Below are 56696 nucleotides of genomic sequence, written 5' to 3' on the forward strand. Positions count from 1 at the left end.
CTTTGTACTCACCCTCTCGGGCTTTCCTCCGGGCTTTCCCTTCGGTATTTCGTGTTCCGACTCTATCAGACCGTTTCCGGTTCCGATTTCCTCGGCGCTTTCCGGGAATTCACTTTCGTGTCTTTCCCTTCCGGCGGGTTCAAACTCTACCAGGTCTTTTCCGGCTTCCCGACCGAGGCGTTCGCAGACATGCGGAACCAGAGTCGAGGTTAAGATCAGGACTTGATAGGCGCTGCCGACCGTCCGACTCAGAGTCGCGTTGGGGTCAGACAGGAGTACGACAGTACAGGTCACCGGGAGTCGAGGCAAATCGTTTCCGGTGCGTCCTAGGTCCGCCAACCGGCTCGTCTCGTGCGGAACCGGGACTTCATATGACTTACGCTTCTGAACAGTACGCCGTCCAGGACAGGTAGTGACGGCGACACATGAATCTCCACCCCTGGGAGGCTCCCCCCATGACTAACGTGACGTCCCCCCTTACCGGACGCGCCATCGGACTCGCCGCAGTCCCCGACCCCGTGTTCTCCGGCGCGATGGTCGGCCCCGGCACCGCCATCGACCCCGTGCGCGAGCCCTCCGCGGCCGTGTCCCCGGTCGACGGTGTCGTCGTCTCCCTGCACCCGCACGCTTTCGTCGTCGTGGACGACGAGGGTCACGGTGTGCTGACGCACCTCGGTATCGACACCGTTCAGCTCAACGGCGAAGGCTTCGAGCTGCTCGTGAACAAGGGTGACACCGTCACGCGCGGCCAGGAGGTCGTGCGCTGGGACCCGGCCGCCGTCGAGGCCGCGGGCAAGTCCCCGATCTGCCCGGTCGTGGCCCTTGAGGCCACTGCCGAGTCCCTCTCCGGCGTCCTCGAAGACGACGACGTGAAGACCGGCGACACGCTCTTCAGCTGGCAGTGACGTCGGCGCCGTCACTGGACGGCCGGTCGGACAACCATCGCGGCGGAGACCGCCGCACAATCGGAGACGGGTGAGATGGAGACAACGCTGCGAGGCGTCGGCGTGAGCCACGGTGTGGCGATCGGCGAAGTTCGGCACATGGGTACGGCGGTGCTGGAGCCGCCGGCCAAGCAGATTCCCACGGAGGAGGCCGAGCGCGAACAGGGGCGCGCGCGGCAGGCCGTGGAAGCTGTGGCGGCCGACCTCATTGCACGCGGCAATCTGGCCGGTGGCGAGGCACAGCACGTGCTTGAGGCCCAGGCGATGATCGCCCAGGATCCGGAGCTCATGGTCGACGTCGACCGCCGCGTCGCCGTCGGCAGCACCGCGGAGCGCGCGGTGTACGACGCGTTCTCGCACTACCGGGAGCTGCTCGCCGGCGCCGGCGAGTACATGGCCGGGCGGGTCGCCGACCTGGACGACGTACGGAACCGGATCGTGGCGCGGCTGCTCGGGGTGCCCATGCCCGGCGTGCCCGACAGCGACGAGCCGTACGTGCTGATCGCGCGGGACCTCGCGCCCGCGGACACCGCGCTGCTCGACCCCGCGCTGGTCCTCGGGTTCGTGACCGAGGAGGGCGGGCCGACCAGCCACAGCGCCATCCTCGCCCGCGCCCTGGGCGTGCCCGCCGTGGTGGCCCTGCCCGGTGCCGGTGAGCTGGCCGAGGGCACGGTCATCGCCGTGGACGGCAGCACCGGCGAGATCTTCGTCGACCCGAGCGACGAGAAGCGCGCGGAGCTGGAGAGCGCGGCCGCCGCGCGCAAGGCCGCGCTGTCGGCCTCGACCGGGCCCGGCGCGACCTCGGACGGTCACAAGGTGCCGCTGCTCGCGAACGTCGGTGGTCCGGGCGACGTGCCCGCCGCCGTCGAGGCCGGGGCCGAGGGCGTCGGGCTGTTCCGTACCGAGTTCCTGTTCCTGGACGACAGCAAGCAGGCGCCGTCCGAGGAGAAGCAGGTCGAGGCGTACCGCAAGGTCCTCGAAGCGTTCCCCGAGGGACGCGTCGTGGTGCGTGTGCTGGACGCCGGGGCCGACAAGCCGCTGGACTTCCTGACGCCGACCGACGAGCCGAACCCGGCGCTCGGTGTGCGCGGGCTGCGCTCGCTGCTCGACCACCCCGACGTGCTGCGCACGCAGCTGACCGCGCTGGCGAAGGCGGCCGAAGGGCTGCCCGTCTACCTCGAGGTCATGGCGCCGATGGTGGCGGACCGTACCGACGCCAAGGCGTTCGCCGACGCGTGCCGTGAGGCGGGGCTCCGGGCGAAGTTCGGCGCGATGGTGGAGATTCCGTCCGCCGCGCTGCGCGCCCGGTCGATCCTCCAGGAGGTCGAGTTCCTTTCGCTGGGGACCAACGACCTGGCGCAGTACACCTTCGCCGCCGACCGTCAGGTCGGTGCGGTGTCGCGGCTCCAGGACCCGTGGCAGCCCGCGCTGCTCGACCTGGTGGCGCTGTCCGCCGAGGCCGCCAAGGCCGAGGGCAAGAGCTGCGGCGTGTGCGGCGAGGCCGCGTCCGACCCGCTGCTGGCCTGTGTGCTGACGGGTCTGGGCGTCACCTCCCTGTCCATGGGTGCGGCTTCGATTCCCTATGTGCGCGCGACGCTGGCGAAGTACACGCTGGCGCAGTGCGAGCGGGCCGCCGCCGCGGCTCGGGCCGCGGACACCGCGGAAGAGGCGCGCAATGCCGCACAGGCGGTGCTGTCCGGCGAGTGAGCGGACGGCAGCGCCGCTGAAGGCGCTCTGTTGAGTCGGGCCGAAGGGGCTTCCCGTGTGAGCGGGGAGCCCCTTCGGTCGTTGTGCGGTCGGCGGGTCAGTGGTGGGGAGCGGAGGCGTCGGGGCCCAGGTCGAAGCCCGCGCGGTAGTCGACGCCCGGTTCGGGTGAGACGGGCTCGCCGGTCTCCGCGTCGGTGCAGTAGGCGTTGAAGACCTCGGCCGCCGTGAGGGGGATGACGCTTCCCCCGCGGAGCTTCCAGCCGTGGAGCCGGTCCGGGACGTCTTCCCCGCTCGTCCGCAGGACCACTCCCCCGGGGCTTTCGAGGGCGATGCCCGCCGCGAGGACGGTCACGAACTCGGTGCCGTGGGTGGCGTCGAACGCGGCCGGTCCCTCCGGCGCGGGGGAGGTGGCGTGGAGGGTCGCCAGGAGGTGGTTGTCCTCGGCGGGGACGCTGCACACGAGGTGGTGGATGCCCGGTCCGGCTTCCTCCAGGAGCTTCACCAGGATCCGGGACGCCCGGTCGAAAGCGGTGCGGCCGATGTCCTGGCCGCATTCGGCGCATTCGCCCCGGTCGACGAGGACCATCGTGGCGTACTCCCAGGTCGCCTGGCGGACCGCCGTACCGATGAGCAGGGGCAGCAGGCTGGTGAGGGGTTGCCCCGTGTAGAGGACGGAGGCTCCGCGGGCGGCGATCTCGGCGGTGAAGTGGCTGCGGCTGTCCGGGCTGTCGGGGTCGAGGGCCGTGTCGGCGCAGAACTCCTCGTACTCCTCCGGGTCGAAGAGGGCCACGCTGGTGCGGACGCCCTGGGCCGTCAGTGCTCTGAGCAGGCCCTCGACCTGCTGGAGATAGACGTCGTGGTCGGTGAAGGTGAACGTGCGGTACCGCCGCATGGCCGCGAAGTCCTTCGCGTCGGCCAGCAGGCCGACCGTGCTCGGCGCTTCGCGGCGCAGGATGCGTCGCATGGTGTCTGCCATGGTTCCCCCTGGTGTGCTGCGTGCGCGGTGATCGGCACGCTGCGATCAATGCTCACTCAGAGTAACGACGGGCACTGACAACGGGGGCTTCGTCAGGCGGTCGCGGACCAGTCGGTGCTGGGCGGCGCAGGTGGCGGCCAGGGCGGCTCCGACCACCGTCCACCCGAGCGGACCTGCGGCGATGACCGCTGCGACGACGAGCGGGCCCGCGCTGCGCTGGGCGGAGACGGCCAGTCCGTGGACGCCGAGGTAGGCGCCCTGGGCGGTGTCGGGGGCGAGGGCCACGGAGAGTTCCCAGGAGATCGTGGCGTGGACGATCTCCGCGAGGGTGAGGGCGACGGCGGCCGTGGCGAGGGCCGCGATCGCGGTCTTGCTGCCGCCCGCGGTGGAGAGGGACAGCGCGAGCGCGCCGACGACGAACGCCAGTGCCAGCGGGGCGAGGAGCCTGCGGGCGGCACTGGTCGTGGTGCCGAAGCGGGCGATGGGGATCTGGAGGGCCACCACCATCACGTTGTTGAGGACGAGGAGTGCCGGGGCCAGGCCGTGCGGGGCGTCGGTGGCGTGGGCGATCCAGAGCGGCAGGCCGACCATGAAGATCGCGTCGTCGAGGAAGAGGATCGTTTCGGTGGCGGTGTAGAGGAGGTAGGTGCGGTCGCGCCAGGGGTTGGCTGGGCGGACGGGGGTGGTTTCGCCGTGGGAGCCGGTGACGATGCGGGAGGGGGACGGAGGTTCGCCGCAGCGGAGGGTGAGGAGTGCGGCGGTGAGGGAGGTGAGGGCGTTGCCGATGAGGAGGCTCTGGTAGGCGGTGGTGGTGCCGATGCCCAGGGCGACGGCGGCGGCGAGGCCGCCGATGGCGAAGCCGGTGTTGCCCACGGTGCGGCTCAGGGCCTGGTAGCGCACGCGGTCGGGGCCGGCGGCGCGGGTGGCGTAGAGCTTGGTGAGGACGTTGGCCGCGCGGTCGCCGAGGCTGGCGAGGGCCGCGAAGACGAGGAGTGCGGCGTAGTGGTCGGTGGTGAGCAGGGCCAGGCTGCCGGCCGCGCGCAGGATTTGGGCGGCGGTGAGGACGCGGGCGACGGGGAGGCGGTCGGCGATGCGGCCCGCGAGGGGTGCGCCCACGACGCCGATGCCGGCGGAGAGCGCCATGAGGGAGCCCACCTGGGCGATGGAAAGGCCGGTGACGTAGGTGAAGTAGAGGGCGGCCGTGGCGGTCCACAGGCCGTTGCCCGTCTTGTCGACGAAGGTGATGCGGAGCATGCGCCGCCCGTCGACTCCGCCCGGGATGCGGTCCTTCAGTGGTGCCCGGCGCTGCTGCTGGCTCACCCGTTCCCCCTTGACTGGATTTTTGTATCGGTACATAATTGTTTACGTGGCAGCACAATATTCGATCACTGGTACGTCCGCCAAGGGCATTGCCGTTTCCGTCGAGCGCGCCGTCGCCGAGGGCGGCCTGGCGCCGGGGGACGCGCTGCCCCCGGTGCGACGGCTCGCCGACGAGCTCGGCGTCAGTCCCGGCACGGTCGCGACCGCCTACAAGGAACTGCGGCAGCGCGGTGTCGTGGTGACGCGTGGGCGGGGCGGGACGGTCGTCGCGTCCGCGCCTTCGGTGGCCTCTCGGCGGCCGCCCCGGGTGCCGACCGGGCTGCGGGACCTCGCGGGCGGGCATCCGGATCCGGCGCTCCTGCCCGAGCTGCCCGTGCCGGGGCGCGTCTCGCCCGCCACGGGGTCGCTCCGCGCCTCCCCCAGGCTGGCCGAGCTGGAGGAGCTGTCGCGGGCGTGGTTCGACAGGGACGGGGTGCCCGCCGAGCACGTGTCCTTCGCGCACGGGGCGCTCGACTGCGTGGCGCGGCTGCTGTCCGTGGAGCTGAAGCCGGGTGACATGGTGGCGGTGGAGGATCCGGGGTTCCACCACCTCCTGGACCTGGTGCCCGCGTTGGGGTTGCGGATGGCGCCGGTCGCCGTGGACGGATCGGGGATCACTCCCGCGTCGCTGCGGACCGCCCTGCGCGCGGGCGCGCGTGCCCTGGTGTGCAGCCCCCGTGCGCAGGTCCCGACAGGGGCGCATTTCTCCGCGGAGCGCCGGGACGAACTGGTGGAGGTGCTGCGGGAGCACCCGGACGTCCTGGTGGTGGAGGACGACCACAACGCGGACATCTCGGGGGTCGGCTCAAACTCGCTGACGGCCTGCGGTCTTGAGCGGTGGGCGCATGTGCGGACCGCCTCCAAATACCTGGGCGTCGACCTGCGGTGGGCCGCTCTGGCGTGCGACGCGCGGACCCTGGCCCGGCACGACGGGCGGTTGCTGCTCACCTCGGGGTGGGTGAGCCACGTCCTCCAGGGGACGGTGGCGCGGATGATGTCCGACCCGGCGACCGGGGAGCTGGTGGCGCTGGCCGGGCGGCTCTACGGCGAGCGGCGGGCGGCGTTCCTCGCGGAGCTCGCAGGGCACGGGATCGCCGGGTCGGGCGCCAGCGGGATGAACGTGTGGGTGCCCGTACGGGACGAGTCGGCCGTGGTCAACGGGTTGCGGTCGCGCGGGTGGTGGGTCGCGGCGGGGGCGCGCTTCCGCATCGGCGCGCCGCCCGGGGTGCGGATCACCACCGCCGCCCTGAAGGAGGCGGACGGTGCCCGGCTGGCCTCGGACTTCGCCGAGGTGCTGGGCGAGTCCGAGGCCACGTACGGCGGGTGACCGTACGGCGGGGCAGGAGGGCGGCTACTTGCGGGTGCGGGCCAGCTCCTCGTAGAACCGGAGCAGGTCGAGGTTGTCGACGGAGCCCGGGTTGACCGCCTTGTCGAGGGCCGTGCCCTGGAGGAGGCGCTTGACCGGGACCTCGATGCGCTTGCCCGTGAGGGTGTGGGGGACGCCGGGTACCTCGATGATGTCGTCGGGGACGTGGCGCGGGGAGAGCTCGGAGCGGATGGTCGCCGCGATCCTCTTGCGCAGCGCGTCGTCGAGGGTCGCGCCGTCCGCGAGGTGCACGAAGAGCGGCATCCAGTAGCCGCCGTCCGGTTCCTCCAGACCGATGACGAGGGACTCCTTGATCTCGGGCAGCCGCTCCACGGCCTCGTAGATGTCCGCCGAGCCCATCCGTACGCCCTGGCGGTTGAGGGTGGAGTCGGAGCGGCCGTGGATCACGACGGAGCCGTGGTCGGTGATGGTGATCCAGTCGCCGTGCCGCCAGACGCCCGGGTACGCCTCGAAGTAGCTGCCCAGGTAGCGGCTGCCGTCGGGGTCGTTCCAGAAGTGGATCGGCATGGACGGCATGGGGTTGGTGACGACCAGTTCGCCGACCTCGCCGATCAGCGGCTTGCCCTGCGGGTCCCAGGACTGGAGGTCCGTGCCCAGGCACGCCGCCTGGAGCTCCCCGATGTGCACGGGGAGGGTGGGGACCGCGCCGGCGAAGCAGCTGCACACGTCGGTGCCGCCGCTGACCGAGGCGATCCAGACGCCCTCCCCCACCTCGTCGTGGAGCCAGCGGAAGCCGTCAGGAGGGAGCGGGGAGCCGGTCGTCGCCACGCACTTGACCTTGGAGAGGTCGTAGTCGCGGGCCGGGTGGACGTCGGCCTTGCGGCAGGCCATGACGTACGCGGCGGACGTGCCGTACAGGGTGGCGCCGGTCAGTTCGGCGATCTGCCACTGGGCACCGGTGTGCGGGTGGCCTGGGCTGCCGTCGTACAGCACGACCGTGGTGCCGGTGAGCAGGCCGGAGACGAGGAAGTTCCACATCATCCAGCCGGTCGAGGTGAACCAGAAGAAGCGGTCGTCGGGGCCGAGGTCGCAGTGCAGGCCGAGCTGTTTGAAGTGCTCGACCAGGATGCCGCCCTGGGACTGGACGATGGCCTTGGGCAGCCCTGTGGTGCCGGAGGAGTACAGCACCCACAGCGGGTGGTCGAAGGGCACCTGTTCGAAGGCGGGCTCGGTGTCGGACGCGGTGAGCGCCGACCATTCCAGGGCACCCTCCGGAGCGTCCGTGCCCAGCAGGGGGATGTGGACGACGGCCCGGAGGGTGGGGAGTTCGCGGCGCAGCTGTTCGACGGTCTCCCTGCGGTCGTGCTCCTTGCCTCCGTAGCGGTAGCCGTCGACGGTGAACAGGACGACCGGTTCGACCTGTTGGAAGCGGTCCAGGACGGAGCGGGCGCCGAAGTCGGGGGCGCAGGAGGTCCACACGGCGCCCACGGCCGCGGTGGCCAGGAGCGCGGTGACGGCCTGCGGGATGTTGGGGAGGTAGCCGCTGACCCGGTCGCCGGGGCGGACGCCCAGTGCGCGCAGTTCGGCCGCTAGGGAGCCGACCTGACGGCGGAGTTCGGCCCAGCTGGTGGGGGCGGGCTCGTGGCTCTCGTCGACGTGCAGCAGGGCCGGGGTGTCGGCCCGTTCCGGGTCGAGGGCCGTGCGCAGCGCGTGCTCCGCGTAGTTGAGGGTCGCGCCGGGGAACCACTGTGCGCCCGGCATCGAGCGGTCGCCGATGACCGAGGTGTACGGCGTGGAGAAGCGGACGTCGAACCAGTCGGTGATCGCCTGCCAGAACGTGTCGAGCTCCGCGACCGACCAGCGGTGCAGCGCCTCGTACCCGCCGTCCGCCGGGGCGCCGTAGCGCTCGGCCGCCCAGCTCTGGAAGCGGGTGACCGCGGCCTGCGCGACGCGCTCCGGGTCCGGCTGCCAGAGGGGCGCTGTGTTCGCGGGTTCGTTCGAGGTCATGGGTCGGCTCCCGGCTGTACGGCGTGACGCTTCGTGTGCGCGTCGCGCACACGGGCGAGGGGTGTGCGCGTGTGGCGACTGACAGGGACTGTGCCATGTGATCGTCCCTCGCACCAGGGTTCGCCGCCCATGGCCGGAGCGCCCGGCGTGTGGTCCCGCCACGGGTGAACGGCAGTTGAACGGGGCCCGGCGTCACCTCTTCGAGTGGCAGGGTGAGCTGCATGGACGGTCATGACCTGGTGCGCTCGATGAAGATGGTCGGTACGGCACAGGGGCTGCGCGCCGCGCGCGCGGCCTGGCGGCGGCGCCGCACGGACGCCCGGGGGCTGCCCGCGCGGGGTGCGGAGCGGGCCCGTGTGCCGGGATCGGTGACGGGTGCCGAGCCGCTGCCGGGTGGCGGTGTGCTGCGGTTCGCCCGCTCATCGCTGCGGGTGTGCGTCACGGTGGGTGGCGCGGTGTTCTGGGGTTGGGACGGTGCGGCGCCCGGCCCTTCGTACGCGTTGGACGGTGCCACGCCCGAGCCCGATCCCCGGGCCCTGTTGGAGCCGGACAAGGACGGCGGCTGGCGGGTGGTGGCCGAGCGCCTGACCGTCGAGGTGTCGCGGCACGGCGGGATCGAGGTGCGCACGCCGGGCGGTGTCGTGCTGCGCCGGGAACTGCCGCCCCGCTGGTGGGAGTGCGCGGCGAGCGGGTCCGCGGCCGACCGGGGCGCCGCGCGGTGGGTGCAGCGCAGTGAGGTCCCGGCGGACGCGCGGTTCTTCGGGCTCGGCGGGCGGGCGGACGGGCCCCGGCTGCGCGACGGTTCGTACCGGCTGTGGAACACCGATCCGGGCGGCCGGTTCGGGCCGGGGGACGACCCGCTGTACATCACCATGCCCGTGCAGCTGGTGGTCTCGGACGCGGGCACGCACCTGGCGTTCTACGACAACTCCTGGGACGGGCGGGTGGTGCTGCGGGAGGGCGAGGAGGGCGCGGGCTCCGGGCACGACAGGCCGGGCCTGAGCGAGGTGCGGATGGACGGGGGCCCGCTGCGCTGCTGGGTGGTGACCGGGACGCCCGCGCGCGTGCTGCAGGGCTGGACGGCGCTGACCGGGGCGCCGGCCCTGCCGCCTTCCTGGGCCCTGGGGCCGCAGCACGCGCGCTGGGGGTTCGGGAGCGAGCGGGAGGTCCGGCGGATCGTCGCGGGCTACCGGGAGCGCGGGCTGCCGCTGTCGGCCGTGCACCTGGACATCGACCACTTCGACGGGCACCGGGTGTTCACCGTCGACCGCGAAAGGTTCCCCTCGCTGCCCGCGACGGCCGACGAGCTGCGGAAGGACGGGGTGCGGCTGGTGTCGATCGTGGACCCGGCGGTGAAGGCCGAGCCGGGCAACGCGGTGTACGACAGCGGGTCGGCGATCGGGGCGTTCGTGCGGGACGACCGGGGGCGGGAGGTGGAGGGCGTGGTCTGGCCGGGCGAGTGCGTCTTCCCCGACTTCACCGACCCTTCGGTGCGGGAGTGGTGGGGGCGGCTGTACCGGGAACGGCTCGCGCAGGGCTTCTCCGGGGTGTGGCACGACATGAACGAACCGGTGGCGTTCACCCCGCTCGGGGATCCCACGCTCCCCCGGTCCGCGCGGCACGCGCTGGAAGGGCGCGGCGGTGACCACAGGGAGGCGCACAACGTGTACGGGCTGGCGATGGCCAGGGCAGGCTACGAGGGGCTGCGGCGGCTGCGGCCCGACGAGCGGCCCTTCCTGTTCTCGCGCTCCGGTTGGGCGGGGATGCAGCGGTACGGGGGCACCTGGTCGGGCGACGTGGCGACCGGCTGGCCGGGGCTGCGCGCCTCGCTGGCGCTGGTGCTGGGGCTCGGACTGTGCGGGGTGCCGTACTCGGGCCCCGATGTGGGCGGGTTCGACGGGAGCCCGTCGCCCGAGCTGTACACGCGGTGGTTCCAACTGGGCGCCCACCTTCCGCTGTTCCGTACGCACGCGGCGGTCGGCGCGGGGCGGCGGGAGCCCTGGGAGTTCGGCCCCGAGGTGCTGGCGCACGCGAAGGCGGCGCTGGACGAGCGGGAGCGGCTGCGGCCGTACTTCGTGACCCTCGCCCATCTCGCCCGGCTGACCGGCGCGCCCTATGCGCGGCCGGTGTGGTGGGGCTCCCCCGACGAGCGGGCGCTGCGCGACTGCGAGGACGCCTTCCTGTTGGGCGACGCGCTGTTGGTGGCGCCGGTACTGGAGGCGGGGACGGACCGGAGGGCGGTGCGGTTGCCGCGCGGACGGTGGTACGACACGGCGACCGGCGAGGCGTACGAGGGGCCGGGGCAAGTGCTGGTGGACGCGCCGCTCTCGCGGATCCCTGTTCTGGCGCGGGCCGGTGCGGTGATTCCGGTGCACGGTGACGACGGCGGGCTCGAACTGGAGGTATGGGCCCCCGCGGTGGGGCGTACCGGGAGCGGGCTCTTGGTGCGCGACGCGGGGGACGGGTGGGAGCAGGCGCAGGTGGAGCGGTTCACGAGCAGGGTGGAGGGCGACCGGGTCGTGGTGGAACGGCTCGTCGACGGCGGGGCGAACGGGGCGGTTACGGGCGGCGGGGTGGGTGGCCCTGTCGGCGGCGCGGCGGGGACGGGCGGTGCGGGAGCGGGCCGTGCGGTGGATCCGGGGATTCCCGTGCGGGTGCGGGGCGGTGGCGCGTAGCGGGTCGCGCGTCTCCCGCCAGGGACGCTCGCGTCTCCCGTCAGAGGCGCTGTGGCGTGCCGGACAGGGGGTCAACGGGCCGACACGTAGCGGCCGTCGAACCAGGCCCGTACCGCGTCCGTGTGCAGCGGGAAGGCCAGGGCGTCCGGTGCGTGCAGGACGTGCCAGCCGGACGTCTCGTCCGTGGGGGCGGACGGCGGGAGGTCCGAGCGGCGCCGCTCGGGCAGCAGGCCGAACAGCAGCAGGTGCCCGTCCGGGGAGCTGGCCGCGTCCGCGAGGGCGACGTCGGAGGGTTCGGCTCCGATGCCGGTCTCCTCGCGCAGTTCGCGCACGACGGCGCGGCGCCAGTCCTCCGTTCGGTCGATGTATCCGCCGGGCAGGGCGGTGCCGCCCTTGTGCGGTTCGATGGTGCGGGTGATGACCACCAGGCCGGTGCGTCCGTCGTCGGTGACGGGCTGGAGGGCGACGGCGACCGGCAGCGGGTTGCGGTACGCGGTGGAGCCGCAGGCGTCGCAGGTACGGGGCCAGGAGACCGCCGAGGGGCCGTAGGGCGCTCCGCAGTCGGCGCAGTGGGAATCCTTGGGCACGCGCGGACTGTAGCGGACCTCGGCGGGCGGCGGGGGCCCTTTGGGGCGGGCAGCGTCCTTCCCCGCGGGCCGCCCTGCTGATAGACGGTGCCCCATGACCCGATTCCCTTCCGCGCTCCGCGCCCTCGCCGCATCCGCCGTCGCTCTCGTCGCCGTCGCCGCGGCCACGCCGCCCGCGCAGGCGAAGCCCGAGCCCAAGGCCCCGAAGGAGTTCGTGGCACTGAGCTCCGTCGACCCCACGATCGTCCAGGAGATGCGCTACACCACCGCGCACAACTTCCTGGGCGAGCGCGTGGACGGCTACCGGCAGCCGCTGTGCATCCTCACCAGGCCAGCGGCACGGGCGCTGCACAAGGCGCAGGCGCGGCTGCTGCGCCAGGGGTACTCACTGAAGGTGTACGACTGCTACCGGCCGCAGCGCGCCGTCGACCACTTCGTGCGGTGGGCGAAGGACCTCGACGACCAGGCCATGAAGGGCGAGTTCTATCCGCGGGTCGACAAGGCGCGGCTCTTCGAGGACGGCTACATCGCGGAGAAGTCCGGGCACAGCCGGGGCAGTACGGTCGACCTGACCGTGGTGAGGCTCCCCGCCCTGCCGACCCGTCCCCACCGTCCCGGCGAGCCTCTCGTGCCGTGCTACGCCCCGCAGTCCGAACGGTTCCCCGACAACTCCCTCGACATGGGCACCGGGTTCGACTGCTTCGACACGCTGTCGCACACCGAGGACCCGAGGATCGGCGGGAAGCAGCGCGCCAACCGCCGGCTCCTCAAGACCGCCCTGACCGACCAGGGGTTCGTGAACCTCGCCGAGGAGTGGTGGCACTACACGTACAAGCCGGAGCTGTTCCCCGACACGTACTTCGACTTCCCCGTGGCGCGGCGCTCCGTCGCCGGACACTGATCCGGCCGAACGCCGACCGCCCCGCCGTCCGGCGAACCGGAGGGCGGGGCGGTCGTGGTGCGGAACGGACGTCCGGGGCCACCCCCGTGGGTCCCGGGCGCCCGTTCCCCCTCTCTGACGCGACACGACCGCATACGGTTCTCCGCTCACCGCTCCGTTCCCCCAGTGACACCGGACCGTTACGTTCGCGGTATGACAGAGCGGACCTCCACTTCGAACTTCACCTCCTACGAGGAGTTCTGGCCGTACTACGTCGCGATGCACTCCAGGGCGGCGACGCGCTGGGCGCACCTGGCGGGAACCCTCACCGGGCTCGCGGTGTCGGCCTACGGGCTGGCGCGCGGACGCAAGCGGTACGCGGTCGCGCTGCCGCTCATCGGTTACGGCACCGCCTGGCCCGCGCACTTCCTGATCGAGGGGAACAACCCGGCGACCTTCGGGCACCCCGCGTGGTCGCTCAGGGGCGACGTGCGGATGATCCGGACGATGCTGGCCGGGCGGGACGCGGAGCTGGCCGAGATCGCGGCCAAGTGGCTGGCGGCGAACCGCTGACGCGGGCCCGCCCGCCCCTGCCCCCTGACGCGGGCTCCCCTCCCGTGGCACACTTCTGACGTTCCGTCAGATCCGAGGGTCGGGAGGGGCCTTGGTGCGCAAGCGAACACCTGTGGTGGAGGGCTGGTTCACCGGGGAACCGGACGGGGCGCGTGGAACCGGCGGCGCCTTCCGGCTGCTCGGTACGCGCTGCACCGCCTGTTCCTCGGTCTTCTTCCCGCGCGAGGACGACTTCTGCCGCAACCCCGGCTGCGCGGGCGACGAGCTCGTCGAGGTGCCGCTCTCCCGGCGCGGGACCGTGTGGTCGTACACCGACGGCCGGTACCGCCCTCCCCCGCCGTACGTCTCGGACCCGGACGTCTCCTGGCAGCCGTACACCCTGGTCGCCGTCGAGCTGGCGGCCGAGCGGATGGTGGTGCTCGGCCAGGCGGCCCCCGGCATCTCCACCGCCGACCTGTCGGTGGGCATGGCGGTCGAGCTGGTGCCCGGCGTGCTGAACGAGGACGGGGAGACGGTCTGGACGACCTGGCACTGGCGCCCCGTGGGGACGGCGCGGTGAGCGGCGGCGAGAGGGACGTGGCGGTGCTGGGCGCCGGGATGCACCCGTGGGGCAAGTGGGGGCGCGGCTTCGTCGCGTACGGCACGGCGGCGGCGCGCGCCGCCCTGCGGGACGCCGGGGTGGACTGGCGGGACGTGGACTCCGTGGTCGGCGCCGACACCGTGCGCGGGGGCTATCCGGGGTACGTGGCGGGGGCGACGTTCGCACGGGCGCTCGGCTGGCAGGGCGCGCGCGTCACCAGTGTGTACGCCGCCTGCGCGTCGGGCGCACAGGCCATCGGCACGGCCCGCGCACAGATACTCGCCGGGCTCGCGGACGTGGTCCTGGTGGTGGGCGCGGACGCGGCGCCCAAGGGGTTCTTCGCGCCCGCGGGCGGTGAGCGGCCCGACGACCCGGACTGGCTGCGCTTCCGGCTGCTCGGGGCGACCAATCCGGCGTACTTCGGACTGTACGCACGGCGGCGCATGGCGCTGTACGGGGACACCGTCGAGGACTTCGCCCTGGTGAAGGTGAAGAACGCGGCGGCGGGCGCCCTCAATCCGTACGCGCGCTACCGCAGGGCGGTGACCGCGGAGGAGGTCGCCGCGTCCGCCGTGGTCGCCGATCCGCTGCGGCTGCTGGACATCTGCGCCACGTCCGACGGGGGCGCGGCCCTGGTCCTGTCCAGCATGGAGTACGCCAGGCGGCACGGGACGGCCGATCCGGTCCGCGTCCGCGCCGTCTCGACTGTCACGCCCGCCTACCCGAGGACCGTGCTGGACCTGCCGGACATCGCCACCGACTCCGCGGCGGCCGTCGAGCCCGCGACCGGCTCCTTCCGGGCGTCGATCGCCCGCGCGGCGTACGAGGAGGCGGGCGTCAGCCCCGACGAGCTGTCGCTCGCCGAGGTGTACGACCTGTCCACCGCGCTGGAGCTGGAGTGGTACGAGGACATCGGGCTGTGCGGCGCGGGAGAGGGCGCCAAGCTCGTGCGGGAGGGCGTGACGGCGCTCGGCGGGCGCGTGCCGGTGAACCCGAGCGGCGGGCTCGCCTCGTTCGGGGAGGCCGTGCCCGCCCAGGCCATCGCCCAGGTCTGCGAGCTGACCCGGCAGCTGCGGGGCGAGGCCGGGGAGCGCCAGGTACCGGGGGCCCGGGTCGGGATCACCGCGAACCAGGGACTGTTCGGCCACGGATCCGCCGTGCTGGCGCTGCGCTGACCCGTGCCGCACAGTTGCCGATCACTACCGGTGCGGCGCTGAACTGCGGCTGCTGTCAGTGACCTTGACGCTCCATCAGTGCCGGTGAACACTGCCTCGTCACGGACGCGCGGGCGGGGTGCGGCCCTTCGGCTTCTTCGTGCTCCCTGCCCTTCGCCCCGTAGCCGTGGAAGCCGCAGCCCGGTCAAGGAGCCGCCATGAGCAATGGAGAGATCTTCACCGGCGAAGTCATGGGAACCGCGATCCTGATCCTGTTCGGCGCGGGCGTCTGCGCCGCCGTCACCCTGAACTTCTCCAAGGCCAAGGCCGCCGGCTGGGTCGTGATCGCGTTCGGCTGGGGCTTCGGCGTCCTGGCCGGCGCGTACACCGCGGCCCCGCTCTCCGGCGGGCACCTCAACCCGGCGGTGACCCTGGGGATCGCCGTCGACAGCGGGGAGTGGGCGGACGTCCCGCTGTACGTCGCGGGGCAGCTGGTCGGCGCGGTCCTCGGAGCCGTACTCGCCTACCTGGTCTACTTCGCGCAGTTCCGGGCCAACTCCGACGCCAAGAGCGCGCAGCCCACCCTCGGAATCTTCTCCACGGCTCCGGAGGTCCGCGATCCGGTGGCCAACCTGATGACCGAGATCATCGCCACCGTCGCGCTGGTCCTGCCCCTGCTCGCCATCGGCAGGACCAAGGGGCTCGGCATGGGACAGATCCCCGGCGAAAAACTCGGCATCTATGGTTCGGGGCTGTCCGTACTGCTCGTGTCGCTGCTGGTCGTAGGGATCGGTCTTTCGCTCGGCGGGCCGACCGGCTACGCCATCAACCCGGCGCGCGACCTGGGCCCGCGCATCGCCCACGCGCTGCTGCCCATCCCCAACAAGGGCACGTCCGACTGGGGGTACGCCTGGATTCCCGTGGCCGGTCCCGTCATCGGCGGCCTGCTGGGCGGGCTCGTCTTCCACGTCGCCTTCTGAGTCGCCCTCCAGAGCAGGGGGGGCCGCCCCTTCCGCACCGTCCGACAGCCTCACGATCCAAGGGGACGCCATGTCCGACAAGTTCGTCGCCGCAATCGACCAGGGCACCACGTCCAGCCGCTGCATCATCTTCAACCAGCACGGCGCGATCGTCGCCGTCGACCAGCGCGAGCACCGGCAGATCTTCCCCAAGCCGGGCTGGGTGGAGCACGACGCCACCGAGATCTGGGCCAAGGTGCAGGCCGTGGTGGCGGGCGCCGTCGCCAAGGCCGGGCTGCGCGCGGACCAGCTCAGCGCCCTCGGCATCACCAACCAGCGCGAGACGACCGTGCTGTGGGACAGGGCCACGGGCAAGCCCGTGCACAACGCGATCGTCTGGCAGGACACCCGGACCTCGGCCCTCTGCCACGAACTGGGCGCCACGGACGGCCAGGACCGCTTCCGGGACGCCACCGGGCTCCCGCTCGCCAGCTACTTCTCGGGGCCCAAGGCCGCCTGGCTGCTGGACAACGTACCCGGGCTGAGGAACCGGGCCGAGCGGGGCGAGATCGCCTTCGGGACCGTCGACTCCTGGCTGATCTGGAACCTCACCGGAGGCACGGCGGGCGGTGTGCACGTCACCGACGTGACCAACGCGTCCCGCACGATGCTGATGAACCTGTCGACCCTGGACTGGGACGCGGACATCCTGGCCGCGATGGACGTGCCGCGCGCCGTGCTCCCCGGGATCAGGTCGTCCGCCGAGGTGTACGGCACGGCCGTCGGGCAGTTGGCCGGGGTGCCGGTGGCGTCCGCGCTGGGCGACCAGCAGGCGGCGGTCTTCGGACAGGCCTGCTACGACACCGGCACGGCGAAGAACACGTACGGCACCGGGAGCTTCCTGCTGCTCAACACCGGCACCAGGCCCGTGCCGTCGAAGAGCGGGCTGATCACGACGGTCGGCTACAAGATCGGCGACCAGGCGCCGGTCTACTGCCTGGAGGGTTCGATCGCCATCACCGGCGCCCTGGTGCAGTGGTTCCGCGACCAGCTCGGCATCATCCGCAGCGCCGACGAGATCGAGGTACTGGCGGCGAGCGTGGAGGACAACGGCGGCGCCTACGTGGTGCCGGCGTTCTCCGGGCTCTACGCCCCGTACTGGCGCTCCGACGCGCGCGGCGTCATCACCGGCCTGACCAGGTACGTCACCAAGGCGCACCTGGCGCGGGCCGTGCTGGAGGCGACCAGTTGGCAGACCCGCGAGGTCGTGGACGCGATGTACCAGGACTCGGGGGTGCGGATCAGCACGCTGAAGGTGGACGGCGGGATGACCGCCAACGGGCTGCTGATGCAGCACCAGGCCGACGTGCTGGGCGTGCCGGTCATCCGGCCCAAGGTGTCGGAGACGACCTGTCTGGGCGCCGCGTACGCCGCCGGGCTCGCCACCGGCGTGTGGACGGACCTCGACGAGCTGAAGTCGCACTGGCAGCGCGACGTGGAGTGGGCGCCGCGCATGGCGGCGGAGACGCGGGAGCGGGAGTACCACAACTGGCGCAAGGCGGTGGAGCGCAGCTTCGGGTGGCACGAGGAGGACGGGCAGTAGTGCGGAGCACGGGCCCGTAGGCGCGGGCCCGTAGGGACGGGCATCGGGCCGCAGGACGGTGGGGCGCGGCAACCCCGCGCTCATGTCCTGCGGCCCGTTCAAACATCGCGGCCCGTTCGAGCATCGCGGCCGTTCAATCGCCGCGGCCCGGCCCGTTCAGGCGTTCCGGCGAATCCCAGGCGTTCCGGCGCGTCTCAGGTGACGGCGGGCTCCCTGATCCGGTCCGCGCGGATCAGGGCGTGCTCGACCACGGCCACCAGGACGTCCTTGACGGAGTCCCGTTCGCGCGCGTCGCACATCATCAGCGGCACCTCGGGGTCGAGGTCGAGCGCCGCCCGCACCGTGTCGGAGGGGAAGCGGTCCGCGCCCTCGAAGCAGTTGACCGCGACGGTGAACGGGATCTCCCGCTGTTCGAAGTAGTCGATGGCGGCGAAGGAGTCCGACAGCCTGCGGGTGTCGGCGAGCACGACGGCGCCCAGCGCACCCTGCGCCAGCTCGTCCCAGAGGAACCAGAAGCGGTTCTGGCCCGGCGTGCCGAAGAGGTAGAGCACCAGGTCCTCGCGGAGCGTGATGCGCCCGAAGTCCATGGCGACGGTGGTCGTCCGCTTGGCCTCGACCCCCTCGGTGTCGTCGACCGGACGACCCGCCTCGCTCAGGGTCTCCTCCGTGCGCAGCGGCCTGATCTCGCTGACCGCGCCCACCAGGGTCGTCTTGCCCACTCCGAAGCCACCCGCGACCAGGATCTTCAGCGTCACCGGCTCGATCGGCCGGTGCTGCTGCGCCTGCTTGCGGCTAGAGCGCCCGAAGGCCATTGATCACCTCACGGAGAATGTTCACGTCCGGCAGTTCGGCCGGCGGAACGGGGCGGGTCACGTGGACGAGTTCGTCCTCGACGAGATCGCCGACCAGGACCCGTACCACTCCTACGGGCAGGTCGAGCCCTGCGGCGAGTTCGGCGATCGACTGCGGTGTGGCGCTGCAGAGTTCGACGATCTCCACGTGTTCGGGCGAAAGGGACTGGTCCCGGCCCGGGTCGTCGGCCGCCGGTTCGGGCACGACCAGGGCGATCAGGTCGAGACGGTGGCGGGTCGCACTGCTGGTGCGTCCCCTTGTCATCGCGTACGGGCGGACCACGGGGCCCGCTTCGGCGTCGAACCAGTGGTCGGGGTCCTGCTGGCCGTATCCCACGTCCGCCCCCGCGTCCTGGCCCCGTCCCCGGCCCGAGTCCCGCCCCTGCCCGTCGCTCACCTTCATGACGGCCGACTCACCCTCCGGCGTGCAGGCCGGTCCGGGGCGCGGTCGCCAGGTGCACGCCGACGCGCTTGACCATGAGCGTCATCTCGTACGCGACCTGGCCGACGTCCGAGTCCGCGTCGGAGAGCACGGCGAGGCAGCTGCCGTCGCCCGCCGCCGTGACGAACAGGAACGCGTCGTCGAGCTCCACGACGGTCTGCCGGACGCGGCCCGCCTCGAAGTGCCTGCCCACGCCCTTGGCCAGGCTGTGGAAACCGGAGGCCACGGCGGCCAGGTGCTCGCTGTCCTCGCGGGAGAGGTCCCTCGAGGTGCCGGTGGCCAGACCGTCGCTGGAGAGGACCAGGGCCTTGCGGATGGAGCCGACGCGGTCGACCAGCTCGTCGAGGAGCCAGTTGAGCTCTCCCGCGCCGTTCGGGGCGGCGTTGGGTGCTGCTGCGTGCGGTGCGGTCATCGACCGTCCCCCTCCGGTGTTGTTCCTGTTCCGTGTGCTGTCTCGGCTGCCGTCGGCGTCCCCGGCTCCTCGGCGTTCTGTTCGCGCCCGCGCTGCCAGCCGCGCTGGAGCGACGCCATGCGGCTGCGCACCTCGTCGGCGTCCCGCTCGTGGTCGTCGACCACGGAGGCCGGAGCGGGGGCTCGCCCGGCGGTGCCCTCCCGCAGCTGCGGGGCGAGGCTGGCCTGGCGGACGCGGCGGGGCAGGCCGCCGATGGTGTCCGGGGCCGGAGCCTGCCGCTCCTGGTCCGGTACGGGATGGGTGCGGCCCGCCTCGTCGAGGCGGCGGCCCCGGTCGCTGACCAGCATGGGGGTGGTCGGCAGGGCCGGCTGCCCGGTCCCCCGCTGCTCGCCCGAGCGCTGCGGCCCCCTGCCCGGCTTGGCCGGGGCCGGGGCCGGCGTGCGCCTGGGCAGCGGGACGGGGCCCTCGCTGTGCGGGCGCTCGGCGCGCTCCTGGTGGTCGGCCCAGTCCTGGCGGTCGGCGCGGCCCTGGCGTTCCGCACGGATCTGCCGCTCCGCCCGCTCGATGAGGGGGTCGGGGGCCTGCTGGTGCTGGGGGGCCTGCTGGTGCGGTTCGCGCGGGGCGCCGGTCCGGCGCTCCCTGGCCCTGAAGATGCCGCCGCGCTCGCTCTCGGTGTCCTCCAGGTCGCCCAGGACGTCGAAGTCGAGGGAGTCCACGGGCGGTTCGAGTTCGACGGGGCCGTTCAGCGCGGCGCGGTCGCCCATGCCCGTGGGCACGGGAGCCAGCGCGGGGGCGCCGCGTCCCGCACCCCGGCGCTCGGCGGCGTCCGCGCGCCGCTCGGCGAGCCGGTTCGCGCGCCCCGCCGCCGACTCGGTCTTGCGGTCGAGGCGGAAGCCCGTGCCCTGGGTCTCGGGGGCGTCGGTGAGCAGCGCGGCCGGGATGAAGACGACCGCGGTGGTCCCGCCGTACGGCGAGGGCTGGAGCGAGACGCGGACGTTCTGCCGCTGTGCGAGGCGGCTGACCACGAAGAGGCCGAGGCGGTCGGTGTCGGACAGCTCGAAGTCGGGGGTCTCGGCGAGCCGGAGGTTGGCGTCGAGGAGGACGTCGGGGGCCATGCCGAGGCCGCGGTCGTGGATTTCGAGCGTGAAGCCGTTGGCGACGCGCTCGCCGTGCACCTGGACCGCGGTGTGCGGCGGGGAGAACACCGTGGCGTTCTCCAGGAGTTCGGCGATGAGGTGGGTGAGGTCGGCGACGGCGGGGCCGCCCACGCCGAGGCGCGGCAGGCGGCGCACCTCGATGCGCTCGTAGTCCTCGACCTCGGCGACCGCCGCGCGCACGACGTCCATCAGCTGGATGGGCTTGCGCCACTGGCGGGAGGGGGCGGCGCCGGAGAGGATCACCAGGCCCTCGGCGTGGCGCCGCATGCGGGTGGTGAGGTGGTCGAGGCGGAAGAGGTCGGCCAGTTCCTCGGTGTCCTCGGTGCGCCGCTCCATGGAGTCGAGGAGCGTCAACTGGCGGTGGAGGAGCACCTGGTTGCGGCGGGCGAGGTTGACGAAGACCTCGGAGACGCCGCGGCGCATGTCCGCCTGCTTGACGGCCGCCTCGACGGCCGCCCGCTGGAGGGTGTTGAGCGCCTGGCCGACCTGGCCTATCTCGTCCCTGTCGTACTCCAGGTGCGGCGCCTCGGTCTCCACGTCGACCTGTTCGCCCGACGCGAGGCGGCGCATGACGCTCGGCAGGCGCACGCCCGAGACCTCGTGGGCCTCCTTGCGCAGCCCGCTCAGGTCGCGGACGAGCTCCCGGCCGATGCGTACGGAGACGAACACCGAGGTGAGCAGGGTGAGGAAGCCGAGGACTCCGGCGACTCCCGCCTCGATCAGCACGCTGTACGCGGTGGGCTCCACCCGGTCCTGGTAGCGGTCGCCCATGGCCGTGGACTCGCGGGCGAGGTAGTCCAGGACCGGGGTCGTGGCCGCCTGCCAGTCCTTCGCGTCGACGGTGCTCGGGTCCTTGGCGGGGCCCGCCGCGATCAGCCTGTTCTCGGCGCCGCGCAGCTGCTCGGTGTCGGGGCCGGCCCAGTACTGCTCGATCGTCTCGCGCTCGCGGGCCGGGACGTTCTCCAGGTTGAACTCGTACAGCAGCTTGCGGTTGGCGATGAGGTCGGACATCTGACGCAGCTCGGGGGCGGTGACGCGGCCCGCGATCAGCGAGGAGTAGACCAGGGCGTCCTCGCGGGAGAGCATCTCGCCCGCTTCGATGACGCCGACCAGGGCGCGTCCCTGCTTGTCCAGCTCGGAGTCCTCCAGGGTGTGGAGGGACAGCAGCAGCCCGTAGCAGGGGGTGACGAGGTCGTTGTAGAACGTCAGCGCCTGGCTGCGGGTGATGTCGTTCTGTTCGACGGAACGCCGCAGTGAGCCCAGCCCTTCGAGTGCTTCGAAGAGGGAGTCCAGACGCGTTTTCGCCTGGGACGTCATGTCGTCCCGGATCCCGGACTTCTGGACGTTGTCCTTGATCCTGGCCACGGCCTTGTCGGTGGCCGCGCGCTCGCGGCGCAGCTCGGCGAGGGTGTCGGACGTACGGGGGTCCGCGAGGTACACGAGCGTCTGGCGGCGTTCGCGCTGAATGACGCGGGCCGTGTCCTGGAGGGGGTATCCCACCTCTTCGACGACCGCGCCCACGCTGAGGAGTTGATACGCCTCGCGGCCGGTGATGACCGTGGCGAATCCCCAGAGGGCGGTGAGGGAGACGAGCGGCACGAGCAGCAGCGCCACGATCTTCCTGCGGATGGACTTCCCGCGAAAGCGCATGGCCTCCCCCAGCTCAACCCCGTGTGGCGGGTGATGTGTTCCGTCAACAAACGGCGCGAGCCTACTACTGCCGCACAGACAACTCGAAGACACGTCCGGGCGATTTTCAGCCGCCCAGGACTTCTTTGATCATGAGTTGTCCGGGTATTCCGGGAGATGAGATTCCCTGATGCGGCCCATAACACCTGGCACGTCAATGAATCCTTTACCTCAGCAGATGGCTGGAATTATTCGCTCCATGGGAATCTTCACCGGCCGCCATTCGTCTTTCTCTGTGAACAGGGGAGCAGGGGAAGCACAGGCGGGTCGGGGCGGGGGTTCGAGCCACCCCGAGTAATACCGGTGCAAGACGGGCAGCCACCCTGATGTCGGACAGTGGTGGGGAGTTGAATGTCCATGGATACGGACGGGCGGGTGCGCGAGCTCTGGATCGAGGAGCCTGCCGCGCGCGGCAGGCTGGCCGACCCCGTGCGGACGGCCGCGGTGCGGGCCGTGCTGGTGACGGCGCTGACCCTGATCCAGGCCATGGTGGCGCTGTTGTGCACGGTGACGGGGTCCTGGCTGGCCTTTCCCATGGTGCTGAGCAGCGTGGGCAGCACGGTCGTGACGACCTGGGCGGTGCTCGACGTGTGGGTCACGCGCCAGGTGTGGAACCAGCGCAACGGCGTGGTGTCCGCGCCGAGCAGCACGGCGCGGCAGCTGCGGCGCGAGCGGCGCAGGGCGCGGCGCGCGGCGCGGACCTCCACTTCGGCGCGCGGCGAGGCCCGGATAGGGCGCGGCGGCCGCGGGGAGGCCCGGGACGGACGGCTGTCACAGGCGTGAGGGGCGGCGGGCGCTGACCGGGGCGGGCCGCTCGGGGGGCCGGTGCGGGCCGCCCGGCGGCCGGATCGGGCAGTGCCGGGGCTGGTACAGACGGTCCGGGGCCGGATCGTGCAGTGCCGGGGCCGGTACGGACGATCCGGCGGCTTCGGAGCCCGGCGCCCACGGCGCTTCCCGGCGCCTCCCGGAGATAGGACGGCCGAACCATTTCGGCCGAACTTGCCCTGACCGGCCCGACCGTTGGGTTCTGGCCGGTCAGGCCGGTTTCCGGACGGTCGGGGCGGCCCCGTCGCCTTCGGCCGGTAAGGATCCGGCCGTTCTCGTCCGGGCCCGCCCCGGCCGTCCGCCCTCCCCGCCCGCCCGCCGTCAGGCGACCGGGGTCTGGGACCGCTTGAACATGCGCGTCGCGGTGATCTCGCCGTGCACCGTTCCGCCCTCCGGGTCCTGCTGCGGCAGCCCGGGGCGCAGGTGCTCCTCCACGCTGATGTACTTCAGCCCCGCCCGCAGGTCCGCGTCGTTGCGCAACCGGATGACCAGCGGGAACTCCGCGAGCGCCGTCGTGTCGAACAGGCCGGTCGTGTAGAGCAGCTGGACGCCCAGCGCGTCCGACACGGCGCGCTGGAGCTCCAGCAGGTACGTCGCGTTGGCGCGGCCGATGGGGTTGTCGAGGAACAGCGTGCCCGCGTGCCGGTGCTTGTCGCGTCCCCGGTCGTTGGAGCGCAGCGCCGCCATGGTGCAGTACAGCGCGATCGCGGCGGTCAGCAGCTGCCCGCCGGAGAAGACGTCGCCCATCTGCCCGACCGGGACGCGCTCGGCGCGCAGCACGGCGTCCGGCTTGAGGATCTCCACGGAGATGCCCCGGGGCTGGAGCGCGGCGTGGACTCCCCGCAGGAGCAGGGACATTCCGTCCCTGCGCAGGTCGCTGTTCTTCTTCACCGCGGCCCGGGTCGCCTCGTCGATCACCTCGCCCAGGCGCTCGACGAGCGTGGCCTGGTCCGGCTCCTCGAAGCGGATCCGCAGGAACTCCTGGCCGGACCACTCGCCGAGCCCTTCCGGGAGCTGGGAGAGCCGCTGCGCCGAGCGGAGCGTGGTGAGCGCCGACTCGACCAGGCCGCGCAGCCGGTCCACGATCGAGTCGCGGTTGCGCTCCAGCTGGGCCAGTTCGTCGGTGAGGACGCGCAGCCGGGGCGCGAAGGCGGCGGCCCACTTCTCGGCGTGGTCGGGGAGCGCGGCCGCGGGCAGCTCGCGGATCTGCTGGCGGGCCGGGGTGCGGACCTGCTCGTAGCGGGTGGAGTTGGCGTGCCGTACGAGCACGTCGCTCGCCTCGCGCACCGCCGCTTCGGCCGCGGACAGGTCGGTCGTGCAGCCGCGCAGGGAGCGGCGGGCCTCGGCGGCGGAGTGCCGCGCCTCCTCCAGGCTCCCCGGGTACGGCTCCGGAGTCTCCTGCTCCTCGTCGGGCTGCTGCTCGCGGTTCTGGTCGCGGAGCTGGTCGCGCAGGAGCGCGGCCGTCTCGTCGAAGCCGCCCGCCGCGTCCTCGGCGGCGCGGTGGGCGTGCAGCAGTTCGGCGTGGGCGGCGCGGGCGGTGTCCAGCGCCTGGCTGTGCGCGGCCAGCTCGGACGTGGCGGTGCGCAGCAGGGCCTGGGCCTGCTCGGCGTCGGCCGGGACCAGCTCGTCGGGCAGTTCGGTGTGCGCGTCGCCGTCGACGGGGGCGAGGCGCTCGGCCTCGCCGCGCAGGCGGCCCAGCTGCTCGCTGGCCGTCGACGCGCGGGTCTCCAGCATCTGGACCAGGGACTCGGCGCGGGCCGCCGCTGCCTGGCGGGAGGGGCCGTCGGCGCCGTCCGTGCCCTCCAGGAGCTGGGTGGCGCGCGTGCGGACCTTGTTGGTGAGCCGGTCCAGCTCGGCGAGTGCGGCGGACTCGTCGCTCTCGGCCCTGGCCTGCTCGGCCCTCAGGTCGGCGCCGACGCCGACCTTCTCATACAGCTGGGACGCCGCGCGGTACGCCTCGCGGAGGGCGGGCAGCGGGGTGCTCGGCGGCGGGGTGTCGGGCAGCGTGTCGGGCGCCCCGGCGATCTCGGCGCGCTCGGCGCGCAGCGCGCGGGCGGTGCGGTGGGCGTCGTCGGCGGCGCGCTGGGCGGCGCGGCGGTCCTCGTCGGCGGCGCGGGCGCGGTCCAGCAGGGTCTGGGCACGGGCCTCCGACTCGGTCGCGTCGTCGGCCAGTTCGCGGAGCTTGGCGCTCCAGGCCGCGCGCTCGCGGAGGCGGAAGGCGAGCCCGGCGAGCGCGTCGGCGGCGCGGCGGGCGCGCTGGGCGGTCTCCTGCCGGTCGTCGCGGACGCGGGCGGCTTCGGCCGCGGCCTCGTCGGCCTCGGCGCGCACCGTGCGGGCCTCGGCCAGGACGGCGTCCGCGGCCTCGACCGCCGTGTCCGCGGCCTCGGCGGCACCGGCCAGCTCGGCGAGCATGCCGGGCGGGCAGTCGGCGCGCCAGGAGCCGATGCGGGCGGCGAGCGAGCGGTCGCCCGCGAGCCGCCCGGCGAGGGTGCGGATCTCCTCGTCGCGCGCGGTGGCGCGGGCGCGCAGGGCCTGGCGCTCCTCGTCCGCCGCGTGCTCGTCGTGCATGGCCGGGTTCGGCGGGACGAGGAACACGCCCTCCTCGTCGCCCGAGTCGGGGGCGGGCACCGGGGCGAGCAGGGCCGAGGCCGTGCCGACGGCGACGGCCGAGCGGGGCAGCAGCGCGGCGCCGGTGAGGGCGTCACGCGCGCGTGCGTGCGACGCGGGGTCGGTGATCACGACGCCGTCGACCAGCTCGGGGCGGGCGGCGAGCACGGCGGCGTGGTCGGCGGGGTCGACGGCCTGGGCGAGGTAGCGCCAGCCGGGGAGGGCCGGGATGCCGTGCTCGCCGAGGAACTCGACGGTGGCCAGGACGTCGGGGCTCGGGGGCAGCAGGCCGCCGTCGCCGAGCGCGCCGAGGATGCGGGAGTCGTCGGCGGCGGCCGTACGGAGCTCGAAGAGCTGGCGTTCGGCGGCCGCGATGCCCTGGTCGAGCAGCTCGCGCAGGTCGTCGGCGCTGCGGTCGAGCTCTTCGGCGGTGAGCGCGGGGCGGAAGGTGCCGGGGACGTCCTGGGATGCCCCCGCCGAGTCGCTTCCGGGGCCGCCGTCGGGGCCCGTGCCGACGGGGGATCCGTCGGTACGCGGGTCCGCGCCGTCCCCGCCGGGGGCGCCCCGGCGCGGGACCGGTACGCCGGTCGCGGCGTCGGCGGACGGCAGGCCGAGCAGCTCCGCGAGGCGCCCGTCCTCGGCGATGGAGGCCGCGGCGCGGCGCTCCGCCTCGTACGCGCGGCGCGCGGCGCGCGCCGCGTCGGCCGCGCGGGCGGCCGCGAGCTCGGCCCTGCTCTCCTCGGCCGCGGCCTCGCGAGCCCGCTCGCCGGTCGTCCTGGCCGCGTCGCGGGCGGTGTCCCAGGCGGCGACGGCCGTCTTCTCGGCGTCGCTCGCGGCGAGCGCGGCGCGGGCCGGGTCGGCGTCGGGCGCGGTGTCGTCCAGCCAGCCGGCCCGTACCGCCTCGGCGGTCTCCTGTTCGACCTCGGCGAGCCGCTGGCGCAGGTGTCCCGCTTCGCTGCGGGCCCGCTGGGCCTCGGTGGCGGCCGTGGTGGCGTCGTGGTGGGCCGCCTCGCCCACTTCCTGGAGGGCGGCGGACCGCTCCTCCTCCTCGCCCGCGAGGCGTTCGCCCGCCTCGGCCGCCGTGCCCAGGGCCCGTACGAGATCGGCGGCGGCCGTGGCACGCGCCGCGAGGGCCGGGGCCGCGTCGCGCTCGGCCTCGCGGATCGCGGCGGCCACTCGCGCGGAGCGGTCGGCCGCGGCGCGGTGCCGCAGTACCGCCTCGGCGGCCTGCCAGGCGGCGTGCAGGGTGCGGGCGTCGGCCAGTTCCCGGCGCTGGGCCGTGGCGCCCTTCTCGGCCGCGGTCAGCGCCAGGGAGGCGTGCCGGTAGGCGAGTTCGGCGGCGACGAGGGAGCGGTGGGCGCGGGCCTGCTCGGCCCGGGTGACCGTGTGGGCCGCCGCGGTGACCTGCTGGGCGAGGTCGGCGGTGCGGACGCGCTCTTCGGCGGCGCGCGCGGAGAGGCGGCGGGCGAGGGTCCTGGTGCGGCGTTCGGCCCCGGCGTGGATGTCGCGGGCACGCGCGCGTGCGGCGGCGTTCTCGACGATGCGGCCGAGCAGGTCGACGGAGCCCGCGGTGAAGTCGCGCTCGGCGGTCAGCTCGGCGCGGCGGCCCAGTTTGTTGCCGAAGCCGCTGACCAGGTCGGCGAGGCCGTCCGTGTCGCGGGTGTCGGTGACGGCCCGCAGCAGCAGGTCGGTGAAGTCGGAGTCCTTCTTGACCGCGAAGAGTCCGGCCGCCTCGCCCTCGTCGGCGTTCATCTCACGCTGGTAGCGGAAGAGTTCGGGGTCGAGTCCGAGGTCGCCGAGGTGTTCGTTCCAGCGGTCGTGGATCTCTTCCCAGACGACGTCCAGGTGCGGGTACGCCTTGCCCGCGTCGGTGAGCGCGTCCCTGAAGCCCTTCATGGTGCGGCGCCTGCCCTGCGCGCCGGACGCGCCCTCGGCGGGGCGGCGCACGGAGGTCGCCTCGGCGACGGGCAGGGAGTCCAGGCTGAGGCCGGGTCCCGGGCGGAAGGAGTACCACGCCTCGGCGAACTTGCGGGGGTCGTTGGAGACCTGCCGTCCGCGCCACTCGCTGACCTTGCCGACGACCACGCACTCGCCGGTGAGGGTGTGCTGCCACTCCAGGGCGACGTGCCCGCAGTCGTCGGCGAGCAGGAACTTGCGCAGCACGCCGGAGCTGGCGCCGCCGAGGGTGTTGCGGTGGCCGGGGAGCATCACCGAGAAGATCAGCTTGAGCAGGACGGACTTGCCGCCGCCGTTCTCCAGGAAGAGCACGCCCGCGGGCGCGGGGCGGCGCGGCGGGCCGACCGGCTCGTCCTCGAAGAACTCCGCCTGGGTGGGGGCGGGGTTGGGCACGGGCTCGCCGACTCCGCGCAGGTCGAGCACGGTGTCGGCGTAGCGCGCACCGGCAGGCCCGATGGAGTAGAGACGGACCCGGGACAACTCGTACATGGCGGCGGACTCTCAGTCGTCTTCTGGCGGTGGTGCGCGGTTACGCGTGGAAGGGCAGGCCGGCGTCTGCGGCCAGCTCCAGGTCGTCGGCGTCGGTGGGCGGCAGCAGGGTCGCCGTGCCGTCCGTGACGGGCACGACGCCCAGTTCGATCAGCTCGGCCATGGCGGCGCTGCCCGCCATGTCGCGGACCTGGAGCTGGTAGCGGGCGGTGGTGCGGTACGCGCCTCCGGCGTCGTCGCCGGTGCGCTGGAGGAAGCCGGAGTCGGTGAGGAAGGCGACGGCCTTGCCGATGATGCCGGTGGTGGAGCCCGCGAGGCGCCGGGCGTCCTTGGTGGCGCCGGTGGCGCTGCGGCGGGCGTAGATCCGCCAGGCCGCTTCCAGGCCCGGGGCGTCCGACGCCGGGTCGGTGTTCTCGCCGGCCTCCTCCGCGCGCTCCTCCAGGCGGCGGCAGGCCTGGCGGACGAAGGCGTCGACGCCGTTGACGGTGATCCGGCCGATGTACGCGTCGTCGGCCAGGTCCTCGGGGCGGGGGAAGGCGAGCGCGGCGACCGCGAGGTGCGCCAGGCCGTGCAGGAAGCGGTCGGCCGAGTCGGCCGAGGCGCGGCGGGCGTAGTCGCCCATGCGGACGGCGAAGACGGAGTCCTCGGCGGCCGTGACGGCCATCCCCGCGCGCGTGGAGACCTCCAGGACGATCAGGCCGAGCCCGGAGGCGACGGCGTCGGCGACGCGGGCGAAGCCGGGTTCGTCGCGGTACCTGCGCAGCAGTTCGGCGTACTCGGCGTCACGGGCGGGGAGCAGCTTGGGCTGGAGGCCGAAGGCGACGAGCCGGGCGGCGTCCGCGGCGTCGGCGGGGGTCATCGCGGCCGTCGTCGCGGCGGGCGCGGTCTCGGCGGGGGCGGGCTCGCTCCACGCGTCGGCGTGCTCTGCGTGGTGGTCGCTCACGGCTGGGGCTCCTCGGTGCGGAAGGGGTCGGTGCGCGGGGTGTACGGGCCGGTGCTCGGGCGCCGCCGCGTACGGGCGTGGGGGGTGCGCGCTGGGCGCCTGGCCGCCGGGGTCATGCCGCCTCCGTGCGGTCGGCGGCCATGCCGACCGCGTCGAGGAGCGCGGTGCCGACGATCAGGTCGGCGCCGCCGAACTCCGGGTCGTCCAGCTCCGTGCCGTCGTCGACCGCGAAGAGCAGCTTCTCCTCGCCCTGGCGGTACGCGGTGCCGACCGGCGGGCTCGCGGCGTGCACGGCGAGCAGGGCGACGAGGTACGGCAGGTCGGGGTCGCGCAGGCGGGCGTCGGCGAGCAGTCCCGAGAGGCGGCGCGGGGCCTCGTGCTCCAGGTCGAGCAGCTCCATGGCGGCGGCCAGCTGCTCCTCGCTGAACCGGCTGTCGTCGGGGGTGGCGATCAGGTCGGGCTCGGGCATCTCGGCGCCCAGGTGCTCCCGTTCCACGGGCGGCGTCAGCAGCATGTCGACCAGGTCGCCGACCCGTACGGACGGGTGGGTGCGCAGTCCGGTGCCGCGGGCGAAGAAGGCGTCGGTCGCGCGGATGGCACGGTCCACGGGGAGCGGCAGGAGCGGGGCGAGCAGCTGTCCGTACAGGTCGAGTCCTGAGCGGGCGGCGGGCGCGGCGAACGCCTGCCGGTCCTGTTCGGCGCGGAAGAGCGGCCCGGCCTCCAGGAGCCTGGACTGGAGCTGGGTGTGGCGGCGGATGCAGTCCTTGACGATGTCGACCAGCTCGGCGGCGCGCCGCTTGTGCTCGGGGTCCTCGGCCTCGTCGCGGGCCTTGCGGATGTTGGTGAGGATCGCGTTCTCGTGGCGGTACCGGTCGGCGACGTGGTCGAGGGCTTCGGCGATCATGTCGGGCACGGCGTTGAGCCAGTCGACCGCGCGGACGTTGCGCCGGGTCGCCTCCAGGGTCTTGCGGAGCGTCTCGGCGTACTGCACCGTGCGGTACCGCGCCTGTTCGGCAGCGAGCTGGGCGTCGGCGAGGCGGCCCCTGCTGATCAGCACCTCCAGCTTGACCTCGGCGGCGATCTGGGCGCTGGTGACGTCCGTGTCGAGGGCGCCGACCAGGACGTTGACCGCCTCGTCGGTCGTGCGGAGGTAGACGCCGCCGCCGTAGCCCGGGACCTCCTCCAGGAGCTTGAAGTCGTAGTCGCGGCGGGTGTAGGCGCCGTCCGGGCCGAAGGTGCCGTACACCGCGCGGAAGCCCCGGTCGACGCTGCCGACGTTGATCAGGTTCTCCAGGACCCAGCGGGCGACGCGCTCGTGCTCGGCGGCCGGGCGGGCGGGGGCCTGGGCAGCGACGCGGGGCAGCAGCCGGGCGACGATCTGCTCGTGGTCGGCGCCCGTGTCGAAGTCCATGTTGAGCGTGACGAGGTCGATCGCGGCGAGCGCGACCTCGGCCATGGCGTAGACCGAGTACTCCCCCGCGAGGTTCGCCTTGCGCACGTCGAGGTCGTGCAGCGGCGCCGTGCAGGCGAGCGCGCGCAGCCGCCGCGCGAGTCCCTCGTCGGCGGCCGGGCCCTGGGCGGGCCTCGGGCCCCCGCTGAGCTGGGGCGCAGCGTGTTCCGTGTAGGCAGGCGAAGTCACGGTGGACAGATTAGGTCCTCGCACTGACAACGGTCGAAACGGCGCAGTAGGGGCGGGTTCGTCACACCTGCCCTCGGGTCCGTCACACCTGCCCTCCGGGGCCCGCCCCGGCCGCCGGAAACCGCCGGGAGGCCCGTCCGGGGCCCGCCCCGGCCGCCGGGACCCGCTCGCTAGGGCCGCCCCGGGACTTGGCCCCGCCCGGGGACGAGCGTCCCGTACACCTCGACGAGCCGGGCGCGCGAGTCGTCGAGGTAGGCGGCGAGCAGCCGTTCCGCGCCGGCCCGCTCGCCCGCGCGCAGCGCTTCGAGGATCTGCCGGTTCCGTACGAGGTAGGGCTCGTGCAGCCCCTGCGGGTCGTCCACCACGTGGAAGGCGAGCCGCAGCTCGGCCAGGACGCCGCGCATGAGTTCGTCGGTGCGGGGGCTGCCCGCGAGGGCGACCAGTTCGCTGTGGAAGTGGATGTTGGCGGTCGACACGCCCTTCCACTCCCGTCGCCTGGCGGCCCGCTCGCCGTCCGTGACGGCCTCGTCGAGCCCGTCGAGCGGGAAGGGCGGCTCGCCGAGGCCGCGTACGACCGCGCACTCCACGAGCCGTCGCGTGCGGTAGATGTCGACGACGTCGTCGACCGCGAGGACCCGGACGAAGACGCCCCGGTTGAGCTGGTGCGCCAGCAGCCGTTCGTGGGTGAGCAGGCGGAACGCCTCGCGCAGGGTGTTGCGCGAGACTCCGAGCGCGCCGCCGATGTTCTCCTCCGACAGCCGGGCGCCCGGCGGGAAGAAGCCCTCGGCGATGCGGGTGCGCAGGATGTCGGCGACGCGCTCTGCGGTGCTGGTGCGGCCCAGCAGGACGCGGTCGTCGGCGAGGCCCCCCGGATCGCCGGCGTCCCCCGGACGGGTGCCCGTCGTCGTCACCGTGGAGTCTCCTTCGCTGCCTCGCGTCCCGCCCGTGCGCTTCTCGGCCCCATCGTAGGACCGGCCTCCCGGAGAATCCGCCCCATCGTGCGAACGGGAATCCAACTACACGCCTCTTGTCGGATCGTTCAACAATCCCCTACGTTGTCGAAAGCTCAGCACCCTCCCCCTTGTCCCGCGAGGTCTCCCTGCGAGGTGCACATGAGTACGACACGGCCACGTCAGTCGTCCCCGCTCCCCCGGCGGACCCGGGCGGACGGCGGCGCCCTCGACTGGTTCCGCGAACTCGGCCCGCGCGGCCGCCGCGCCTTCGCGGGCGCCTTCGGCGGCTACGGCCTCGACTCCTACGACTTCTTCACGCTCCCGCTGAGCATGGTGGCCATCGCCGCGTACTTCGGCCTGGACAGCGGCCAGACCGGGCTGCTGACCACCGTCACCCTGGTCGTCTCCGCCGTCGGCGGCGCGGGCGCCGGGATCCTCGCCGACCGGATCGGCCGGGTGCGGGCCCTGATGATCACGGTGATCACCTACGCGGTCTTCACCGTGCTGTGCGGCTTCGCGCCCAACTACGAGACCCTGCTGGTGTTCCGCGCCCTCCAGGGGCTCGGTTTCGGCGGCGAGTGGGCGGTCGGCGCGATCCTGGTCGCGGAGTACGCGTCCGCCAAGCACCGGGGGCGCACCCTCGGCGCGGTCCAGAGCGCGTGGGCGGCCGGCTGGGCGCTCGCCGTCGTCGTCTACACGCTGGTCTTCCACTTCCTGGACGGGGACACGGCCTGGCGCGTGATGTTTTGGACGGGCGCCCTGCCCGCGCTGCTGGTGCTCTACGTACGGCGCCACGTGAGCGACGCCCCGCGCACCACGCGGCAGCTCGAACGCAGCACCACGAAGGGCTCCTTCGCCGCGATCTTCAAGAAGGACCTGCTGCGCACCACCCTCTTCGCCGGACTGCTCTCCACCGGCGTGCAGGGCGGCTACTACACCCTCGCCACCTGGGTGCCGACCTACCTCAAGCAGGAGCGCGGACTGACCGTCGTCGGCACGGGCGGCTATCTGGGCATGCTCATATCCGGCGCCTTCATCGGCTACCTGACCGGCGGGTACCTCACCGACGCACTGGGCAGGAAGAAGAACATCGCGATCTTCGCCGTGCTGTCGGCCGCCTGTGTCCTCGTCTACACCCACATCCCGTCCGGGGCCAACGGCCTGCTCCTCGTCCTCGGCTTCCCGCTCGGCTTCTGCATGTCGGCGATCTTCAGCGGCTTCGGTTCGTTCCTCGCCGAGCTGTACCCGACGGCGCTGCGCGGCACGGGACAGGGGTTCACCTACAACACGGGGCGGGCGGTCGGGGCGTTCTTCCCCACCCTGGTCGGCTTCCTCGCGGACAGCTGGGGCGTCGGCGGCGCGCTGGTCTTCGGCGCCGTCGGGTACGGCATCGCCGTGATCGCCCTGTTCGGCCTTCCCGAAACACGCGGCCAGGAGCTCACCTGATGAACACGGCACACAACGCACACCCGTCAAGCCCGGCGCACCCCGCGCGCGTGGACCTCAACGCCGACCTGGGCGAGGGCTTCGGGCGCTGGGAGCTGACCGACGACGCGCGGCTGCTGTCGGTCGTCACCAGCGCCAACGTCGCCTGCGGCTTCCACGCGGGCGACGCCGCCACCATGCGCAGGGTCTGCGACCTGGCGGCCGAGCGGGGCGTACGGATCGGCGCCCAGGTCTCCTACCGCGACCTGGCCGGGTTCGGACGGCGGGCCATGGACGTGCCGCCCGACGAGCTGTCCGCCGAAGTCGCGTACCAGATCGGCGCCCTTGAGGCGTTCGCCCGCGCGGCGGGCAGCCGCGTCAGCTACGTCAAGCCGCACGGCGCGCTCTACAACCGGGTGGTGCACGACGAGGAACAGGCCGAGGCGGTCGTGAAGGGCGTGCTGCTGGCGGGCGCGGTGACCGGGCCGCTGCCGGTGCTCGGACTCCCCGGTTCGCTGCTGCACGTCATGGCGGAGAAGGCCGAACTGCCCGCGGTGCCCGAGGCGTTCGCCGACCGGGCGTACACCCCCGAGGGCTCGCTGGTGCCGCGCGGCCGCGCCGGTGCCGTCATCACCGATCCCGCGGCCGTCGTGGAGCGCTCCGTCTCGCTCGCCCGGTTCGGGATGGTGACCACCCAGTGCGGCCAGCCGCTGTCCGTACGGGCCCGTTCGCTCTGTCTGCACGGCGACACCCCGGGGGCCGTCGACCTGGCCCGCCGGGTGCGCGGACAGTTGGAGGCCGCCGGCATCCGGGTGGAGGCGTTCACGTGACCGTACGCGCCCTGCCCATGGGCGAGCGCGCGCTGCTCGTGGAGCTCGACAGCGGCGCCGAGGCACAGGCGCTCCACGCCGAGCTGCTGCGCCGCAGGGCGGCCGGGACACTGCCTGGCGTACGGGAGGTCGTGCCCGCCGCGCGCACCGTGCTGCTCGACGGGATCGACGACCCGGGCTGGTTCGCGGCGGAGCTGTCCGGCTGGGAGGTCCCGCCGCTGCGCCCCGAGGCACAGGGGGCGATCGAGGTCCCGGTGCGCTACGAGGGCCCCGACCTCGCGGAGGTCGCACGGCTGTGGGCGGTCGCGGAGGACGAGGTGGTGCGGATCCACACGGCGGCCGAGTTCCGGGTGGCGTTCTGCGGGTTCGCGCCGGGATTCGGCTACCTCACCGGGCTGCCCGAGAGGTACGCCGTACCCCGCAAGGACACGCCCCGCACCGCCGTGCCCGCCGGATCGGTCGCCCTCGCGGGCCCGTACACCGGTGTGTACCCGCGCGCCTCGCCCGGCGGCTGGCAGCTGATCGGCACCACGGACACCGTGCTGTGGGACCCCGCGCGCGTACCGGCCGCACTGCTCACGCCAGGAGCGCGGGTGCGGTTCGTGGCGGAGGGCCGGTGACGGACCGGGCCTTCGCCGTCGTGCGGTCCGGCGCGCTCACCTCCGTGCAGGACCGCGGAAGGGCGGGGCACGCGCATCTGGGGGTGCCCCGGTCGGGCGCCCTCGACGGGCCGGCCGCCGACCTGGCCAACCGGATCGTCGGCAACCGCACGGACGCCGCACTGCTGGAGACCACGCTCACCGGCTGTACGGTGCGCACGCGCCGTACGGTCGTCGCGGCGGTGACCGGGGCGCACTGCGCGGTCACGGTCGACGGGCGGCCCGCGCCGTGGGGCGCGGCGGTGCGCGTCCCCGCGGGCGCGCTGCTCGACGTCGGACCCGCACTGCGCGGCGTACGGAGCTATGTGGCGTTCTCCGGAGGGATCGCCGTTGAGCCCGTGCTGGGCAGCCGCGCGACGGACCTGCTCTCCGGGCTCGGCCCGCCCCCGCTCACGGACGGCGCCGTGCTGCCACTGGGGGCTCCCGAGGGCCGCCCGGGGCACGCCCTCGGGGCCCCGCTGCCCGCGCCGCCGAGCGAGCTGACGCTGCGGCTGCGCCCCGGGCCGCGTGCCGACTGGTTCACTCCCGCGTCCCTGCGGGCGCTCGCCACGGCCACGTACCGCGTCTCATCGGCCTCCAACCGCATCGGCCTGCGCACCGAGGGCCCCGCCCTGGAGCGCGCCGTCCCCGGTGAGCTGCCCAGCGAGGGCCTGGTACTGGGCGCGGTCCAGGTGCCGCCGGACGGGCGCCCGCTGGTGTTCCTGGCCGACCACCCGACCACGGGCGGCTATCCGGTGGTCGGCGTCGTGCCGGAGCGCGATCTCGCGGCGGCGGCGCAGGCGGTACCCGGCACTCCCCTGCGCTTCGTGCACTGAGTGCACTGTGTGTGCTGAGTGCGCTGAGCGTGCTGAGTGCGCCGCGGGCCGTCGTGACGGGTGCCAGGTCGCGTGTGCGTACGGTGGCGGCCTCGTGCGCGTCGACGCGCTCGGGGACCTCGGTCACCCGGCTGTACAGGATTTCGGGAAGCGGGATCCGGCGGTCGAAGGTCCCGGGGCGGTTCCGGTGGGCGATGCGCGGGGCGTCGCGGAACCCTTCGGAGGACCCTCCGGAGGCGAACAGCTGCGATCGGCCAGTTGCGATCGGCGGCGATCAGTGGCCATCAGTGACGATCGGGACGCTCTGCTCACCGCGCCGTTCGAGGAGCGCGTCGGTGGCGAAGGACGGGCCCGCCTCGGCCGCGAAGGCGCGGTCGGCGGGGTCGGGCTCCCCCAGCCCGGTTCCCAGCTTCCTTTCAGTTCCGGCGACGGCGGCGTCCGCACGCCGTTCCGGATGGTGCCTCTCCCCCTTCCGGGGTCACACCGGGGTCATACGGCGGTCGTGTCGGGACCGATCCTGCTCCGCACGGCCGTCTGCACCTCGGCCTCTTCGGCGGGGTCCGCGGCCAGCCTGCGCAATCGCTCGGCCACGCGCGCGTCGCGCGTCTCGGCGTGCAGGGCGGCGACCTCCCTGGTCGTCTCCTCGCAGTCCCACAGGCACTCGACGGCGAAGCCGGTGGCGAAGGAGGGGTCGGTGCCCGCCAGGGCGCGCGCGGTCCTGCCGCGCAGCTGGGACGAGGCCGTCTCGCGGTACACGTGGCGCAGCACGGGGGCGGCGCAGGCGATGCCCAGGCGTCCCGCCCCGTCGACCAGCGTCCAGAGCAGCGGGGCGTCGGGGCCTTCGGCGCGCACGGTCTCGCGCAGGGCGCCGAGCACCAGCTTGCCGTCCTTGGCGCCGCCCCGGCAGGCGAGGACGCAGGCGGCGGACGCACCCAGGGCGTCGGGCCTGTGCACCCAGCCCCTGGCCCGGTCAACGGCCGCTTCGCCGCACATCCGCTCGAACGCGGACACGGCGGCCTCCACGACCGTGCGGGACGGGGCCGCGGCCGCCGCCTCGATCAGGTCGAGGGCGTCGGGGTCCTGGGTCTCGGCGAGGTAGTGCAGAGCAGCACCGCGCGCGCCGTCCGTGCCGCCCCTGGCCGCCTCGACGATCGTCGGACGGTCCTCGGGGCCCGCGACCGCGCTCAGGCAGCGGGCCGCCGGGACGTGGAGGACGCTGCCGCGCTCCAGGCCCTGCTGGGCCCATTCGAAGACGGCCCCCACGCTCCAGCCGGGACGGGGGCCTCCGGGGCGCATCTGGCGCTGCCAGCGGTCGAAGGAGCCCTGTTCCTGGGCGGCGCGCACCCGGCCGCCTACCGTTGCGCGCGGGTCCTCGGCCCACAGGCGCCACGGCCTGGGCTCGAAGGCGTCGCGCACGGCGGCGGCGAGTTCCGCCTCGCCCTCGGGGCCTTCGGCGAACCGGGCCAGGACCGGGACGGCCAGGGAGCGCAGCCCGGCGTCGTCGTCGCGCAGGGCGAGCTCGTCCAGGGCCCAGGCCCAGTTGGCGCCGGTCGCGGCGTAGCGCCTGAGCAGTGCCAGGGCGTCCGCCCGGCCGTAGGAGGCCAGGTGCCCGAGCACGGACAGGGCGAGACCGGTCCTGGAGTCGTCGGTGTCGAGCAGGTCGTCCGGGTCGGACAGGTGCCGCTCGATCTGGTCGAGACCTCCGTCGAGGTCGAGGTACAGGCGTGCGTAGTACAGGGAGCGGTTCTCCACCTGCCAGTCGTGGCGGGGGTCACTCAGTACGCAGTGGTCGAGGGCGGCCAGCGCTTCGGAGCGCGGTGCGGCGAGCGCGTGCAGGGTGCCGTCGCCACGGCCCCTCTGGAGCAGTCCGAGCAGGGTGCCGCTCGGCGCTATGTCTGGATCGAACATGGGAAAGCCTCACATCAAGCTGTCGACGCAACCGGAGATACCGGATGAAGGGGAATCGCCTAGGCCGCGCAGCAACATGGGGAGCCGCCCGTCGTCTTCTGCCTGGTGTAGACCATCTTCCTGCCTCTCGTCGGTGGTCCGAAGCGGACCCGCGACGTCATGATGACCCAGCCATTTCGCCACCGCGACCACATTTACGGCGCATACCCTCAGTGGGCTCCGAACAATTCCAGCAGGTCCGTCTTGCCGAACATCCGCGCCGTGTCCAGGGCGGACGGAGTCCCGGCCGACGGGTCGGCGCCGCCGGCGAGCAGCGCGTGGATGACGGCCTCCTCGCCCTTGAAGACGGCTCCGGCGAGCGGCGTCTGGCCGCGGTCGTTGGCGCGGTTGGGGTCGGCTCCCCGGGCGAGCAGCGCCTCCACGGCCGCCGCGTGCCCGTGGTAGGCGGCGAGCATCACGAGTGACTGACCGTGATCGTTGGTGAGGTTCGCCGGGACGCCCGCGTCGACGTAGGCGGCGAGCTGCTCGGCCTCGCCCTGCCGGGCCAGGTCGAAGATCTTCGTCGCCAGCTCGATGACCTCGGGGTCCGGGGTTTCGCTCATCTGACGGTCCGCCTTTCATGCCGTTGACCTGTGTCGACTCGGTCGGGGAGTACGGCGTGCCAGCCGTACGAGTGAATCGACAGGGTACTGCCCCGGCGGCGACATGACCCGGGCCGGGCGCGGCAAAGATCACGTCGAGTGACGAAGAGGGGTCGCCCGATGCGGCTCCGCGCCGACGGGCGCCACCGGAAGGTAGGCCACTCAGGTGAAATATCGCTTATTTCACTCGATTGCACCTTTTATCGCATAGATACTTCCTGTGAGCCTGGAAGGACTCATGGTGACTGTCCCCTCAACCAGGAGAACCCCTCATGATCCTGTCCATCTCCGGTGTCGTGCTGCTGGGCATCATCGTCTTCCTGTTCTTCAGGAAGGACGGCCTCAAGGCCTCGCACGCGCTCGTCTGCGCCCTGTTCGGCTTCTACCTCGCGGGCACCGCCATCGCCCCGAGCATCAAGGCCGGTGGCGCGAGCCTCGCCAGCCTCTTGGGCGGGATCAAGTTCTGACCCCGCACCACCGCTCCCTGCCCCTTCCTCACTCCCCCATCGGCTCCACCATCAGGCCCTCCAGGAGACAGACGTGGCCCGGCGACCACTCCCCCGCATTCTGAGCAGCGGCAGCGCCCAGATCGCCCGCAGCCGTGAAATGGCGCGGACGGCCGCCGACAGCGCCACCGACGTCCTGCACCCGCTGATCACCATCACGCGGGGGCTGCGGCAGATCGCCGCGGCCGGGCGGGCGAAGTGGGCCGCCACGCCCAAGGAACGGCGTGGTCCCACGCTCTTCCTGGCCGCGGCCTGCGTCCTGGTGGTGGCGCTCGTCCCGTACGGACCACTGCTCGCCCTGATCGGGGTGATGGCGGTGGCCGCGTGGAAGGGGCGGGAGCGCACCCCCGTGCAGACGGGTCCCGACGAGGCGGAGCTCGGCCGCCTCCAGGCGCTGTACGAGGCACTGGTTCCGTACTTCTCGGTGCCCGACGACCCGAGCCCCCTCTTCTCGCACGGCGGCGGCTGGGAGAGCGCCTTCAGCGACTACGCGTTCGACGACGACGGCCGCCTCCGCAAGCTGTGCGTGAAGTACCCGGCGTACTTCACCGACGGCGAGGCCGCGTCGCGGGCCCGCATCGAACAGCTGCTGCACGCCAAGTCGGGGCGCGGCCGCGAGTACCACTTCGCCTGGGACGAGGAGGGCAATCAGCTCGTCATGAGCGTGCTGCCGCCCCTGTCGACCTCCATCGCGGCGCAGCGGTTCGTCACCGCGCCCGGCGAGACGGTGCTCGGTTTCACCGACCAGGACGCCGTACAGCGCACGGTCCCCGTCCTGGACGGGGACGGGACGACGGACGCCCCTCCGGTCGTCTGGCGCACCGGATCGCGCTCCACCGAACCCCATCTGCTGGTCGTCGGACAGCCCGGCAGCGGCACCACGTCGCTGCTGCGCTCGATCGCCCTCCAGGCGCTCCAGCACGGCGACGTGCTCATCATGGAGGGCAGCGGAACCGGCGAGTACGCCTGTCTGACCGGCCGGTCCGGCGTCCTGGCCGTGGAGTGCGGCCTCGCCGGGGCCCTGGCCACGCTGGAGTGGGCGGCGCACGAGACGGAGCGCAGGCTCATCGCGGCCAACCGCGCGCGCCAGGCCGGGCACCCCGCGCCCGAGGACACCAAGCGCCCGCTGTGGATCCTGCTGGACCGGCCCAGCGTCTTCGGCCACCTGGCCGCGGCCGACGGCCGCCCCGACCCCCAGCAGCTGCTCCAGGTCCCGCTGCGGCACGGCAGGGCCGCGGGCGTGACCGTGGTCGTGGCCGAACAGTTCGACAGCGTCGACACGATCGTCGAGACCGTGCGGACCCACACCCGCGCCCGCGTGGTGCTGGGCCCCGCCGCGCCCGAACAGGTGGCGGCGGTGCTCGGCACGGAACCCCACACCACTCCGACGCCCGACACCCCGCCCGGCCGCGGCTACGCCAGGCTCGGCGCCGGTCCGGTGCTGCGGCTCCAGGTGCCGGCCACTCCCGACCCGTACGACGACGCGACGAGCGAGGCGCACCGGCAGGCCGTACTCGACCTGCTGCCCGAACGGACGGCCAAAAGCTTCGGGACGGGCGTGGAGCACGAGACGCAGGAGCTGGAAGCACTGGAGGGACTGGAAGAAGGGGAGCAGCTGACCGTCCTCGACTGACGGGGCGGCTGCGTACGTACGCCGGGTGCCGGGCCGTTCCTCAGGCCACGAACGTGCGCGGCGACTCCGCCCCCGTGCTCGCCCCCGACTCCACCAGCTTCGCCGCGGCGGCCAGGCGCGCCGCCGCCTCGTCCGCGACCGGGCCGCTCACCGTGAACGGCAGCCGCACGTACCCCTCGAACGCGCCGTCCACACCGAAGCGCGGTCCCGAAGGGACCCGTACGCCGACCCGTTCGCCGACCTCCGCGAGGCGCGAGCCGGACAGTCCGCCCGTACGCACCCAGAGCGTCAGCCCGCCGCGCGGCACGTCGAACTCCCAGTCGGGCAGTTCCCTGCGCACCGCGGCGATCAGCGCGTCCCTGTTCTCGCGCGCCTGTCCCCTGCGCACCGCCACGGCCTCCTCCCAGCCGCCCGTGCGCATCAGCCAGTTCACGGCGAGCTGTTCCAGCACGGGCGTGCCGAGGTCGGCGTAGGCGCGGGCCGCGACCAGCGAGCGGATCACGTCGGGCGCGGCCCGCACCCAGCCGATCCGCATGCCCGCCCAGAACGCCTTGCTCGCCGAGCCCACCGTGAGCACGGTGGAGCCCGCCGGGTCGAAGGCGCAGACGGGCCGGGGCATCTCGATCCCGTCGTCCAGGTACAGCTCGGTCATCGTCTCGTCGACGACCAGCACCGTCCCCGCCGAGCGGGCCGCCTCCACCAGCTGGCGGCGCTGGTCCTCGTCGGCCAGCGCGCCCGTCGGGTTGTGGAAGTCGGCGACCACGTAGGCCAGCCGGGGCGCGGCGTCGCGCAGCACCTGCCGCCAGCGCCCCAGGTCCCAGCCCGTCAGTTCGTCCCCCATCGCCACCGGCACCAGGCGCGCCCCGGCCTCCCGCATGAGCTGGAGGATGTTGGCGTACGAGGGCGACTCCACGGCGATCCGCTCGCCGCGCCCCGCGAAGAGGTGGCAGATCGCGTCCATCGCGCCCATGGCACCGGTGGTGACCATGATCTGCTCGGGCATGGTGGGGATGCCGCGCTCGGTGTAGCGGTCGGCGAGCATCTGGCGCAGCGCCGGCAGGCCCGCCGGGTAGTCGCCGTGGGTGTGCGCGTACGGCGGCAGCTCCTCCAGCGCGCCCTGGACCGCGCGGGTCAGCCACGGCTCGGGCGCGGGCAGCGAGGCACAGCCCAGGTCGATCATGGAACCGAGCGACTCGGGCGGCAGCGGCTCCAGGCCGCGCGCGGGCAGCGGGTTCCCCGCGGGCACCGCGGTCCAGCTGCCCGCGCCCCTGCGCGACTCCAGGAAGCCCTCCGCGCGCAGCGCCTCGTAGGCCGCGGCGACGGTGGTGCGGCTCACGGACAGGGCCAGGGCCAGCTCGCGCTCGGCGGGCAGCCTGGCCGCGACCGGCACCCGGCCCTCCAGGACCAGCAGCCGGACGCCCTCGGCGAGCGCGCGGTAGGCGGGCGGCTTGCGGGTGCCGGGCCCCACGGGCCTGCTCTGCGCGTTCAGCTGGCGCGCGAGCTGCGCCGCCCCCACCGCCGAAGTCCACTGCGTCATGGAATTCAGTCCACCTTCCGAGAATTGGCCATGGTTGGCCTTCGATCCCCGGCCACAGAGTGTCATGTGTCAGTCCAGTACCACCACCTTGGGGGGAAACGAAGTGTCAGGCCATCTCGTCCGCCGGCTGTCGCAGCTGTACGTGGGGCTCGCCCTGTACGGCGTCAGCTCGGCGCTGCTGGTCCGCAGCGCGCTGGGACTCGAACCGTGGGGCGTCCTGCACCAGGGGCTCTCCGAACTGACCGGCCTGACCATCGGCACCGTCTCGATCGTCGTCGGCGCCGCCGTGCTGCTCCTGTGGGTCCCGCTGCGGCAGAAGCCCGGCCTCGGCACGGTCTCCAACGTCTTCGTCGTCGGCCTGGCCATGGACGCCACGCTCGCCCTGGTCCCCGACCACTCCTACGGCCTCGCGGCCGACGTCCCCCTGCTGGTCGCCGGGATCGTCCTCAACGGCGCCGCCACCGGCCTCTACATCGCGGCCCGCTTCGGCCCCGGGCCGCGCGACGGACTGATGACCGGGCTCCACGCCCGTACGGGCCGCTCCATCCGGCTGATGCGCACCGCGATCGAGGTGGCCGTCGTCGCGACCGGCTTCGCCCTCGGCGGCTCGGTCGGCATCGGCACCCTGGCGTACGCCCTGGCCATCGGGCCGCTCGCGCAGTTCTTCCTGCGGATCTTCACGGCCTCCGAGGAGAAGCCGCCCAGCACCGTGGTCGCCCAGAGCCCCGCGACCGCGGCAAGCGCCCCGGAACAGTCCATACTGCCCAAGTGACGCACGCACGCCATCCCTATCTGGACCACCCGTCGCCGATCCCCTTCGCCCACCGCGGCGGAGCCGCGGACGGCATCGAGAACACCGCGGCCGCCTTCCGCCGCGCCGCCGTCGAGGGCTACCGCTACTTCGAGACGGACGTGCACGCCACGGCGGACGGCCGCCTCGTCGCCTTCCACGACGCGACCCTCGACCGGGTGACCGACGCGCGCGGGAGGATCGCCGAGCTGCCCTGGAGCGAGGTCGGGCGGGCGCGGGTGGCGGGCAAGGAGCCGCTGCCGCTCTTCGAGGAGCTGCTGGAGGAGTTCCCCGAGGCCCGCTGGAACGTCGACGTCAAGGCGTGGCCCGCGCTCCAGCCCCTCGTGGACCTGGTCAGGCGGACGGGCGCCTGGGACCGGGTCTGCGTCAGTTCGTTCTCCGAGGCCCGCGTCGCGCGGGCGCTGCGCCTGGCGGGCCCCCGCCTGGCCACCTCGTACGGCGTGCGGGGCGTGGTGGGCCTGCGGCTGCGCTCGTACGGGATCCCGGCGGCGCTGCGGGTCGGCGCCGTGGCGGCCCAGGTCCCCGAGACCCAGAACGGCGTGCGCGTCGTCGACCGCCGCTTCGTGCGGACCGCCCACGCCCGCGGCCTCCAAGTGCACGTCTGGACGGTCAACGACCCCGGGCGGATGGCCGCGCTCCTGGACCTCGGCGTGGATGGCATCATGACCGATCATCTTCAGACGCTGCGGTCGGTGCTGACCGAGCGCGGGGTCTGGGTCTGATCCACGGGGACGAGCGAGGGGGCGCGGGTTGACCACCGGCACCGCGAACAGCACCGACCGCGACGGCGGGACGGCCGCCGGGCGCAGACGCGAACAGCGCGGCTGGTACTTCTACGACTTCGCCTGCTCCGTCTACTCGACGAGCGTCGTGACGGTCTTCCTCGGCCCCTACCTCACCGCCGTGGCGAAGGCCGCGGCCGACGACGAGGGGTACGTCCACCCGCTGGGCGTTCCGGTCAGGGCGGGCTCGCTCTTCGCGTACTCCGTCTCGGCCTCGATCGTGCTGGCCGTGGTCCTCATGCCGCTCGCGGGCGCCAGGGCGGACCGCACGGGCCGCAAGAAGCCGCTGCTCGCCGCCGCCGCCTACACCGGGGCCGCCGCGACGGCCGGGATGTTCTTCCTGGACGGGCACCGCTATCTGCTGGGCGCGTTCCTGCTGATCGTGGCGAACGCCTCGCTGTCGGTCTCGATGGCGCTCTACAACGCCTACCTCCCGCAGATCGCCGCGCCCGAGGAACGGGACGCCGTCTCGTCCAGGGGATGGGCGTTCGGCTACACCTCGGGGGCGCTGGTCCTCGTACTGAACCTGGTCCTGTACTCGGGACACGACTCGTTCGGCCTGTCCGAGTCCATGGCCGTGCGGATCTGTCTGGCGTCCGCCGGGCTCTGGTGGGGCGCCTTCGCCCTGGTCCCGCTGCGCACGCTGCGCGACCGCGCGGCGGCGCCGGGCGGCGAGGGCTCGGTCGGCTCGGGCTGGCGCCATCTGCTGGCGACGCTCAAGGACATGCGCCGCCACCCCCTGACGCTCTCCTTCCTCCTCGCGTACCTCGTCTACAACGACGGGGTGCAGACGGTGATCTCCCAGGCCTCGGTGTACGGCTCCGAGGAGCTGGGGCTCGGCCAGACGACGCTGATCGTCGCCGTGCTGCTGGTCCAGGTGCTCGCGGTGGCGGGGGCGCTGGGGATGGGCAGGCTCGCCAGGACGCACGGGGCCAAGCGGACGATCCTCGGATCGCTCGCCGTCTGGGTGGCGATCCTGGTGGCCGGATACTTCCTGCCCGCGGGGGCGCCCGTCTGGTTCTTCTGCCTGGCGGCGGCGATCGGCCTGGTGCTCGGCGGCAGCCAGGCGCTCTCCCGCTCGCTCTTCTCGCACCTGGTGCCGCGCGGCAAGGAGGCGGAGTACTTCTCCGCGTACGAGATGAGCGACCGCGGACTGAGCTGGCTTGGACCGCTCGTGTTCGGCCTCGCCTACCAGCTGACCGGGAGCTACCGTGATGCGATCATCTCCCTCGCGGCCTTCTTCGCACTCGGATTCGTGCTGCTCGCACGGGTGCCGGTGCGGCGGGCCGTGGAGGCCGCGGGGAACCCCGTACCTGAACGGATTTAGCAGTTGAATCGAAAGGCCGGTAGTGTACGCCTTTGGCCTGCCAGGCGGACCGTTACTGCGCGCTGAAGAAATGAATGCACTGGGTGACATCTTCTGTCAGATGTGACGAACCGGGCGCTGGCGGGTACCCCAATTGTTTGAAAAGCAGCGGCACGACGGGCGACGCATGACCGGCAACGGGAATCTTTGCCGACGACCGGACGTTGACCGGATGACGACGACAGCGACACCTGTCCTGTGGGCGACAAGCCCGGGAGGCACGATTCATGAGTGAGCGAGCTCTTCGCGGCACGCGCCTCGTGGTGACCAGCTACGAGACCGACCGCGGCATCGATCTGGCCCCGCGCCAGGCGGTGGAGTACGCATGTGAGAAGGGTCATCGTTTCGAGATGCCCTTCTCCGTGGAGGCGGAGATTCCGCCGGAGTGGGAGTGCAAGGTCTGCGGGATCCAGGCACTCCTGGTGGACGGGGACGGCCCCGAGGAGAAGAAGGGGAAGCCCGCGCGCACGCACTGGGACATGCTCATGGAGCGGCGCACCCGCGAGGAGCTGGAGGAGGTGCTGGCCGAGAGGCTGGCCGTCCTGCGCTCCGGCGCCATGAACATCGCCGTGCATCCGCGCGACAGCAGGAAGTCCGCGTAGCGCCCCACCGGCGCGCGGGGCGGGCCACCGCCGCGCAGTAGAGCAGTAGGCAGTACCGCAGTAGGCAGCACAAGAGCCGAGGGCCGCGACAGCATCAGCGTCGCGGCCCTCGGCTCGTCTGCGTTGTCCGTCCTGTGCGTCGCCCGTCCGTGCGTCGCCCTGACCCGCGCACCGCCCGGACGCTCCCGGCCGTCGTACGCGTGCCCGCGTCGCGCTGTGCGGGCACGGTACGCCCCCCCCCGGCGCCCGCGCTACGACCCCCGGGCGGTGGCCGACCGGCCACCGCCCGGGGGAACGCACGGCACCCCCCTCAGGGGGTCAACGGCGGCCTGGGGCCGTTGTCGTGGCGGGTCGGGCCCGCAGGACCGCCGTCCTCCCTGATGACCTCACCCTGCACGACCTTTCCGTCGGGCCGGTGAATGCGAGCCTGCTGGAAGGCGTCGCCGAGGCCGCCGGGCGCCATGGCGCTCATCTTCCGCTCCAGCGTCCTCTCGGTGTACTTGGCCAGCGCCGTGCGCACCGGCGGCACCAGGAGCACCAGGCCGAGCGCGTCCGAGACGAGGCCGGGCAGCATCAGGAGGAGTCCGGCGAGCATCAGGAAGCCGTTGCCCGAGCCGTCGGCGCCGCCGGACGGGCGGTCGCCCGCCCCGGGCGCCGACTGCTGCTGAAGCGTTTCCGTGAGGCTCTTGAAGGCCCTGCGGCCCGCCCGCTTGATGACCGTCGCGCCGAGCAGGCCGCCCGCCACGATCAGCAGCAGGACGACGAATCCGCTCGTCGCGCCGGCCACGACGGTCAGCAGCCAGATCTCCAGCACCAGCCAGGCGGCGATGGCGAGGGGCACGAAAGTACGGGCGCGCGAGCGCCGGGGGGCAGTGGTCGGTTGCGGTGCGCCGGTCGTCATGCCCCCAGTGTGCCTGGTCAGGAAGGCTTGCGGCCAAGGAGCTTGTTGGTGCGTGCACCGATGCCCCAGCCGGTGACCCGCCACAGCGCCTCGACGAGGATGTCGCGGCTCATCTTGGAGTCGCCGACCTCCCGCTCGACGAAGGTGATCGGCACCTCGACTACGTGGTAGCCCGCCTCGACGGTCCTGCGGGCGAGGTCGACCTGGAAGCAGTAGCCCTGGGAGGCGACCGAGTCCAGGCCCAGGCCCTCCAGGGTCTCCCTGCGGAAGGCGCGGTAGCCGCCGGTGATGTCGCGCAGCGGCAGGTCGAGCAGGATGCGCGAGTAGGTGGAGCCGCCGCGGGAGATGAACTGCCGGCTCTTGGGCCAGTTCACCACCCGGCCGCCGGGGACCCAGCGCGAGCCGAGGACCAGGTCGGCGTTCTTGAGGGCGGTGAGCAGCCGGGGCAGCTCCTCGGGCTGGTGGGAGCCGTCGGCGTCCATCTCGACGAGGACGCCGTAGTCGCGCTCGATGCCCCAGCGGAAGCCCGCGAGGTAGGCGGCGCCCAGCCCTTCCTTGCCCTTGCGGTGCAGGACGTGGACCCGGGGGTCTTCGGCGGCGATCTCGTCGGCGATCTTCCCGGTGCCGTCGGGGCTGTTGTCGTCGGCGACGAGGACGTCGGCCGCGGGGACGGCGGCGCGCACCCGGTCCACGATCGGCTTGATGTTCTCCGCCTCGTTGTAGGTCGGGATGATCACCAATGCCTTGCCGAGCGGACCGTACTGCCGCTGACCGCCGTCTTTCACTACTGCCCCTTAAAGTCCGTACGCAGATGCACCACCATAGCGAGCGCCCGGGAGGGCCGGACCTACGCGGGTGGCAGGGTGTCGTACATGTACGGATGTGCGTGGTACGGGAGCAGTGGCGGCGATGGCCTGAAGAGGTGCGGAGGGGGCCCAGGGTCCTTCGGGCCGACCTGGGACCCGCTGGCTGCGGGTCGACCTAGAGCCGTGGTCTATTGAACGTCCGGGCCCCACCCGGGTCGCACCTTCCCACCGGAAAAAACCTTCCCTCGCCCCCGAGGCGCGGGCGCTGAACCTGGCTCCCGGCGGGGGTGCGCCGGTGCGGCACACCTCCACCTTGACCCAGCGGCGTTCGACGACTGCGTGGAGGTTCGACCGGTCGGACGTCCGTGGTGGACGTGGCCGAACCTACCCGTCAGTGGGCGCTTTCTGTCAACACTCGCCTGATCTGGGACTTTTCCCGAAGTAAGCAGGTCAAGACCGGAGAAACGCAGGTCCAGGGAGAACCCGCACGGCGGCCATCGGGGGGACGAAACGTCCCGACGTCACTCGTTCGGCCTTGCGTAGACCGTCTGTCCGAGCACCACGGTCCGCAGGCATACGGGCAGGTCGGCGCCGGGGGTCAGATCGGGCAGCCCCGGGGTCCCCGACCTGGGGTCGGTCGACCAGCGGGCCACCCGGTCGTCCGGCGCCTGGACCACCAGTTCGTCGGTGCGCCAGACCGCGTAGTCGGCCGGGGCTCCGGGCACGAGCACGCCCGCGTCGTCCCGCCCGACGGCCCGCCAGCCGCCCCTGGTGTGCGCCGTGAAGGCGGCGCGCACCGAGACGCGGTGCTCGGCGGTCCGGTGGAAGGCGGCGGCCCTGACCGTGCCCCACGGGTCCAGCGGGGTCACCGGCGCGTCGGAGCCGAAGGCCAGCGGGACGCCGGCGCGCAGCAGGGCGGCGTACGGGTTGAGGGTGCGCGCCCGCTCGACGCCGAGCCGCTGGGCGTACATCCCCTCGTCGCCGCCCCAGGCCGCGTCGAAGGCGGGCTGCACGGACGCCGTGAGGCCCAGCTCGGCGAAGGCCGCGACGGTCTCGGGGGTGAGCATCTCCGCGTGCTCCACGCGGTGCCTGGCGGCGCGGACCCGGGCGGGCCCGACCTTCTCGGCGGCGGCCCGCATCCCGTCGACGACGGCCGTGAGCGCGGCGTCCCCGATGGCGTGGAACCCGGCCTGGAGCCCGGCCTCGGTGCAGGCCGCGACGTGCGCGGCGACGTCGGCGGCCGTGAGGTGGGCGGATCCCGTGCTCTCCCCCGCGTCGGCGTAGGGGGCGTGCAGGCACGCGGTGTGGGAGCCGAGCGAGCCGTCCACGAAGAGGTCGCCCGCCGCGCCGACCGCGCCCAGCTCGCGGGCCCGCTCGACGTCCAGGTCGGCCCAGTAGCCGAAGACGCGCGGCCCCGGCTCGTCGGACGCGGCGAGCGCCAGGAGCGCCGTGAAGTCGGCCTCGTCGGAGATCTCGGGGCCGCCGCACTCGTGGACGGTGCCGATGCCCAGCGAAGCGGCGTGCGCGAGGGCGGCGCGCTGGGCCTCGGTGCGCTGGGCGGGAGCGATCGCCTCGTGGGCCGCGGCGCGCACCGCGTGGTGGGCGGCGGCGGTGAGCGGCGCGTCCGCGCGGAAGCCGGCCAGGTCGCGGACGCCCGGCACGAGGTCGAGCAGCGCGGTGGTGACGACCGCCGAGTGGACGTCGACGCGCGGCAGGTAGAGCGGGCGCCCGCCGGTCGCCCCGTCCAGCTCCGCGCGCGACGGGGGCCGTCGCTCGGGCCAGCGCGCCGCGTCCCAGCCGCCGCCGAGCAGGACCCGGTCGCCGGGCCTGGCCGCCGCGTGGGCCCGTACGAGGTCCAGGGCTTCGGCGAGGGTGCGGGCGCCGGAGAGGTCGAGGCCGGTCAGGGCGAGACCGGTCGCGGTGGTGTGCACGTGCGCGTCGGTGAAGGCCGGGGTGACGAGGGCGCCCTCGAGGTCGACGACCTCGTCCACGCCGGAGGCGAAGGCGTCCGCCGCGCCCTCGGAGCCCACCCAGGCGACGTGCCCGCGTTCCACGACCATCGCGGTCGCGAACGGGTCGGCGGGGCTGTGTACTTCTCCACCGCGCAGCAGCACGGTGCGGTGTTCGCTCATGCGGCCAGCCTAGGGGCCGGGCCGAGGGGGACGGTTTCCAGCCCCGGGCCGCGGGATCCGCCAGCCGTCCCCCGCGGCGCCTCCCCGCCCCGTCAGACCTTGGGCGGCCTCGCCTCGTACGGGGTCGAGAGCACCACCGTCGTGCGCGTCGAGACGCCCGACAGCGAGCGGATCCGGGTCAGGAGGTGCTCCAGCTCCAGCGGGGTCGCCACGCGCACCTTGAGGATGTAGTTCTCGTCGCCCGCCACGCTGTGGCACGCCTCGATCTCGGCCACGCCCGCCAGGCGCTCGGCGATGTCGTCGGGGGCGCTCGGGTCGAAGGGTTTGACCGAGATGAACGCCGTGAGCGGCAGCCCGACCGCCTCCGGGTCGACCACCGCGGCGTACCCCCTGATGACGCCCCGCTGCTCCAGCCTGCGGACGCGCTGGTGAACGGCCGACGTGGACAGGCCCGTGGCCTTGCCCAGGTCGGTGTAGCTCATCCGGCCGTCCTTGACGAGCAACTCAACGATCTGACGATCCAACTCCTCCATGCGGCTCAACCTATTACCCCGGTTCGCTCCGGGCACAGTCGCGACGTTCCCGATGGCCGTCCGCGGGGCATCTGCGCCGGGCATGTGACGAACGCCACACCCCATCGCAGGTGTCCGTCGTGACCGCACGGTTACCTGAGTGGGTTGGCGGGAAGTGCTTGCTGTGGCCGAGGACGCGAGTGCCTGTTCGGCCCACCCGAGGGGGGATTCCCATGCCAGATCTGAACTCCGAATCCGTCGAGGACGTCGCACCGGACGTGTACGACACCTTCGAGATGTACCGGGTCTTCTGCCCGGACTGCGAGCAGCCCATCGCGCTCCTCGCCGACGAGGAGGTCCTGCCCGAGCACGCCCTGTGCCCCACCCGCTGGAACCCCTTCGGGCTGACCGTGTGCCCCGGCACCGGCCGGCTCGCCTCCGACGCCCGGCGCGCCGACGAGTCGCCGCTGGCCCAGGAGCAGGACATGGCCATGCTCCTGACGCTGCCGCAGGGGCTCGACTGGCGCACGCAGCCGTTCTCGCACGTCGGAGGGCCCGGCTCGCGCCCGATCAAGGTCCCGCGGATGCGCCGCGCGGCCTGAGGCCCGTACGCGGCGGAGCCCGGCAGCAGCCGGCGGTCGTACGACGCGGCCGCGCCGGTGCGGGCCCCCGGCGCGCCGTCTCACCAGTACGCGCCCCGCACCATCGCCTCCAGGCTGGCCCGGTGCATGATCAGCGCGTCCGGGTCCCCGGGCGGCCGCACCTCGCCGAAGTGCAGCTGGCGGTGGGCGATGCGGAGCATGACGATCGCGTGGCGCAGCGCCGCGTAGAGCGTGTGGAACTCCATGGCGCGCGGCACGTGTCCGGTGAGCTCCGCGTAGCGGCGCTCGATCGCCTCCCGCCGCAGGAAGTCGGGCAGGCCCGGTTGGCCGAATCCCACCGTGAGGTCCTGGAAGAAGCGGTGCAGGTAGACGGTCCAGCCGAGGTCGAGTTCGCGCGGGCCGCAGGCGGCCATCTCCCAGTCGAGCACGGCCGCCGGTTCGAAGCCGTCGTAGACGATGTTGCCGATGCGGGCGTCGCCCCAGGTGAGCACCGGGGCGCCCTCGTCGTCGGGCCAGTGCCGCTCCAGCCAGCCGAACGCCGACTCGATGAGCGGTGAGCGCGGAACGCCGTCCACCACCCACTCGTAGTAGGCGCGTTGGGCGGTGACGTGCCGCCGCAGCGGCGAGCCGTCGCCTTCGGGCAGCAGGAACTCCGCCTCCTCCACCGGGAATTGCGTGTGCAACCGCGCGAGGACGGAGACGGTGGCCGCTTCGAGGCGGTCGCGTTCGGCGTCGGTCGCGGAGTGCAGCCAGTTGCCCTCGTAGGTGTAGGGCATGACGTCCGGCGGCACGCGGCCCTCCGCGCGGGCCATCACGAAGAACGGCGCCCCGAGCGCCGCCGGGTCCTCCTCCAGCCAGAGCACGCGCGGCACGGGCACGTCGGTGTGCTCGGCGACCAGGCGCATCAGCCGGTGCTGGCGCGGCATGTCGTAGACGGGGAAGACGGTGTACGCGGCGGGGTCGGCCGCCAGGCGCAGGGCGCAGGGGCCGTGCGGCGCGTCGGGGTGGTCGAGGTCGAACAGCAGCGTCTCGCTCGACATGCCGTTGGACTCGGGGATCCGCAGGCCCGTGGCGCGGGCGCCGGGGAGCCTGGCGCGGAGCCAGCGCTCCAGGCGTTCGCCGAGCTCCAGGGGGTCGCGGGTGGTGGTGCGCGGGCGGGGTGCCGTGGCCATGGCTGCGCTCTCCTTCGCCGGGGGGGGGACGGAACGTCGACGGACCGGACGGCGGCGGGCCTCAGAGCCTGTGTCTGAACCTGGGCCGGATCAGCGTGCGTGCCAGGCGTCGCACGCCCGGCCCAGGTTCAGACACAGGCTCTCAGTCGGCGACGGACGCGTAGCCGGTGAAGCCGCTCGGGTCGTGGCGGCCGAAGCTGCCGTGCTCGAAGATCCCGTAGCCGGTGCGGCCTTCGAGCGTGAAGCGGGCCGCGTGGTCGGTGACGCCGTACGCGGCGACGGCGTGGGCCGCGGGGTCGGAGAGGTCGTAGACCCTGCGGTCGGTCCAGCCGCGCCCCTGCCAACTGCCGTGCTGCCAGTCGTCGGCGGGCGGGTAGCCCGCGCCGACGGCGAGCGGCGAGGAGGCGAGGACCTCGATGCCCAGTTCGAGGGGCTTGCGGTCGGGGCCCGTCAGGTGGACGACGGCGCTCTGGGGGTGGCGGGTGCCGGGGCGGTACGCGATGTCGGCCTGCGGCCAGCCGAGTTGGCGGTCGCGCTCGCCCTCGCGCACCAGGACGGCCTCGTTGAGGGAGCGGTGGCCGTCCGCGTCCTCCTGGACGACCACCATCAGGAAGCGGTCGTCGAAGCGGACGGGGATCCAGAGCCAGTGGAAGCCCTCGGGGCGGTGCTCGGCCGCCGCCCTGCCGCCCTCTTCGCCGGGCAGGGGGCGCACTCCCCAGCTGCGGTCGCGCGTGCCGGTCCACTCCCCCGCCGCGACGGTGAACTCCTCGCCGCCCGCCCTGATGGTGCCGGTGCAGTGGCCCGCCTGGACGAAGCGGCGGCCTTCGAGGATCAGCCTCCCGCCCCTGCGCTGGGTGTGGTGCGGCTCCCAGAGGGCGGGGAAGTCGGCGGTCCACTCGATGTCGTACGCGAGGGAGCCGGGGTCCCGGGGGTCGCCCGCGCAGTGCAGGGTCATGCGGCGCAGCGGCTCGTCGACGGTGATGCGCAGCGGTCCGACGGACAGGTTCGTCCGGTCGTCGGTGAGGGCGTCGGAGGCGCGGACGGCGTGCAGCAGGTCTCCGGTGCGCAGGGTGGCGTAGGCGTCGATGACGCCGGTGTTGGGGTAGACGCCGAGGCCCGCGACGAGGACGGCGCGGCCCCGGTGGTCGAAGACGTGGAAGATGCAGCGGTCGTAGGCATTGCGGTCGCCGGTGACGAGGTGCTTCATCGACAGGGGCGCCTGGTGGATCGGGTACTCGTCGAGCGGGACGGGCCGGTCGTCGACTGACATGGCAAACCTCCCGGACAGCAAGGGATTTGACGGTACGTCAGATGCCGCGCCGGGAGCCATACCCGTGTCGTCGACGATGTGTGCGAACGCCGCTTGTTCACATCCGTGCGGAAGAGGCGATAACCCCGGGCGGGTACCGGGCGTTGCCCTGGTGTGAACGCACCGCACACGACGTCCGCGTGGGGCCGCGCAGGCTTCGCGACGACCGGCCCAGCAGAATCGGTTCCGCACCTGGCGGACCCGCCCATCTACCGCGCGCTGGTCCGCCATTGGGAGAGCGCGGGCAGGACCCTGCCGGGCCGCCGCGACCAGGAGTGGACCCGGCTCGCGGCGGCCCCCGTGTGGCTCAGCGGGTCTCGGGACCAGCGAGATGGCGGGCGATGACCATGCGCTGGATCTGGTTGGTGCCCTCGACGATCTGGAGCACCTTGGCCTCGCGCATGTAGCGTTCGACGGGGAAGTCGACGGTGTAGCCGTAGCCGCCGAGCACCTGGACCGCGTCGGTGGTGACCCGCATCGCGGCGTCCGTGCAGAACAGCTTGGCCATCGCGGCCTGCCGGGAGAAGGGGCGGCCCGTGTCGCGCAGCCGCGCCGCCGCGAGGTACAGGGCCCGGCCCGCCTCTATCTGGGTGGCCATGTCGGCGAGCATGAAGCGCAGCCCCTGGAAGTCCGCGATGGGGCGGCCGAACTGCTCGCGCCCCGCGGCGTACGCCACGGCTTCGTCCAGGGCCGCCTGGGCCACGCCCATGGCGCAGGCGGCGATGCCCAGGCGCCCCGAGTCGAGCGCGGCGAGCGCGATGGCGAAGCCCTGGCCCTCCTCGCCGATGCGGCGGGCGTCGGGGACGCGCACGCCGTCGAAGTTGAGCTGGGCGGTGGGCGAGCCCTTCATGCCCATCTTCTTCTCGGGCACCGCGGCGTTCAGCCCCTCGGCGTCGCCCGGCACCAGGAAGGCCGTGATGCCCCGGGCGCCCTCGCCGCCGGTCCTGGCCAGGACCGTGTAGAAGTCGGCAACGCCGCCGTGGGTGATCCACGCCTTCGTACCCGTGATCACCCAGTCGTCGCCGTCCCTGACGGCCTTGGTGCGCAGCGACGCGGCGTCCGATCCCGACGCGGGCTCGGAGAGGCAGTAGGCGCCCAGCAGGCCGCCGCCGAGCATGCCGGCGAGGTGCTCGGAGCGCTGCTCCTTGGTGCCGTACCCGGCGAGCGCGTGGCAGGCCAGGGTGTGGACGCTGGCGCCGAGGCCGACGGTGAGGCGGGCGGCGGCGAGCTCTTCCAGGACCTGGAGGTAGACCTCGTACGGCTGGTCGCCGCCGCCGTACTCGGAGTCGTACGGCAGTCCGAGCAGGCCCGATTCGGAGAGCAGTGCGAAGGTGTCGCGCGGGAAGCGGCCCGCGTCCTCCTCTTCGGCCGCGCGGGGGGCGATCTCCCGCTGGATGATGTCGCGCACGAGCGCGAGCAGGTCCCTCGACTCATCGGTGGGCAGTTGGCGTTCCACCGGCTGCGGGGCGCGGTCGGGCATTGCGGCGCTCTCCTCCATGTCGGGCACGACGGCGGGCGCGCGGGGTGGGCGGCGCCGCCGGGTCTCGCCGGTCCGTGCAGCACTCCCGGATTGCGGAAGGCTGGCTGATCAGCGGGCTGTGGCGGGTTGAGTATGCCCGATCGGGCGGCGTCCGTCACGGGTCGGCGGGAACGGATGACGGCCGACGCCCCCGCGACACGCGGTGAACGGAAGTGGTCCGAACCATTGACTCAGTGGTCTAGTCCTTCTACGGTCCCAGCGAGCACGCATCCGCGCGTTCATGTCAACTCTCCCTCCCCCACGAGGAGATCCCATGAACCGTCCCCCCACCCGCTCAAGGGCGCTCGTCGCCGCCCTCTGTACGGCCCTGCTGGGCGCCGGACTGCTCGGCGCCTCGGGCACCGCGTCGGCCGACGCGGCCGGGACCGCAGCGCCCGCCGGTGCCGCGCGGGCCGCGGGCGCCCCGTCCGCCGACACGCAGGCAGCCGGTAGCAAAGTGGTCGGCTACTTCACCAACTGGGGTGTCTACCAGCGCAATTACCACGTCAAGAACATCGAGACCTCGGGCTCGGCCGCCAAGCTCACCCACATCAACTACGCCTTCGGCAACGTCCAGGGCGGCAGGTGCACCATCGGCGACTCCTACGCCGACTACGAGAAGGCGTACGGCGCCGACCAGTCCGTCGACGGCAAGGCCGACACCTGGGACCAGCCGCTGCGCGGCAACTTCAACCAGCTGCGCAAGCTCAAGGCCAAGCACCCGAACCTCAAGGTCATCTGGTCGTTCGGCGGCTGGACCTGGTCGGGCGGCTTCGCCGAGGCCGCCCGCAACCCCGCCGCGTTCGCCGACTCCTGCTACAAACTGGTCGAGGACCCGCGCTGGGCCGACGTCTTCGACGGCATCGACATCGACTGGGAGTACCCCAACGCCTGCGGCCTCAGCTGCGACACCAGCGGGCGCACCGCCTTCAAGAACGTGGCCGCCGCGCTGCGCGCCAAGTTCGGCACGAAGAACCTGCTCACCGCCGCGATCACCGCGGACGCCTCGGCCGGCGGCAAGATCGACGCCACCGACTACGCCGGGGCCGCGCAGTACTTCGACTGGTACAACCCCATGACGTACGACTACTTCGGCGCCTGGGCCAAGAACGGCCCGACGGCCCCGCACTCCCCCCTCACCGCCTACCCGGGCATCCCGCAGCAGGGCTTCGACACCGCCGCCACGACCGCCAAGCTCAAGGGGCTCGGCATCCCCGCGGGCAAGCTGCTGCTGGGCATCGGCTTCTACGGGCGCGGCTGGACCGGTGTGACCCAGAAGGCGCCCGGCGGAACGGCGACCGGGCCCGCGCAGGGGACGTACGAGGCGGGCATCGAGGACTACAAGGTGCTCAAGGCCAAGTGCCCGTCGAACGGCACGGTCGGCGGGACCGCCTACGCGCACTGCGGCACCAACTGGTGGAGCTACGACACCCCGGCGACGATCGCGGGCAAGATGGCCTACAAGGACCAGCAGGGCATGGGCGGCACCTTCTTCTGGGAGCTGAGCGGTGACACCGCGAACGGCGAGCTGATCAAGTCCATTCGCTGAGAGCCCGCGTCTGAACCCGGGACGGCCGGGCGCTCCACGAGGGGCGGGGGATGCTCCCCCGCCCCTTTCCCGCGCCCGGGTTCAGGCGGGCTCCGGCGCCGGGAAGTCCGGCTCGAACTCCTCGATCGCGTGCAGCGCCCCGCGCAGCAGCCGCACCAGCAGGTCGCGGACCGTCAGCAGGTCGGGGCCGCCCTGCTCCGCCTGCCGCGCCAGCCAGTCGAGCGTGACGCCCTCCACCGCGCTCATCCAGCCGATCAGTGCGAGCCGGGCGACCTGCGGGATGTCGGGGCGGCCGTACGCGCCCTCGGCGAGCGTCTCGATCAGCGCCTCGCGCACCGTGTCGCGGATCGACTGGACCTGGGGGTCGAAGCCGACGCCGCCCGATACGACGGTGCGGTACGCCGCCTCGTGGTTGCGCGCGTAGCGCAGATAGCCCTCCACGGTCCGCCGGACGCGTTCGGCGCGCGGCAGTTCGGTGTCGCTGGCGGCGCGCGCCACCAGGCCCGCGACCGAGTCCTCGACGATCGCCAGGTAGTAGCCCCGCTTGGACTTGAAGTAGTAGTAGATCAGCCCCTTGGCCACGCCCGCGTGCGCCGCGATGTCGTCCATGGACAGCGCGTCGTAGGAGGTGTCGGCGAACAACTTCCTTCCGGTCGCGATGAGTTCGGCGCGCCGCGCCTGGGAACGCTCGGCCGTTCCGCGCTGTTGACTATTATTCAAATTCGGCCCTACTCTCCGGACTGCCACAGGAATCCCCGCAGTATGGCAGACGTACGGGAGGATCAAGTGAGCACATTCGAGCGGCCGTTGACCGAAGGCCGGACGTCCTGGAAGAAGGCCGCCGCCGTCGCCGTGCCCGCGGTCCTGGCGGTCGGCGCACTGGCGGCCGTGACGGCCCAGGGGGCGCTCGCCGCCTCCTTCGCCGTATCCGGGACCAGCTTCCAGGTCTCGTCGGGCAGGCTGACCAGCCAGGGCCTCGCCTCCTACGTCCACATCGACCGGGACGTGGACGGCAAGGGCCACCCGGTGGCGCTGCTGGGCATCGGGGACGCCCGGCTCAGCGACATCTGCCAGTCCGCCGCGGTCGACACCCCTCTCGGCAAGGTCGTCTTCAAACTCACCGCGGGCGGCAGCGCCGGGGAGGTCACCGCGAGCAACCTCGTCATCGACGGCGAGGACCTGACGGGCGACGCCCGCTTCGGCACGGCCGAGATCGGCCGGGACGCCTCCACCCTCGACCGGGTGCGGGGGGTGAAGGGCGAACCCGGAAAGTTCGGGCTCCAGGCCGGGGACATCGAAGTGGTCGGCGTGCGGTCGCGCGCCTGGTCGGCGACCGGCGGGAACTTCCGGCTGAAGGGCATGCGGCTGAACGTGAGCCTGGACGG

48 protein-coding genes (1 of these 48 running past the window's edge) are annotated in these 56696 nt (G+C 73.2%); 25 read left to right on the forward strand and 23 right to left on the reverse strand.

Going from position 1 to position 56696, the window contains the following annotated elements; translation table 11 throughout:
• The 3 genes from ACIBNE_RS25870 to ptsP form a co-directional block, all read left to right on the forward strand.
• Window positions 1-213: hypothetical protein (locus tag ACIBNE_RS25870; RefSeq protein ID WP_399275455.1), on the forward strand; the 213-nt coding region annotated here is incomplete at its 5' end.
• Between the two features lie 242 nt (window positions 214-455).
• Complete coding sequence (locus tag ACIBNE_RS25875; RefSeq protein WP_399275457.1) at window positions 456-905, forward strand: PTS glucose transporter subunit IIA; 450 nt, start codon at window positions 456-458, stop codon at window positions 903-905.
• A 75-nt stretch (window positions 906-980) separates the two neighbouring features.
• Complete coding sequence (gene ptsP, locus ACIBNE_RS25880) at window positions 981-2651, forward strand: phosphoenolpyruvate--protein phosphotransferase (RefSeq protein WP_399275459.1); 1671 nt, start codon at window positions 981-983, stop codon at window positions 2649-2651.
• Between the two features lie 97 nt (window positions 2652-2748).
• Here the strand turns inward: ptsP and ACIBNE_RS25885 are convergent, their stop codons facing one another.
• Both ACIBNE_RS25885 and ACIBNE_RS25890 read right to left on the reverse strand, forming a co-directional pair.
• Window positions 2749-3627, reverse strand: coding sequence for a hypothetical protein (locus tag ACIBNE_RS25885; protein WP_399275461.1), 879 nt, complete (start codon window positions 3625-3627; stop codon window positions 2749-2751).
• A 45-nt stretch (window positions 3628-3672) separates the two neighbouring features.
• Window positions 3673-4947, reverse strand: coding sequence for an MFS transporter (locus tag ACIBNE_RS25890; RefSeq protein WP_399275463.1), 1275 nt, complete (start codon window positions 4945-4947; stop codon window positions 3673-3675).
• A 46-nt stretch (window positions 4948-4993) separates the two neighbouring features.
• On the opposite strand from ACIBNE_RS25890, the gene ACIBNE_RS25895 reads away from it, so the two are divergent.
• The gene (locus ACIBNE_RS25895) at window positions 4994-6313 is read left to right on the forward strand and encodes an aminotransferase class I/II-fold pyridoxal phosphate-dependent enzyme (RefSeq protein ID WP_399275465.1); all 1320 of its coding nucleotides are present in this window, start codon (window positions 4994-4996) and stop codon (window positions 6311-6313) included.
• Between the two features lie 24 nt (window positions 6314-6337).
• Here the strand turns inward: ACIBNE_RS25895 and ACIBNE_RS25900 are convergent, their stop codons facing one another.
• A complete protein-coding gene (locus tag ACIBNE_RS25900) occupies window positions 6338-8320 on the reverse strand; it encodes an acetoacetate--CoA ligase (protein WP_399275467.1) in 1983 nt (660 codons plus the stop codon).
• Window positions 8321-8541: 221 nt separating this feature from the next.
• On the opposite strand from ACIBNE_RS25900, the gene ACIBNE_RS25905 reads away from it, so the two are divergent.
• Window positions 8542-10995 carry a glycoside hydrolase family 31 protein gene (locus ACIBNE_RS25905; protein ID WP_399275469.1) on the forward strand — a complete coding sequence of 818 codons (2454 nt, stop codon included), beginning with the start codon at window positions 8542-8544 and terminating at the stop codon, window positions 10993-10995.
• A gap of 71 nt (window positions 10996-11066) precedes the next feature.
• Here the strand turns inward: ACIBNE_RS25905 and ACIBNE_RS25910 are convergent, their stop codons facing one another.
• Entirely contained in the window at window positions 11067-11582 is a 516-nt protein-coding gene (locus tag ACIBNE_RS25910) for an NUDIX domain-containing protein (protein WP_399275471.1), read from the reverse strand.
• A 94-nt stretch (window positions 11583-11676) separates the two neighbouring features.
• Here ACIBNE_RS25910 and ACIBNE_RS25915 point away from each other — a divergent pair, with 94 nt between their 5' ends.
• The 6 genes from ACIBNE_RS25915 to glpK all read left to right on the forward strand — a co-directional run bounded on the left by ACIBNE_RS25915 (window position 11677) and on the right by glpK (window position 17331).
• On the forward strand, window positions 11677-12483 hold the full coding sequence (locus ACIBNE_RS25915) for a M15 family metallopeptidase (RefSeq protein ID WP_399275473.1): 807 nt from the start codon (window positions 11677-11679) through the stop codon (window positions 12481-12483).
• Between the two features lie 192 nt (window positions 12484-12675).
• Entirely contained in the window at window positions 12676-13035 is a 360-nt protein-coding gene (locus ACIBNE_RS25920) for an Mpo1-like protein (protein ID WP_399275475.1), read from the forward strand.
• Window positions 13036-13147: 112 nt separating this feature from the next.
• Complete coding sequence (locus ACIBNE_RS25925) at window positions 13148-13594, forward strand: Zn-ribbon domain-containing OB-fold protein (protein ID WP_399276284.1); 447 nt, start codon at window positions 13148-13150, stop codon at window positions 13592-13594.
• A complete protein-coding gene (locus ACIBNE_RS25930) occupies window positions 13591-14790 on the forward strand; it encodes a lipid-transfer protein (protein ID WP_399275477.1) in 1200 nt (399 codons plus the stop codon). Before ACIBNE_RS25925 ends, ACIBNE_RS25930 begins: the two co-directional genes overlap by 4 nt.
• A gap of 197 nt (window positions 14791-14987) precedes the next feature.
• Window positions 14988-15749, forward strand: a complete 762-nt coding sequence (locus tag ACIBNE_RS25935; RefSeq protein WP_399275479.1) for an MIP/aquaporin family protein — start codon at window positions 14988-14990, stop codon at window positions 15747-15749.
• Window positions 15750-15819: 70 nt separating this feature from the next.
• Entirely contained in the window at window positions 15820-17331 is a 1512-nt protein-coding gene (gene glpK / locus ACIBNE_RS25940) for a glycerol kinase GlpK (protein WP_399275481.1), read from the forward strand.
• Window positions 17332-17525: 194 nt separating this feature from the next.
• Here glpK and ACIBNE_RS25945 read toward each other — a convergent pair whose 3' ends face one another.
• From ACIBNE_RS25945 to ACIBNE_RS25960, 4 genes are read right to left on the reverse strand one after another with little or no spacing between them, the layout of a single operon-like run.
• On the reverse strand, window positions 17526-18143 hold the full coding sequence (locus ACIBNE_RS25945; protein ID WP_399275483.1) for a GTP-binding protein: 618 nt from the start codon (window positions 18141-18143) through the stop codon (window positions 17526-17528).
• On the reverse strand, window positions 18124-18585 hold the full coding sequence (locus ACIBNE_RS25950; protein WP_399275485.1) for a DUF742 domain-containing protein: 462 nt from the start codon (window positions 18583-18585) through the stop codon (window positions 18124-18126). The genes ACIBNE_RS25945 and ACIBNE_RS25950 overlap by 20 nt, the downstream gene beginning before the upstream one ends.
• Window positions 18586-18595: 10 nt before the next feature.
• Window positions 18596-19036, reverse strand: coding sequence for a roadblock/LC7 domain-containing protein (locus tag ACIBNE_RS25955; RefSeq protein ID WP_399275487.1), 441 nt, complete (start codon window positions 19034-19036; stop codon window positions 18596-18598).
• Window positions 19033-21843 carry a nitrate- and nitrite sensing domain-containing protein gene (locus ACIBNE_RS25960; protein WP_399275489.1) on the reverse strand — a complete coding sequence of 937 codons (2811 nt, stop codon included), beginning with the start codon at window positions 21841-21843 and terminating at the stop codon, window positions 19033-19035. Before ACIBNE_RS25960 ends, ACIBNE_RS25955 begins: the two co-directional genes overlap by 4 nt.
• Before the next feature lie 390 nt (window positions 21844-22233).
• On the opposite strand from ACIBNE_RS25960, the gene ACIBNE_RS25965 reads away from it, so the two are divergent.
• Window positions 22234-22665, forward strand: a complete 432-nt coding sequence (locus ACIBNE_RS25965; RefSeq protein ID WP_399275491.1) for a hypothetical protein — start codon at window positions 22234-22236, stop codon at window positions 22663-22665.
• Between the two features lie 363 nt (window positions 22666-23028).
• Here the strand turns inward: ACIBNE_RS25965 and ACIBNE_RS25970 are convergent, their stop codons facing one another.
• From ACIBNE_RS25970 to ACIBNE_RS25985, 4 genes are all read right to left on the reverse strand, one after another.
• The gene (locus ACIBNE_RS25970; protein WP_399275493.1) at window positions 23029-27759 is read right to left on the reverse strand and encodes a hypothetical protein; all 4731 of its coding nucleotides are present in this window, start codon (window positions 27757-27759) and stop codon (window positions 23029-23031) included.
• Between the two features lie 40 nt (window positions 27760-27799).
• The gene (locus ACIBNE_RS25975; RefSeq protein ID WP_399275495.1) at window positions 27800-28702 is read right to left on the reverse strand and encodes a hypothetical protein; all 903 of its coding nucleotides are present in this window, start codon (window positions 28700-28702) and stop codon (window positions 27800-27802) included.
• A 112-nt stretch (window positions 28703-28814) separates the two neighbouring features.
• Window positions 28815-30341 carry a hypothetical protein gene (locus ACIBNE_RS25980; protein ID WP_399275497.1) on the reverse strand — a complete coding sequence of 509 codons (1527 nt, stop codon included), beginning with the start codon at window positions 30339-30341 and terminating at the stop codon, window positions 28815-28817.
• 170 nt (window positions 30342-30511) lie between these two features.
• Entirely contained in the window at window positions 30512-31252 is a 741-nt protein-coding gene (locus ACIBNE_RS25985; protein ID WP_399275499.1) for a GntR family transcriptional regulator, read from the reverse strand.
• A gap of 201 nt (window positions 31253-31453) precedes the next feature.
• Between ACIBNE_RS25985 and ACIBNE_RS25990 the strand changes: the two genes are divergently transcribed.
• From ACIBNE_RS25990 to ACIBNE_RS26005, 4 genes are read left to right on the forward strand one after another with little or no spacing between them, the layout of a single operon-like run.
• The gene (locus tag ACIBNE_RS25990; RefSeq protein WP_399275500.1) at window positions 31454-32740 is read left to right on the forward strand and encodes an MFS transporter; all 1287 of its coding nucleotides are present in this window, start codon (window positions 31454-31456) and stop codon (window positions 32738-32740) included.
• Complete coding sequence (locus ACIBNE_RS25995; protein WP_399275502.1) at window positions 32740-33549, forward strand: LamB/YcsF family protein; 810 nt, start codon at window positions 32740-32742, stop codon at window positions 33547-33549. Before ACIBNE_RS25990 ends, ACIBNE_RS25995 begins: the two co-directional genes overlap by 1 nt.
• On the forward strand, window positions 33546-34169 hold the full coding sequence (gene pxpB, locus ACIBNE_RS26000; RefSeq protein ID WP_399275504.1) for a 5-oxoprolinase subunit PxpB: 624 nt from the start codon (window positions 33546-33548) through the stop codon (window positions 34167-34169). The genes ACIBNE_RS25995 and pxpB overlap by 4 nt, the downstream gene beginning before the upstream one ends.
• A complete protein-coding gene (locus ACIBNE_RS26005; RefSeq protein WP_399275506.1) occupies window positions 34166-35023 on the forward strand; it encodes a biotin-dependent carboxyltransferase family protein in 858 nt (285 codons plus the stop codon). Before pxpB ends, ACIBNE_RS26005 begins: the two co-directional genes overlap by 4 nt.
• A gap of 489 nt (window positions 35024-35512) precedes the next feature.
• On the opposite strand, the gene ACIBNE_RS26010 is transcribed toward ACIBNE_RS26005, so the two are convergent.
• Window positions 35513-36931 carry a HEAT repeat domain-containing protein gene (locus ACIBNE_RS26010; RefSeq protein WP_399275508.1) on the reverse strand — a complete coding sequence of 473 codons (1419 nt, stop codon included), beginning with the start codon at window positions 36929-36931 and terminating at the stop codon, window positions 35513-35515.
• Window positions 36932-37140: 209 nt separating this feature from the next.
• Window positions 37141-37533 (reverse strand): ankyrin repeat domain-containing protein, encoded by a 393-nt coding sequence (locus ACIBNE_RS26015; protein WP_399275510.1) that lies wholly within the window; start codon window positions 37531-37533, stop codon window positions 37141-37143.
• Between the two features lie 311 nt (window positions 37534-37844).
• On the opposite strand from ACIBNE_RS26015, the gene ACIBNE_RS26020 reads away from it, so the two are divergent.
• Window positions 37845-38039: a hypothetical protein gene (locus ACIBNE_RS26020; RefSeq protein WP_018534760.1), complete on the forward strand. Its 195-nt coding sequence runs from the start codon at window positions 37845-37847 to the stop codon at window positions 38037-38039.
• A gap of 73 nt (window positions 38040-38112) precedes the next feature.
• The gene (locus tag ACIBNE_RS26025; RefSeq protein ID WP_399275512.1) at window positions 38113-39711 is read left to right on the forward strand and encodes a hypothetical protein; all 1599 of its coding nucleotides are present in this window, start codon (window positions 38113-38115) and stop codon (window positions 39709-39711) included.
• Window positions 39712-39751: 40 nt separating this feature from the next.
• Here the strand turns inward: ACIBNE_RS26025 and ACIBNE_RS26030 are convergent, their stop codons facing one another.
• The gene (locus ACIBNE_RS26030) at window positions 39752-41248 is read right to left on the reverse strand and encodes a PLP-dependent aminotransferase family protein (protein ID WP_399275514.1); all 1497 of its coding nucleotides are present in this window, start codon (window positions 41246-41248) and stop codon (window positions 39752-39754) included.
• 64 nt (window positions 41249-41312) lie between these two features.
• On the opposite strand from ACIBNE_RS26030, the gene ACIBNE_RS26035 reads away from it, so the two are divergent.
• From ACIBNE_RS26035 to ACIBNE_RS26050, 4 genes are all read left to right on the forward strand, one after another.
• The gene (locus ACIBNE_RS26035; protein WP_399275516.1) at window positions 41313-42020 is read left to right on the forward strand and encodes a YitT family protein; all 708 of its coding nucleotides are present in this window, start codon (window positions 41313-41315) and stop codon (window positions 42018-42020) included.
• Window positions 42017-42781, forward strand: a complete 765-nt coding sequence (locus ACIBNE_RS26040) for a glycerophosphodiester phosphodiesterase family protein (RefSeq protein WP_399275518.1) — start codon at window positions 42017-42019, stop codon at window positions 42779-42781. The genes ACIBNE_RS26035 and ACIBNE_RS26040 overlap by 4 nt, the downstream gene beginning before the upstream one ends.
• Before the next feature lie 28 nt (window positions 42782-42809).
• A complete protein-coding gene (locus ACIBNE_RS26045) occupies window positions 42810-44168 on the forward strand; it encodes an MFS transporter (protein WP_399275520.1) in 1359 nt (452 codons plus the stop codon).
• A gap of 266 nt (window positions 44169-44434) precedes the next feature.
• Entirely contained in the window at window positions 44435-44809 is a 375-nt protein-coding gene (locus ACIBNE_RS26050; RefSeq protein ID WP_015032218.1) for an RNA polymerase-binding protein RbpA, read from the forward strand.
• 310 nt (window positions 44810-45119) lie between these two features.
• Here ACIBNE_RS26050 and fxsA read toward each other — a convergent pair whose 3' ends face one another.
• From fxsA to ACIBNE_RS26070, 4 genes are all read right to left on the reverse strand, one after another.
• Window positions 45120-45710, reverse strand: a complete 591-nt coding sequence (gene fxsA, locus ACIBNE_RS26055) for an FxsA family membrane protein (RefSeq protein WP_399275522.1) — start codon at window positions 45708-45710, stop codon at window positions 45120-45122.
• A gap of 17 nt (window positions 45711-45727) precedes the next feature.
• On the reverse strand, window positions 45728-46495 hold the full coding sequence (locus ACIBNE_RS26060; protein ID WP_399275524.1) for a polyprenol monophosphomannose synthase: 768 nt from the start codon (window positions 46493-46495) through the stop codon (window positions 45728-45730).
• 542 nt (window positions 46496-47037) lie between these two features.
• Complete coding sequence (locus ACIBNE_RS26065) at window positions 47038-48648, reverse strand: amidohydrolase (RefSeq protein ID WP_399275526.1); 1611 nt, start codon at window positions 48646-48648, stop codon at window positions 47038-47040.
• A gap of 92 nt (window positions 48649-48740) precedes the next feature.
• Window positions 48741-49181, reverse strand: coding sequence for an Lrp/AsnC family transcriptional regulator (locus ACIBNE_RS26070; RefSeq protein WP_399275528.1), 441 nt, complete (start codon window positions 49179-49181; stop codon window positions 48741-48743).
• Between the two features lie 212 nt (window positions 49182-49393).
• On the opposite strand from ACIBNE_RS26070, the gene ACIBNE_RS26075 reads away from it, so the two are divergent.
• On the forward strand, window positions 49394-49762 hold the full coding sequence (locus tag ACIBNE_RS26075; protein WP_399275530.1) for a hypothetical protein: 369 nt from the start codon (window positions 49394-49396) through the stop codon (window positions 49760-49762).
• Between the two features lie 80 nt (window positions 49763-49842).
• Here the strand turns inward: ACIBNE_RS26075 and ACIBNE_RS26080 are convergent, their stop codons facing one another.
• The 3 genes from ACIBNE_RS26080 to ACIBNE_RS26090 form a co-directional block, all read right to left on the reverse strand.
• The gene (locus ACIBNE_RS26080; protein WP_399275532.1) at window positions 49843-50934 is read right to left on the reverse strand and encodes a phosphotransferase family protein; all 1092 of its coding nucleotides are present in this window, start codon (window positions 50932-50934) and stop codon (window positions 49843-49845) included.
• Between the two features lie 142 nt (window positions 50935-51076).
• Entirely contained in the window at window positions 51077-52204 is a 1128-nt protein-coding gene (locus ACIBNE_RS26085; RefSeq protein ID WP_399275534.1) for a hypothetical protein, read from the reverse strand.
• A gap of 346 nt (window positions 52205-52550) precedes the next feature.
• Window positions 52551-53723, reverse strand: a complete 1173-nt coding sequence (locus ACIBNE_RS26090) for an acyl-CoA dehydrogenase family protein (protein ID WP_399275536.1) — start codon at window positions 53721-53723, stop codon at window positions 52551-52553.
• A 313-nt stretch (window positions 53724-54036) separates the two neighbouring features.
• Here ACIBNE_RS26090 and ACIBNE_RS26095 point away from each other — a divergent pair, with 313 nt between their 5' ends.
• The gene (locus ACIBNE_RS26095; RefSeq protein ID WP_399275539.1) at window positions 54037-55311 is read left to right on the forward strand and encodes a glycoside hydrolase family 18 protein; all 1275 of its coding nucleotides are present in this window, start codon (window positions 54037-54039) and stop codon (window positions 55309-55311) included.
• Window positions 55312-55392: 81 nt separating this feature from the next.
• Here the strand turns inward: ACIBNE_RS26095 and ACIBNE_RS26100 are convergent, their stop codons facing one another.
• Window positions 55393-56031: a TetR/AcrR family transcriptional regulator gene (locus ACIBNE_RS26100; protein ID WP_399275541.1), complete on the reverse strand. Its 639-nt coding sequence runs from the start codon at window positions 56029-56031 to the stop codon at window positions 55393-55395.
• Window positions 56032-56097: 66 nt separating this feature from the next.
• Here ACIBNE_RS26100 and ACIBNE_RS26105 point away from each other — a divergent pair, with 66 nt between their 5' ends.
• On the forward strand, window positions 56098-56696 hold the 5' portion of the coding sequence (locus ACIBNE_RS26105) for a DUF6230 family protein (RefSeq protein WP_399275543.1). 16 nt of this gene lie beyond the right edge of the window; only the first 599 of its 615 coding nucleotides appear in the window; the start codon lies at window positions 56098-56100; its stop codon lies beyond the right edge, outside the window.

Origin of the sequence: Streptomyces sp. NPDC050504, from assembly GCF_044458065.1 — a bacterium.
In the GTDB taxonomy this organism is placed as follows: domain Bacteria; phylum Actinomycetota; class Actinomycetes; order Streptomycetales; family Streptomycetaceae; genus Streptomyces.

Bases quoted from the DNA above. Each gene is read 5' to 3' on its own strand.
- ACIBNE_RS25990 (WP_399275500.1), top strand. From the start codon at position 31,454: ATGAGTACGACACGGCCACGTCAGTCGTCCCCGCTCCCCCGGCGGACC.
- ACIBNE_RS25935 (WP_399275479.1), top strand. From the start codon at position 14,988: ATGAGCAATGGAGAGATCTTCACCGGCGAAGTCATGGGAACCGCGATC.
- ACIBNE_RS25995 (WP_399275502.1), top strand. From the start codon at position 32,740: ATGAACACGGCACACAACGCACACCCGTCAAGCCCGGCGCACCCCGCG.
- ACIBNE_RS26090 (WP_399275536.1), bottom strand. From the start codon at position 53,723: ATGCCCGACCGCGCCCCGCAGCCGGTGGAACGCCAACTGCCCACCGAT.
- ACIBNE_RS25905 (WP_399275469.1), top strand. From the start codon at position 8,542: ATGGACGGTCATGACCTGGTGCGCTCGATGAAGATGGTCGGTACGGCA.
- ACIBNE_RS25955 (WP_399275487.1), bottom strand. From the start codon at position 19,036: ATGACCGCACCGCACGCAGCAGCACCCAACGCCGCCCCGAACGGCGCG.
- fxsA (WP_399275522.1), bottom strand. From the start codon at position 45,710: ATGACGACCGGCGCACCGCAACCGACCACTGCCCCCCGGCGCTCGCGC.
- ACIBNE_RS26050 (WP_015032218.1), top strand. From the start codon at position 44,435: ATGAGTGAGCGAGCTCTTCGCGGCACGCGCCTCGTGGTGACCAGCTAC.
- ACIBNE_RS26020 (WP_018534760.1), top strand. From the start codon at position 37,845: ATGATCCTGTCCATCTCCGGTGTCGTGCTGCTGGGCATCATCGTCTTC.
- ACIBNE_RS26070 (WP_399275528.1), bottom strand. From the start codon at position 49,181: ATGGAGGAGTTGGATCGTCAGATCGTTGAGTTGCTCGTCAAGGACGGC.
- ACIBNE_RS25915 (WP_399275473.1), top strand. From the start codon at position 11,677: ATGACCCGATTCCCTTCCGCGCTCCGCGCCCTCGCCGCATCCGCCGTC.
- ACIBNE_RS25900 (WP_399275467.1), bottom strand. From the start codon at position 8,320: ATGACCTCGAACGAACCCGCGAACACAGCGCCCCTCTGGCAGCCGGAC.
- glpK (WP_399275481.1), top strand. From the start codon at position 15,820: ATGTCCGACAAGTTCGTCGCCGCAATCGACCAGGGCACCACGTCCAGC.
- ACIBNE_RS25965 (WP_399275491.1), top strand. From the start codon at position 22,234: ATGTCCATGGATACGGACGGGCGGGTGCGCGAGCTCTGGATCGAGGAG.
- ACIBNE_RS25950 (WP_399275485.1), bottom strand. From the start codon at position 18,585: ATGAAGGTGAGCGACGGGCAGGGGCGGGACTCGGGCCGGGGACGGGGC.
- ACIBNE_RS26075 (WP_399275530.1), top strand. From the start codon at position 49,394: ATGCCAGATCTGAACTCCGAATCCGTCGAGGACGTCGCACCGGACGTG.
- ACIBNE_RS26010 (WP_399275508.1), bottom strand. From the start codon at position 36,931: ATGTTCGATCCAGACATAGCGCCGAGCGGCACCCTGCTCGGACTGCTC.
- ptsP (WP_399275459.1), top strand. From the start codon at position 981: ATGGAGACAACGCTGCGAGGCGTCGGCGTGAGCCACGGTGTGGCGATC.
- ACIBNE_RS26080 (WP_399275532.1), bottom strand. From the start codon at position 50,934: ATGGCCACGGCACCCCGCCCGCGCACCACCACCCGCGACCCCCTGGAG.
- ACIBNE_RS26095 (WP_399275539.1), top strand. From the start codon at position 54,037: ATGAACCGTCCCCCCACCCGCTCAAGGGCGCTCGTCGCCGCCCTCTGT.
- ACIBNE_RS25875 (WP_399275457.1), top strand. From the start codon at position 456: ATGACTAACGTGACGTCCCCCCTTACCGGACGCGCCATCGGACTCGCC.
- ACIBNE_RS25885 (WP_399275461.1), bottom strand. From the start codon at position 3,627: ATGGCAGACACCATGCGACGCATCCTGCGCCGCGAAGCGCCGAGCACG.
- ACIBNE_RS25945 (WP_399275483.1), bottom strand. From the start codon at position 18,143: ATGGCCTTCGGGCGCTCTAGCCGCAAGCAGGCGCAGCAGCACCGGCCG.
- ACIBNE_RS26035 (WP_399275516.1), top strand. From the start codon at position 41,313: ATGTGTCAGTCCAGTACCACCACCTTGGGGGGAAACGAAGTGTCAGGC.
- ACIBNE_RS26085 (WP_399275534.1), bottom strand. From the start codon at position 52,204: ATGTCAGTCGACGACCGGCCCGTCCCGCTCGACGAGTACCCGATCCAC.
- ACIBNE_RS26015 (WP_399275510.1), bottom strand. From the start codon at position 37,533: ATGAGCGAAACCCCGGACCCCGAGGTCATCGAGCTGGCGACGAAGATC.
- ACIBNE_RS26065 (WP_399275526.1), bottom strand. From the start codon at position 48,648: ATGAGCGAACACCGCACCGTGCTGCTGCGCGGTGGAGAAGTACACAGC.
- ACIBNE_RS25960 (WP_399275489.1), bottom strand. From the start codon at position 21,843: ATGCGCTTTCGCGGGAAGTCCATCCGCAGGAAGATCGTGGCGCTGCTG.
- ACIBNE_RS25920 (WP_399275475.1), top strand. From the start codon at position 12,676: ATGACAGAGCGGACCTCCACTTCGAACTTCACCTCCTACGAGGAGTTC.
- ACIBNE_RS25970 (WP_399275493.1), bottom strand. From the start codon at position 27,759: ATGTACGAGTTGTCCCGGGTCCGTCTCTACTCCATCGGGCCTGCCGGT.
- ACIBNE_RS26030 (WP_399275514.1), bottom strand. From the start codon at position 41,248: ATGACGCAGTGGACTTCGGCGGTGGGGGCGGCGCAGCTCGCGCGCCAG.